We start from the raw sequence: 56,969 nt of genomic DNA on the forward strand, positions 1-56,969 counted from the left end.
ACTGGGCGGCCTCCTGCCAGGTGCGGCCGTTGGCACCCGGCTGGTGGTACGGCAACAGCCCCCGCCAGGTGTCGAAGACCGTCTTGAGCTTGGCGTCGGTCCAGGTCTGCTTGCCGGCCATGAGGTCGACGTGGAACTGGTAGCCGTTGATGCGCATGTTCAGGTAGTCGAACGTGCCCATCGCGGGCCAGCCGTCCTTGTCGGCGAAGGCGATCGGGACCAGCCCGTCGGTCTTCATCTTCTCGCACAGCGTCTTGAACTCGTCGAGCGTCTTGGGGGCCGCGTAGCCCTTCTGCTGCCAGACGCTCTTGCGGTAGAAGACGCCCCACGGATAGTTGTAGAACGGCAGGAAGTACTGCTTGCCGTCCGCGCCGGTCGAGGCGGCCTTCAGCGCGTCGGAGAAGTTGGCGCCGACCTCGCTCCACACGTCGGAGATGTCGCCGGCCAGGCCCTGCTGGGCGAAGAACTGCATCCGGTAGCCCGCGAACCAGCAGAAGACGTCGTCCGGATTGCCCTGCAGGTACCGGTTGATGTTCTCCTGGAACGAGTTGTGATCGACGGTGTTGACCTTGACGTTCTTGCCGTTCGCGTAGCCCGAGATGACATTGGCCATCGCGGTCTTGGGGACGTTGTCGGAGTAGTTGGACCCGAAGGTGACCTCCGAGGTGGCGCTGCCGCCGTCGCCGGAGTCGCCGCCGCAAGCGGCGAGCAGTGACGTCGCCGCCACCCCTCCGAACCCGGCCATGGCGCCGCCCAGGACAGCACGACGGGAGAAGTTCATCGCTTCCTCCTCAGCAAGGCACAGAACCAAACGAGAACCTCCAGTACGGCGACAGTCCTCGGAAAAACGGACATTGTCAATGGATCTCAGGCCATGATCAGGTGCGATTTGCCATGATCGATGAGCGTTTGCCCGCTAAAATCATCGACACATGTCGGTAACAACCAGCGCTCCCACGGCACCTGTGACCGACAGATGGCTGTTCGAGTTTGTTGACTTCTGGTCGTCTAGGTTCGAAGCTGTACGCCATGCGAGCGGCCGAGGACTTCGACCGGGCCAGCGGGGCGCAAGGGCGTGCGGGAGACGTAACGTCTGCGTTGGAACCCGTTGTGGGTCCGGCCACTCGCGCAGCCGTGCTCACCCCCGCTGCGCCTGCGAAGGGAACGGCGTGATGCTCGCACAGCAACGGCAGGCGGCCATCCTGGATCTGGTCCGCCGCCACGGTGGCGTGCGCGTGAGCCAGCTGGTCCGCCAGTTCGGCGTCTCCGACATGACCATCCGGCGCGACCTCGAAGCCCTGGCTGACCGGGGGTTAGTGGACAAGGTGCACGGCGGCGCGACCATCGCCGGGCCCGGCTCGACCGAGGAGCCCGGCTTCGACGCCAAGTCGGTGCGCCAGCGCAACGAGAAGGCGGCGATCGCCGAGCGGGCCGCCAAGCTCATCGAGCCGCACACCGCGGTCGCGCTGTCGGCCGGCACCACCACCGCCGCGCTGGCCGCGCACCTCGTCGACGTCCCGGGGCTGACCATCGTCACCAACTCGATCCCGGTCGCCGACACCCTGTACCACGCCGGGCGCCCCGACCAGACGGTCGTGCTCACCGGCGGCATCCGCACCCCCTCGGACGCCCTCGCCGGCCCCGTGGCCGAGGCCGCGATCGGCTCGCTCAACGTCGACGTGCTGTTCCTCGGCGTGCACGGGATGAGCCCGCGGACCGGTTTCACCACCCCGAACCTCATGGAGGCCGGCACCAACCGCCTGCTGGTGGCCGCCGCCCGCCGGCTCGTGGTGCTCGCCGACCACACCAAGTGGGAGATGGTGGGCATCGCGACCATCACCCCGCTGGACGAGGCGGACATCCTCATCACCGACGTCGGGCTGGCCGCGGAGGCGCGCGTGCAGCTGGCCGAGCGCGTCGGTGAGCTCATCGTCGTGGATCCGAACGGTTAACCTGGAGAACGAGTGAAGCGAACGGTCACCCATCTCGCCGACGGCCGGGAGCTCATCTACTTCGATGAGCGCGACGATGCGTCCCGGGACGCCGTCGACCAACGGGATCTGCCGCCGCCACCCCCGGCGTCGGAGATGCGGCACGATCCGATCCTGGACGAGTGGGTCGCGATCGCCGCGCACCGCCAGGCCCGGACCTTCCTGCCGCCGAGCGACCAGTGCCCGCTGTGCCCCTCGACGCCCGAGTGGCAGAGCGAGATCCCGGCGCCGGAGTACGACGTCGTGGTCTTCGAGAACCGCTTCCCCTCGTTCAGCCACCGCGTCGGACCGGCCCAGGGCGACGTCCTGCCCGGGCTCGTGCCGACCCGCCCGGCCGCCGGGCGCTGCGAGGTCGTCTGCTTCACCTCGGACCACAACGCCTCGTTCGCCTCGCTGACGCCCGCCCGGGTCCGCACCGTGATGGAGGCGTGGGCCGACCGCACCGCCGACCTGTCCACCCGCGACGATGTCGAGCAGGTCTTCTGCTTCGAGAACCGCGGCGAGGAGATCGGGGTGACCCTCTCCCACCCGCACGGGCAGATCTACGCGTACCCCTTCGTCACCCCGCGCACCCGCCGCATGCTGCGCTCGGCCCGGGAGCACCGCGAGCGCAGCGCCGGCGGCAGCAACCTCTTCGCCGACGTGCTGGCGGCCGAGCGCGCGGCCGGGACGCGCATCGTGGCCGGCAACGAGCTGTGGACGGCGTTCGTGCCCGCGACGGCGCGCTGGCCGTTCGAGATCCACCTGTACCCGAACCGCCAGGTGGCCGACATCCCCGCGCTCACGACCGAGGAGCGCGACGCGTTCGGCCCGCTGTACCTCGAGGTCCTCAACCGCCTCGACGGCATGTTCGGGCTGGCCATGCCGTACATCGCGGCCTGGCACCAGGCCCCCGTGCGGGTCGCGCGGGACCTCGCCTACCTGCACCTGCAGCTGTTCAGCACGCGGCGGGCGCCGGGCAAGCTCAAGTACCTGGCCGGTTCGGAGTCGGCGATGGGCGTGTTCGTGAACGACGTACGCCCCGAGCAGGCGGCGCAGATGCTGCGGGAGGTCGTGCTGTGAGCACCGCGCTGGAAAGGCTCCCCGAGGGCCCGTGGGACGCCGTGTGGGCGAGCCCGGGCCGGGTGAACCTCATCGGCGAGCACACCGACTACAACGACGGCTACGTGCTGCCCTTCGCGCTGCCGCACGCCACCGTGGTGGGCGGCCGGCGCGCCGACGGTCCGCAATGGACGGTCACGTCCGAGCAGACCGGCGAGACGGTCGCGTTCGGCCCGGACGACAAGGTCGAGGGCTGGGCGTCGTACATCGCCGGGGTCGTCTGGGCCCTGCGCGAGGCCGGCCACGATGTCCCGGGTGCGTCCCTGGCGATCGCCTCCGACGTCCCGTTCGGGGCCGGGCTGTCCTCCTCCGCGGCGCTCGAGTGCGCCGTCATGGCCGTGCTGCTGGACCTCGCGGGACTGGACGTGCCGATGGCGGTACGCCCACGCCTCGCCCAGCGCGCCGAGAACGAGTACGTCGGCGCCCCCACCGGCATCATGGACCAGTCGGCCTCCACGCTGTGCCAGGCGGGCCACGCGCTGTTCCTGGACTGCCGGTCCCTGGCCACCGAGCAGGTGCCGTTCGACCTCGCCGCGCAGGGGCTGGCCATCCTGGTGGTGGACAGCAAGGCCCCGCACGCGCACGTGACGGGCGAGTACGCGGCCCGCCGGCGCAGCTGCGAGGAGGCGGCGAAGATCCTCGACGTGCCGGCCCTGCGCGACATCCAGCCGGACGGCCTCGACGCGGCCCTGGCCCGGCTCGACGACGAGGTCATGCGCAAGCGGGTCCGGCACGTGGTCACCGAGGACCAGCGCGTGCTGGACACCGTCGAGGCGCTGCGGGCCGGCGACGCCCGGGCCATCGGGCCGCTGATGACGGCCTCGCACGAGTCGATGCGCGACGACTACGAGATCACCGTGCCGCAGGTCGACACCGTGGTGACGGCGGCGCTGGCGGCCGGCGCCTACGGGGCCCGGATGACCGGCGGCGGCTTCGGCGGGTGCGTGCTCGCCCTGGTCGACGCGGACCGCTGCGAGGCGGTCGAGGCGGCGGTGCGGGAGGCGTTCGCCGAAGCCGGCTTCACGCCCCCCGACGCGTTCGTGGTCACCCCGGCCCGGGGCACCCACAGGGTCGAGCGCTGAAGGCCCCTCAGCGCCCGCCGGCGCGGAACACCTCGGCCGCCGTGCGCATGAGGACCTTGATGTCGAGCCAGAGCGACCAGTTCTCGATGTAGTAGTTGTCGAACCGGGCCCGGTCGGAGATCGGCGTGTCCCCGCGCAGGCCGCTGACCTGGGCCAGCCCCGTCAGGCCGACCGGCACCCGGTGACGCATGGCGTAGCCGGGGTAGTCGGCGGAGAACTGGTCGACGAAGAACGGGCGCTCCGGGCGGGGGCCGACCACGGTCATGTCCCCGCGCAGGATGTTCCACAGCTGCGGCAGCTCGTCGATGGAGGTACGGCGCATGAACCGGCCGAACGGGCCGACCCGGGGGTCGTCGGCGACCGACCAGTTCGTCTGCGACTCCCGCTCGTTGGCCGGGCGCATGGAGCGGAACTTGATGAGCCGGAACGGCCGACCGTAGCGGCCGATCCGCTCCTGGTAGAAGAAGACGCCGGGGCCGCCCTCGAGCCGCGTCCCCACCGCGCAGATCAGCAGCACCGGGCTCACCAGCACGATCGCGATGCCGGCGAAGAGCAGGTCGAAGGCGCGCTTCAACGCCCAGCGCAGGCCGGACAGCGTCGAGCGGCGGACCGGCACGACCGGGATCGCGCCGATGTGGTCGGGCACCGCGGTGTCCGAGTAGAACTCGCGCAGCCGCGGCACCATCCACAGGTCGCAGCCGGCCAGTTCCGGGGCCCGCACGACGTCGATGAGCTGCGCCTCCGGCACCTCGATGTCGGCGAAGATGACGACGTCGCAGTCGGTGGCGCCGACCTGGTCGCGGATGTCGCCGAGCCGGCCCAGCAGCGGCATGCTCTGCACGTCGTTGTGCGGCGTGCCCACCGCGTCGACGAAACCGATGAACCGCAGCCCGTACTGCGGGTAGCGGCGCAGCAGCCGCGCCAGCTCGATCGCGACCGGGCCGCCGCCCACGACGATCGCGGTGTGCTCCACCAGGCGCCGCCGCCGGGCCCACAGGATGGCGCTGCGGGTCACCGCCCGGCTGGCCAGCACCACCAGGCCGGAGACGATGAACACGCGCAGGAACTCGCCCGCGTAGACGACCGAGTCGTGCCGCACGGCGACCACCGTGGCGACCGCGGCGGCCGCGACCAGCGTCCGCCCGATCAGGTTGGGCAGCTCGTCGAGGAAGCTGATGTGGCGCCGGCCGCGGTAGAGCCCGCCGACCGAGTAGAGCCCGACGGCCAGCAGCGCGGCGACGACGACGCCCTTCTCGTACTGCCGGCTCCACAGCAGCGGGGTGAGCAGCGCGGCGAGGTCGAACGGCACGGTCAGCATCCACGCCCGCAGGTCGCGGGTGCGCGCGGCCGTGCGGGAGGGCAGGTACGGCAGCACCGCCGTGGAGTCGAGCTCGGCGGCGTTGCGGGCCGCGCGCTCCTGGGTCGTCTCCGCCCTGGACCGCAGGGGCGGCGGCTCGTCGGCCACGGTCCCGGTGGCCGCGTGCGCCGGTCCGTCGGTGCGGCGCCCCTCGTAGCGGAGCTCGTCGTAGGAAGGCCGGCGGGGCTGTGGCACGTCGAGGACCGGATCCGACCGGTCGCGAGGTGGATCGGGCATCACCCGATGGCCAGCCCAAGGCTCGCCTGGTTGCATGCTATGGCCCCCGTGTATTAGGTCAATCAAAGCGATGAATCACCGGGGGATGATAGTGGCCCCGTGACCTGCCCACCAGTGCCTTCCCGCGCCATTGAGCAGCACCGCAAAACTACGCTGCGTGAAATGAGAATGGACTTAACGTGTCGACGGTGGTCGAAATCCCAGGCCACGCCGACTGCCGGTTGATCCGGATTCGGGTAATACGGAAAAGGGGAAACACGGACAAAACATAATTTGTACCTGCATGTGATGTCCGCGGCCCCGCGACGGGACAGGGCCGGGCCGCCGGAGTCAGTATCATCCTCGCCATGCCTAACCGAGAACGGTCCGCGCGGCGCCCTCAGTTCGACGACGACACCGAGGTCGTCGATCCGCGCGCGGACTCCTCGTGGGCCGGGGACCGCCGGTCGACCACCGGACGGATCGGCCGCCAGGCCGCGGGCAGCCACGACGACCTCCCGGACCTCGACGACGACGGCCCGGCGGACCCGCCGAAGAAGGGCACCCGCACGGCTCGCCGCCGTCGCCGCCGCCGGTTCTGGCTGATCGCCGCGATCATCCTGGTCGTCCTGCTCGGCGGCGGGCTCGCCTCGGCCGGCCTCTACTACCGCTCGGTCAACTCCGACGTCAAGCGCGTCGAGGCCTTCGACGACGTGCCGGAGGACACCCGCCCGGACAAGCCGGCGGCCGCCATCAACGCGACGAACTACCTGATCCTCGGCAGCGACTCGCGCGACCCGAACTCCTCCGACGGCTCGCGCGCGGACACGATCATCCTGATGCACCTGGACAAGAACCAGACCGGCGCGCACCTGATCTCGATTCCGCGCGACACCTGGACCTACATCCCGAAGGCGAAGAACGGCAAGTACGGCAACACGCACGCCAAAATCAACGCCGCATTCGCGTGGGGCGGCGTGCCGCTGGTCGTGCAGACCGTCGAGGGCTTCACCGGCGTCCGCATCGACCACGTGGCAATTGTCGACTTCGCCGGATTCAAGGAGATCGTCGACGCGCTCGGCGGGGTCGACATCGAGGTGGAGGAGAGCTTCACCTCAGTCACCTCGCTGAATGCCAACAGCCTCCGGCATTTCGACAAGGGCATGCAGACGATGGACGGCGCCGCGGCGCTGGACTACGCCCGCGAGCGCAAGGCCTTCAAGGACGGCGACTTCGCCCGCATCCGCCACCAGCAGCAGGTGATCAAGGCCATCCTGAACAAGGCGGCCTCCGGCGACCTGCTGAGCAACCCGGTCCGGCTCAACTCGTTCCTGCGCGCCACCGCCGACGCGGTGACGGTCGACGACACGCTGAACCCCATCGACACCGCGATGAGCCTGCGGCACCTGCGCAGCGAGAACCTGACCTTCCACACCAACCCGACCAAGGGCACCGGGATGATCGGGTCGGAGAGCGTCGTGCTCCCCGACGAGGAGAAGGACAAGGCGCTGTACGACGCCGTCCGGCGCGACGACACCCAGGCGATCGTGCAGCTCGGCACGAACTGAGCCGTTCCGTCGGGGCGGCTCGGCAAAGCCGCCCTGACGGTCGCCCAGGATCAGGGCCGCGTCGCGACGATGCCCAGCACGTTGGCCCGGATCGCCTGCAGCACCTGCAGCGCCGCCGCCAGCCGATCGGAGTGCGTGAACCCGACCCGCGTCGTCGCCGCGACCGCGTCCGTGGCGCTGAGCAGCACCAGGGTGTCGGCGTTGGCCAGCAGCGGCGGGGCGAGCAGCACGACGAACGCGCCGTCGCGGCGGAACGACTCCATGAGCTTCGTCAGCTCGTTGGTGCGCAGCAGCCGCTCGGCGGAGCCGGGCATCGGCGTGCCGGGCGCCAGCAGGAACAGCTGGAGCTCCGGCTGCACCTGCTGCAGGGCATGGTTCGCCGGAGTCCCGGCGCTCAGCATGTCGGCCAGGCCGGTCCCGTTCGGCACTCCGAACAGGCCCGGGAGGCTCGGGTCGCGGAAGTCGCCGTCGATCAGGACCACCGTGTCCCCGGCCCGCGCCCACGTCAGCGCGAGATTCGCCGCGACCGCCGCGGCGTCGTCGCCCGGCACCGAGCCCACCACCGCGATGCTGGTCAGCCGCTGACCGGCGGCCCGCAGCCGGGCGTTCGTGCGGATCTGGCGGAACGCCTCCGCCGCGGGCGTCGCGGCCCGGTCGGCGCCGAGCAGCGGCGCGGCGCGGTCCACCGCGGGCGCGCCCAGCAGGGACAGCCCGGTGATCTCGGTGGCGTGGCGCTCGTCGCGCACCGTGCGCACCCGGGCGTACCGCACCGCGGCGAGCACCAGGCCGCAGCCCAGGCCGGCGAGCAGGCCGAGCGCGACGTTGGCGACCGGGTCGGGGCTCACCGGGGCGGCCGGGACGGTCGCGGGGGTGGTGACCGACACCCGGATCGGCGCCGTGTCCACATAGTCGGGCGTCTCCAGCTTGCCCACGAAGGCCGGGAACTCCGCGCCGTAGGCGTTGGCGATGTCGCTGGCCCGCTGCGCGGAGGTGTCCCGGACGCTGATCTCCATGGCCGTCGAGCCGGCGTGGGTCGTCACGGTGACGTTGGCCATGAGCTGCTCGCCGGAGTACGGCAGGCCGAGCTTGTCGATGACGGCCTTGGCGACGCCGGAGTTGTTCGCGATGGTGGCGTAGGTGTTGATCCGCTGGAGGACGTAGTTGCTGCCCCGGCTGACCTGGTCGATGTCCTTGGCCGGGTAGTTCGCCGTGAGCACGAGCTGGACGGTCGAGGAGTACACGGGCGTCTGGGCCAGCGTGACGGCCCCGGCTCCGGCCGCCCCGAGCAGCGCGAGCACGACGACCGCCCAGCGGTGCGCGACGACCGCGCGGACCTGGTGCGCCGCGGTGAGCCGGGTCCACTGCCGCTTGGACAACGCCGCGACGCCGTCTCCGCCCGTGCCGGCCGGGAAGCCGGTCAGCCGCGAGAACAGCCCGCCCGGTGCCGATCCCCCTGACGGTTTCATGGTCGACCCTCGCCTCGGCTCAACTGGAACGGATCATCGAAGGCGGCGTGCCGGTGCGCGCGGCCAGGGACGATCATCGCAGCAACGCCAGCCGGAGGGGATGGCGCGGCTCGTCCGGCGGCACCGGGGCCGCGTCCCGGTCCCGTTCGGCCTCGCCCAGGCCGACGGCGAGCACGAGCATCGCGGCCGCACACGGCCACAGGTAGAAGTCGAAGAAGTAGATCTGGGCCACGAAACCGATCAGCATCAGCCGCGCGGCCGGCGAGCGGTACCGCACGAACGCGAACACCAGCAGCCCGCACAGGACGAGCACGGCGACGATGCCGTAGTCGTACCAGAGCGTCAGGAAACTGTTGTCGAACGCGGCGGCGAGCCCGTCGTCGATGCCGACCTCGCGGAAGAACCGGGTGTGCGCCTCCGCGCCCTCGCCGAACACGACGCTGTGGGCGCTGCTCCAGATGCCGTCCCACGCCTCCCCCGAGCGCCGGTAGCGGGCGGTCGCCGAGTCCTGCTGCGTCAGGTTCGTCAGCCTGGCCCGCAGCAGCTCCACCGCGTTGCGCACGGGCGCCGGCCCGGCCAGCACCAGGGCGCCGCCGGCCACCAGACCCGCGGCCACGAGGGTCACGCCACGCCGGGTGAACTTCTTCTCGAGGGTCAGGTACCAGTACGCCAGCGCGCAGGCGATGCCGATCCAGGCGCTGCGGGAGCCCGAGAGCAGCAGCCCCGCCGCGCCCGCCGCGAACGGCAGCCGCCAGAGCGTCCCCCGCAGGGCCAGCGCCGCGCACATCGACATCATGCAGTACGTGCCGTAGACGATCGGGTGCCCCATCGTCCCGGCGGAGCGGCCCACGCCCGCGCCCGAGGTGAACGCCGGGCTGACCGCGAACTCGTCGAGGACCGGCCAGGTGCCGCTCAGCCGCTGGTAGACCGCCAGGAGCGCGATCGGCACCCCGAGCCAGGCGAACCCGAGCGCGAGGCGGCGCATCGCCGCCCCGTCCCGCCTGGCCTCGTCGACGACGTGCCAGGTGATGATGCTGTAGCACCCGAGCGACAGCACCCCGATGAGCACGTCCTTCAGGCTGCGCCAGTTGGCCAGCGCGGTGAGCACGCACACCACCGGCAGCGCGAAGACGACGAGGCTGCCCACCGGGATCGGTTCCGCGGGGTCGAACCGCTGGATCCGGCCGTAGACCGCGATGGCCGTGGCGGTGAGCAGGATCATGACTTCCGGGTACGTGGGGTAGCCGAAGTCGACGGTCGCCGGCACCAGGAACATGACGGCGAAGAGCGTGTAGTTGAGCCGCTGCGGGGTGTAGAGGCCCCAGAGCGCGGCGACCCCGGCGAACAGGGCCACCAGCAGGCTCGGGCTCCAGCCGCCCAGCGCGCCGAGGGCGAAGGCGGCCAGACCGGCCCAGCCGATGACCCCCGCGACCCTGGCCATCAAGCCTCCGCACGCACGGTTTCGAGGTGGTCCACGAACCGCTGCTCCGCCGGCGGTGCCGCGCTGAGCTGCCGGGCCCGGTCGACCGCCGCGGCGCGCAGGCGGTCGAAGGCGGGCGGCGCCGCGGCCAGGCCGGACAGCGCGCGGGCCAGGTTCTCCGCCCCGGGCTCCACCAGCAGGCCGCCGCCGTCGGCCAGGAGCTGGGGCGTGGTGCCGGCCCGGTAGCCGACCACCGGCCGGCCGGACATCAGCGACTCCACCGTGACCCGGCCGAACGCCTCGTTGCGGGACAGCATCAGCGTGGCGTCGGTCCACGCGTAGAGCGCGTCGGCGTCGTCGGTCCACCCCAGGATCTCGATCCGGTCGCCGACGCCGAGCGTGCCGGCCAGCGTGCGCAGCGTCTCCTGCGCCGCCGGGTCGCCGATGCCGGCGAACCGCAGGTGCAGGTCGTGCCCCTGCCGCGCGCAGATCGCCAGCGCCTCGACCGCGTCTCGCTGGCCCTTCTCCTCGCTGAGCCGGCCGAGCAGCAGCAGCCTGGTCAGGCCGGCCCGTCCGGCGGGCGGCGGGGCGAGCGGGCGGGCGGGGATCGCCGGCGGGATGACGCGCAGCTTCGCCGCGGCGCCGGGCGCCAGGCTCACGACCTGTTCGGCGACGAGATCCGACACGGCGACGATGCTCGCCGACAGATCGTCGATCATGCGGGTCAGCGTGCGCTTGGGCAGCGCCGAGCGCAACGACGGGTTCGTCAGCAGGGTTTCGTGTACCACCCACACGTGCGCGATCCCGGCCCGCCGGGCGGCCACCGCACCGGCCGGGATGACGGCCGAGTTGGTGACGACGAGGTCGGGCTTGAGCCGGGAGACGTACCGCTCGTAGCCGGGCGCGGACAGCGCGGCCTGCAGCAGCCGCACCGAGCCGACGACCGGGTTGAACCGGCGCCCCATCCACAGCTTGGTCGGCAGCACCGCGACCTCCGCACCGGCGGCCGCCAGCCGGGCCGTCAGCGGGCCCTCGTCCGGCACGGTGACGGTCACCCGGTGGCCGCGGTTCGCGACCGCCTCCGCCACGACCGGCAGCACCGACAGCTCGGCGCCCATCAGGTCCGACGAGTGGCTGACCAGCAGGATGTGCACGCTAGTGCCTCCGGGCGCCGCTACGCGACATGGGTGGGCTCCGGCGCCGCGGGCTCGGGCCGGCGCTGCGGTGCCGGCCGGCCTCCGCGGAGCGCCGCCCCGGCCGCGATGCTGTGCAGGACGAACAGTACCGAGGAGATGGCCGCGACGCCGACGAGCCCCCACCGCGGCGCGGCCAGGGAGTAGCCGACGACGGCGGCGAGGGCCGTGACGATGGCCAGCAGCGTCGCGGTGCGCTCGCGGTGCAGGTTCACCAGGCGGGCGCTGAACACCTTGTCCGCCGCGACCGCGATGCTGCGCGGCAGCAGGACCAGGCCGACCAGGAAGGCCATCTCGTACCCGTTGCTGAGCACCCCGATGCCGGCCAGCCCGACGAGGACCAGCGCGCCGAGCCCGACCGCCAGCAGCAGCGACCGGCGCAGCACGCCGCGCATCCGGTCCTCGGAGCCCTCCTCGTGGTCGCCGAGCGTCCGCTGGGCCGCCACGACCGCGCCCGACTGGGCGAACTCGATCGCCGCGACCGCCAGCGAGTAGACCGCGATCTGGTCGGCCCCCTGGTAGCGGGCGAGGGCGAGCTGGTCGAAGCGGAAGTTGAACGCGACCGCGATCGCGCCGACGTGGGTGACCGCCATCCGGTCGAGCCGCTCGGGGTGCCGCGAGCGGCGGCGGCCCATGCGCACCAGGACCGCGCCGTGGGCCGCCCAGAGGCCGACGGCCATCGTCACCTGGCAGGCCAGCCAGGCCAGCAGCCAGGCCTCGCCGGTCCGCACCGACAGCGCGATCAGCACCAGGTACAGCAGCGGCGCGGCCGCCGCGTAGACGGCCCGGTGCCGGTAGACGCTGAGGAACTCGCCGAGGGTCAGCCCGGCCGCCGCCGGCACCGTGCTCGCGGCGATGCAGACCGCACCGACGGCGGCGACGAGCGGCGAGGCCTCGGCCGAGTACAGCGCGAAGGCCCAGGCCAGGACGGCCGAGATCGGCACCGTGGCCAGGTAGATGAGCAGGCTGCGCCGCCCGGAGAGCTCACCCAGCCAGCCGCGCCCCTGGGCCAGCAGGAACGCCTCCAGCGAGAACCCGCCGATCGCCACGCCGAGCGAGGCGCTGGTGGTCGTGGCGACCAGCAGGCCGCGCTCCTGCGGCGGCAGGGCGATGCTCAGCAGGATCGCCAGGCCGGCCATCCCGAGCGCGCCGAGGTACATCACGGTGGCGCTGCCCACCACCTTGCGCACGGCGGAGGTCGCCTGCCCCGCCCGGTCCGGGCCGGGCTGCCGGTGCGCTCCCCCACCGCCGCGCGGCGCGCCGCTCATGCCCGCAACCCGGCGACGGCCCCGCGCACGACGGCGGCCGCCGCGGACGGTCCGCCCGCCGGCAGCACGCGCGCCGCGTACGCGAGCCGGGCGGCGAAGGCCGCCGGCAGCCGCTTGCGGTGGTGCTTCCGGAAGAAGATCATGCAGCTGCGGCTGGCGTGGAAGTACGTGATCTGCGACTTCGCGCGCAGGTCGGCGGTCGCGCCGGTGGAACCGCCCCCGGCGTGCTCGACCGTCAGCCCGGTGACCACCGTGGTGGGGATGCCGAGCCGGGCCGAGCGCACCGCGAGGTCGGCCTCCTCGAAGAACAGGAAGAAGTCCTCGGAGAAGCCGCCGAGGGCCAGCCAGGCCTCCCGGTTGACCAGCACCGAGTGCCCGGCGACGTAGGTGAGCGTGCGCCCGGCCGCACCGGTCCCCGGCCGGCCGCTGCGCCCGGTCCACAGGTCGATGGCGCCGAGGTCCGGGTGGCCGGGGCCGTCCGGGGCCGCGCTGGTCGTGGCGGCGATCACCGGCCCGCCGGAGCGCAGGGTCGCGGCCGCGGCGGCGAGCCGGCCGGCCACGATCCTGGTGTCCGGGTTGAGCACCCACACGAGCTGGGCGCCCTGGCCGAGCAGCCAGGCGGCCGCGAGGTTGTTGCCGGCGGCGTACCCCACGTTGCCGTGCCCGTGCAGCACGGTGCTCACCACGCCGTGCCGGCGGGCGTGCTCGGCGATCGGGGCGAGCTCGGCCGGCTGGTCGCTGTTGTCGACGATCGCGATCGCGACGGCGAGGCCCGGGTCGTCGTGGTGGGCGACGATCGACCGCACGAGCGCGGCCGTGTCGTCCGCGCTGCGGTAGTTGACGATCGCGATGCCGAGCATGCTCATCGGGGGTCCGCGGGGCGGTCAGCCGGTCGCATCGGTGACCCACCTCGACAGGTTGGCGGCGAAGGCGGCCGGCGAGAAGGCGGCCGCGCCGGCCTGCACGCGGGCCCGGTCCAGCTCGGCCGCCCCGCGGACCGCCGGCACGAACTGCCGGGGGTCGAGCGAGTCGACGAGGAAGCCGGTCTCGCCGTGCACCACCGTCTCCTTGAGGCCGCCGGCGTCGATGCCGACGACCGGCGTGCCGCAGGCCTGCGCCTCGACCGGGATGATGCCGAAGTCCTCGTGGGTCGGGAACAGCAGTGCCCGGGCGCCCCAGTACAGCCGGCGGAGCCGCTCGTCGCTCGGCCGGACCTCGAAGCGGACCGGCACGCCGGCCTTGGCCGCGAGCCCGCGCAGGGCGGCCTCCTGCGGTCCCTTGCCGGCGATCACCAGCGGCAGCCCCGCGGCGGCCGCGATCTCGATCATGAGGTCGAAGTTCTTGTACGGGATCCACCGGCCGACGCCGAGCAGGTAGTCGCGCGACTGCTGCCGGTCGGCCGCGGGCGCGTCGGCGTAGAACCCGACGTCGACCGGCGGGTTCACGACGTGCGCGTCGCGCTTCCAGTACCGGCGGATCCGGGCCTGCACCTCGCGGGAGTTGGCCGCGTAGCTGTGCACGTGCCGGCTGAGCCGCAGGTCGGCCGCCTGCAGCGCCTTGCGGGGCAGGCCGAGGGCCGGGTTGGCGCCCCGGCCGTCGAAGTGCGGGCTCCACACGTAGCGGGCGGGCGAGTGCACGTAGCTGAGGTACCGCGTCCGCTCCGACGAGCCCAGCTTCACGGTGTGCGCGAACGCGTGGCTCGACGAGATCACCACGTCGTAGTCCTTGCGGCTCAGCGTGCGCCACGCCATCGGCATGAACGGCAGCGCGAGGGCCTTCGACGCCTTCAGCGGGGTGCGCGCCAGCCACGACTCACGCATGGGTGAATCCTCGTGCGCGTCGCCGTCTTTCCACAGCACGAACCGCTCGGCGTGGGCGATGATGTCCCCGATGCTGAGGAACACCTTCTCCGAGCCGCCGGTCGAGCCGAACCACTCGTGCACGAGGGCCACCGACCGGCCCGCCAGCAGCCCGGATGCGGGGCCGGCCGGGTGGTCGTGACCGGTGTCGTCGTGGCCGGGTCCCGTGACGAGGGTCATCCGGGCCTGCCGGCACAGCTGTAAGCGGAACGCCGGCAGACACACTGCGGCTTCTGCACCATTACCCCCATGTATGCGAAAAGCCCGGCCGCGTGATCGTTTCCGGCCGACTCGGCGGGCCATGACATTAGAGACAGGCGCCCGGCCAGTGTCAAGGGTCGATTGTCGGGATTGCGTGGTACCGCCGATTGCGGGCCGAGCCCCGGCGACCGCCCGAAGATCAGGCAGGGGCCGCTGTGGTGCGCCTGGCTGGTACCCTCCCGCACGTGAGCGATGAGGCGTCCCAGGATCAGTCGGCACGCAACCCGGCGCCTTGGCCCGCCGGAGGTGCCCCGCTGCCCGATTCCGAGGCTCCGACGGCCCGGCTGTGGGTGCCCCCGCCGGGACCGGAGCAGCAGTGGCCGGCGGCCGGGCAGTGGCCCACGGCCGCGGACCAGTGGTCGCAGGGCCCCGCGTCCAGCTCGCAGCCCGCCCCGGCCGGGTACCCGCAGAGCGGCCCGCCCGCTCCGGCCGGCTATCCCCAGAGCGGCCCGCCCGCGCCCGCCGGCTATCCGCAGAGCGGCCCGCCGGCCCCGGCCGGGTACCCGCAGAGCGGCCCGCCCGCGCCCGCCGGGTACCCGCAGAGCGGCCCGCCCGCCCCGGCCGGGTACCCGCAGAGCGGCCCGCCGTACTCCCCGGCCCCGTCCCAGGAGAGCTGGACGACGTTCGGCCAGGGCTGGGACCAGGGTCCGGAGCGCAGCCCCCTCGACGCGCCGCCCGGCGACCACCAGCTGCGGTTCCCGCCGACGCCGAAGCCGGACCGGCGCGGCCTCGTCATCGGCCTGATCGTGGGCCTCGTCGCGGTGCTGGCCGCCGGCACGGGCGGGTACTTCATCGGCGCGGGCACGGCCGAGAAGACGCCGGCCGCCGCGAGCCCGACCCCGGCCCCGTCCGGCAGCGCCACCCTGCCGGCGTTCGAGGCGGCCCAGGTCGAGATCAACAAGACGAAGCTGGACGGCGAGCTGGCGACCCTCGCGGAGCCCTGGCTGGCCGAGCTCAGCAACTGCAACGTGCACACCGACGCGAGCGCGCCGCCGCCGAACTTCGAGTTCAAGAACGTCACGTGCCAGCTCGGGCCGGTCTACACGCAGTTCATCGTGTACAAGACGCCGGAGGTGCGCGACAACGCCCGGGCCTTCCGGCAGAAGCTCAACGGGGAGGGTGCGGCCGTCGCCCCCGGGATCAAGGAGCCGAGCCGGATGACCGGCGGCGTCACCAAGGCCCCGGGCACCCTCGTGGAGTACGCGTTCAAGCGCGACGACGGCAAGTCGGTCTGCGGGATCTGGTGGGACCGCGACGAGGACGCCGCGGCCGCGCTCCTGCTGGAGGCGAGCTGCGCGGACGGGCTCGGCGGCAAGTGGGAACCGCTGCGCGACCTCTGGCAGCGGCACAGTTGACCGTCCCGGGCGGCCGGGCGGCGATCGGCCGCACCGGCAGCCGGGGCCACGCATCGACTAACCTTCCGACGTGAACGCATTCACCGCGGTGCTCCGGTCCCGCCTGCGATGGTGGTGGGCCGAGTACGTGCGGCCGAGGCTGCCCGGGGCCGGGTTCCCGCCCGGCGCGGTGCCGTCGCCGTCCCGGCGGGCGCTGCTGACCCGGGGCAGCGTGCTCGCGGTGGGTGCGGGCGTCGGCGTCACGGGCGCCGCCGCGGCGGCGTACCACCTGACCTCCGGCGGCGCCGCGCCCGCCCGGGCCGTCCTCGACGCGCGCGAGATGGGTGCGACCGGCGACGGTGAGACCGACGACACCGAGAAGCTGCAGAAGGCGATCGACGCGGCCCAGCCCACCGGCGGCGTCGTGTACCTGCCCCCGGGCGTCTACCTGACCGGCCGGCTGACCCTGCACTCGCGGGTCCACCTGCGCGGGGCCGGCGACGCGACGGTCCTGCGGCTGCGCCCCGGCGCGGGCACCGCCATCCTGGAGTCCGAGGGCTTCGAGCACCTGACCGGAAGCGGCGACTCCGGCGGGATCAGCAACTTCAGCGTGCGCGATCTCGTCCTGGACGGCAATCGGGAACAGAACCAGTCCGGCGGCTTCGGCCTGCGGATCTACGGCTTCGGCTACGAACTGACCGAGGTGACGATCCTCAACTGCCGCCAGGACGGCCTGTACAGCGAGTGGGTGGCCACCCCGGCCCTGCCGTACCCGTCGCACCAGATGGAGGCCCGGCTGACCGCCGTGCGCTCGCACGACAACGACGGCCACGGCATCAACTTCAACGGCCCGCACGACTCGATGTTCGTCAACTGCGTCTCGTTCGAGAACGGCGGCAGCGGCTTCCACCTCTCCGGGTGGAGCAACGGCTCGTCGATGGTGAACTGTCACGGCTGGGGCATGCGGCAGCGGGTGGCGTTCGAGCTCGACGCGCCCGCGATCGGCTGCGTGAACTGCTACGCGGACATCAACGGCGGGATCGGGGTGCGGATCTCCCGCAGCGACTGCCGGTTCGTCGGCGGCCTCGTCCTCGGCGGCAGCCACTCCGGGTCCAGGCCCGAGATCGGCGTCCAGTTCGCGCTCGGCTCGGAACCGGCCGAGCCGGCCGGGTCGCTCATCGACACCAAGATCCTCAACTGCGCGACGGCGGCCGTCGACTTCGGCTTCGACCGGGGCCGGTCCAACGTCCGGGCCAACGTCTGCATGCCCGAGGCGAGCGCCGAGCAGCTCAGCGCGGCCCCGACCCGGGCGGGCTGGATCGGCACGCCGCACCCGACCACGCTGGTCGAGATCGTGCAGGGGCTCGCCGACGTGGCCACGAACCTGGTCGTGCACCCGGCGTTCGAGCTGCGGGCGCAGCCGGTCCCGCCGCCCCCGGGCGAGCAGTCGGTGCGCGTCTTCGCCCGGCAGACGAACGGCCGGGTGCAGCTGTGCGCCCAGTTCCCCAACGGGGCGATCCAGGTCATCTCGACCCAGCCCTGACGGACGGTCGCCGGGCCCCCCGGCCGTCACCGCGTTGGTCTATCGTGCACAGCGCTGTACCGATACCGCACGGCGATGCGGCGACGGACCATGAACGGGGTTGACGGGGTTGACGGGCGTGCGCAGTGACGTCGTGGCGGTCATTCTGAACTGGAACTGTGCCGAGGAGACGATCCGCTGCCTGCGGGCGGTCGCCACCGGCACCGCGGTGCCGGACATCATCGTGGTCGACAACGGCTCCGAGGACGACTCGCTCGCCCGGCTGGCCCTCGTCGAGGAGCCGTTCACCCTGGTCGAGCTGGACAGCAACCTCGGCTTCGCGGGCGGCATGAACGCCGGCATCCGGGCCGCGCACGCGCGCGGGGCCGAGTGGGTCTGGGTGCTCAACGCCGACGCGGTGCCCCGCCCGGCGGCGCTGGCCGCCCTGCTGGAGCACACCGGCCGGTTCGCGGCGTCGGCGTCGCGGCAGGTGACGTCGCTGCGGCCGGACGACCCCGAGACGGAGTCCTACCTCGTCGCCGCGATGCTGCCCAACGGCCGGGTGGAGCCGTTCCGCTGCTCCGGCTGCGCCGAGGGCCCGCACGAGGTCGACGTGGTGACCGGCGCGGCGCTGTTCCTCAGCGTGCCCTGGGTCATGCGCGTGGGGCTGTTCGACGAGCGGTTCTTCCACTACAAGGAGGAGTTCGACCTGGTGCACCGGATCGCCGCCGCCGGCGGGAAGGTCGGCCTGGTCTGCGCCTCGGAGGTGTGGCACCTGCGCGGCGGCAGCCTGAACACGGCCAGCGCCCGGGCGCAGTACTACCACTACCGCAACGAGATCCTCTTCGTGCGCAAGCACTACTCGCGCCCGCTCAAGCGGATGCTGCTCAGCGAGCCGATCCACTACAAGACCCTGACCAGGTCCGTGCTCGGCGCGGCCGTCGGCAACCACGAGCAGCGCAGCCGCTCGATCGCGGTGCTGGCGGCCTACTGGGACGGGGTCCGCGGCGTCGAGGGCCCCACCGAGCGCTTCTGACGGCCTCGCGGTGCCCCCGCGGGGGACACCGCTTCCGACGGCTTCGGGGTGCCCGCGCGGGCACCCCGAAGCACGCCTAACAGGTCAGGCGCGCGTCGGCCCAGTCCGCGTGGTCGTGGTCGTTGCTGCCCGCGCTGCCCACGACCAGCCGCACGTTCGAGCGCCCGGTGACGTCCACGTCGATCGCCACCGGGTTCGCGGCCGTCACGGTCGGGCTGGTGTAGAGCGTCGTGCCGTCGCCCAGTACCGAGAACGTGACGCCCGTGGAGACGGTCCCGACCTCGGCGTCGAGCCCGCCGATCGCCGTGAACCGGGTGCAGCCGGCCGACGGGACGGTGATGTCGCTCGCCGCGTGGGCGCCGATGCCCTTCTGGTAGGCGACGCCGCCGACGGTGAGCACGCTGCCGTCGCCGGTCGCCGTCTCGCCGTTGGACTGGTCGCGTTCGACCGGGCCCCAGCCGTTCGTTGCCGTGCCCCAGGTGCGGTCGCTGACGGCCGAACCGGCGCCCGGGGTACCGCAGACCAGGGTCGCACTCCCCCAGTCCCCGTGGTCGCTCGCGTTGCCGTCGCGGGCGTCGGTGACCCGCAGTTCGAGGGTCAGGTAGCCGCCGGTCGACACCGACAGGCGGGTCGGGGCCTGGCCGCCGGTCTTCACCGGGCTGTAGCCGAGCAGCCGGCCGTCGCCGTAGACCGCGAAGCGCGCCGAGCCCGCGGTGCCCACCTCGGCGTCGATGCCGACCTGGGCGGTGAAGGTGCGGCAGGCGCGGCCGAGGTAGACGTGCACCGCCCCGTCCGCGTGGGCGCCGATGCCCTTGGCGAACGCGGTGCCGCCGATGTTCAGCGCGGTGCCGTCGGCGGCGCCGGTCTCGCCGTTGGAGCGGTTGCGCTCGGCCGGGCCCCAGCCGTTGCCGGTCGCGGCCCAGGCCATGTCGCTGACCTGGTACGTGCCGGCCGCCGGGGCCGCGGCCAGGGAGCCCGCCCGGGTCACCCGGAACATCGCGGCGCCGTGGGCGGGCACCGACGCGCTCAGGGCGCCGGTGGTCGAGCCGGTGGCGCCGGTCCAGAGGTTCTTCGTGGTGTACGAGCTGGACCCCGTCAGCCCGAGGGCGGCGGTGGTGGTGGAGACACTGGCGGTACCGGTGCCGCGGTTGAAAAGGACCACGGCCACCGAACCGTCGCTCATCGGTTTGGCCCAGACCTCCTGGTCGCCCGCGTCGGCCACGCGCCGGCCCTGGGAGCCGCCCCAGTCCCGGTTGACGGCGATGACGTCGGCGTTGCGCAGGATGCCCAGCGTCGCCGCGCTGACCGAGCGCAGGTCGTTGCCCAGCAGCAGCGGCGAGGACAGCAGGGACCAGAGCGAGAAGTGCGCGATGTTCTCGTCCTGGGACAGCGAGCCGTTGCCGACCTCGAGCATGTCGGGGTCGTTGTAGTACCCCTTGCGCGCGAACGGCTCCAGCCCGGCCTGCTGGTCCAGCAGCGCGGTGATCGTGGACCAGTTGGTGTTGATGTCGTCGGTGGTGCGCCAGGAGCTGCCGCCGACGTCCGGCCCGAAGACCCACGGCTCGTCGTTGCCCCAGTTGCAGATGCTGTAGACGATCTGGCGGCCGGTCGCCTTGAGCGCCTCGCCCATCGCCCGGTAGCGGTCCACGGCGGGCCGGCCCTGGTTGTTGCAGTTGTCGTACTTCAGCAGGTCGATGCCCCAGGACGCCCACGTCTGCGCGTCGACGACCTCGTGGTCCAGGCTCGCGGGCAGTCCCTGGCAGGTGGCGGTGCCGGCCGAGGAGTAGATCCCGAGCTTGAGGCCGCGGGCGTGCACGTAGGTGGCGATGGCCGCGATGCCGCCCGGGAAGCGCACCGGGTCGGGCCGCAGCCGGCCCTGCGCGTCCCTGGTGCCGGCCATCCAGCAGTCGTCGATGTCGACGTAGGTGTACCCGGAGTCCCGCAGTCCGGTGCTGACCATGGCGTCGGCGGTCGCCTTGATCAGGTTTTCGTCGATGTTGCAGCCGAACCGGTTCCAGCTGTTCCACCCCATCACGGGGGCGGTGAGCGGTCCTGGTTGGGGTGTCGCCGTGGCGCCGGCGGGCGACGCGCCGGTAACAGCGAGCGGGATGGATGCCGCGGCGACCAGCAGGAGGGTCGTGGCGGCCGTGTTCAGGGCGCGTTTCAGCACCCCAGGAGATCGGATCATCGCAGCTCCCAGGCGGTACGAGATCGAAATTGTTGAATATTGTTGTACGCCGATAAACACGACTGCACAAGGTTCGTCATCGATGTCGGTCCGGCATCGCCCAGGTCTCGGTCATGTGACAGTTGGTGTTTGGTTTTGGTCGGGTTGGTCGAAAGTCTTGACAGAAAAAGTTGGAGGATGAGTGAATGCGATACACCTCGATGAGGTCCCGCACAGACACCCCAGTCGACCCCTCGCTCAAGGGAGTGACACACCATGATCGATATGCGTGGCCGCTGGCGGCCCGCCCTGGCCGTGCTCAGCGCCGCGGCCCTGCTGATGACCGGCTGCGCGAAGTCCGAGGACGACAACGCCGGCGCCGGCGCGACGGCGAACGCCTCCGCCGCCGCGCAGGCCACGAAGTCGGCCGACGCCGCCGGCGCGAGCTGCACCCTGACGCAGTTCGGCGGCACGAAGATCGACCTCAAGACCGCCCAGGTCGGCTTCTCCCAGTCGGAGAAGGAGGCCAACCCCTTCCGCATCGCCGAGACCCAGTCCATCAAGGACGAGGCGAAGAAGCTGGGCATCCCCGAGGCCAACCTCAAGACCACCAACGCCGACTCGAAGTTCGACAAGCAGATCACCGACGTGAGCACGCTGATCGACCAGGGCGTGCAGCTGCTGATCGTGGCCCCGCTGAACTCGGACGGCTGGGACTCGGTGTTCGCCAAGGCCTCCCAGAAGAAGATCCCGATCATCACGATCGACCGGAAGATCAACGCGAAGAGCTGCACCAACTACCTGACCTTCATCGGGTCGGACTTCGCGGAGCAGGGCAAGCGGGCCGCCGACAAGATGGCCAAGGCCATGAACAACACCGGCACGGTCGCGATCCTGCTCGGCGCCCCGGGCAACAACGTCACCACGCTGCGCACCAGCGGCTTCAAGGACGAGATCGCCAAGGTCGCCCCGAACATCAAGATCGTGTTCGAGCAGACCGGCAACTTCTCCCGTGAAGAGGGCCAGAAGACGGCCGAGCAGCTGCTGCAGGCCAACCCGAACGTCAACGGCATCTACGCCGAGAACGACGAGATGGCCCTCGGCGCGGTGACCGCCCTCAAGGGCGCCAACAAGAAGGCCGGCGACGTCAAGATCGTGACGATCGACGGCACCAAGGGCGCGGTCCAGGGCATCGTGGACGGCTGGATCTACTCGGTCATCGAGTCGAACCCGCGCTTCGGCCCGCTGGCCTTCTCGACCGCCGAGAAGTTCTTCAACGGCGAGGCGATCCCGGAGAACATCATCATCTCCGACCGCGAGTACGACTCGACCAACGCGTCGTCCGACATCGGTCTGTCCTACTGAGGCCTTGAACCCCTTGCCGGGAGAGCGCAGGCTCTCCCGGCAAGGGGTTCGGCGCGTGGAAAGAGGAAACATGTCCCTGCTGGAAGTGGCCGGGGTCAGCAAACAGTTCCCGGGCGTGCGGGCGCTCGACGACGTCTCGTTCACGCTGGAGCCGGGCGAGGTGCACGCGCTCGTCGGCGAGAACGGGGCCGGCAAGTCCACCCTGATCAAGGTCCTCACCGGCGTGTACCGCCCGGACGGCGGCGAGGTGCGCTACCAGGGCGAGCCGGTCTCCTTCGGCGGCCCGCTGGACGCCCAGGCGGCCGGGATCTCCACCATCTACCAGGAGGTCAACCTCGTCCCGCTGATGAGCGTGGCGCGCAACCTCTTCCTGACCCGCGAACCGCGCAACCGGCTGGGCCTCGTCGACGTGGCCCGGATGAACCGCGAGGCGGCCGAGATTCTCGCCGGCTACGGCATCACCTCCGACGTGCGCCGCCCGCTGGGCCTCATGCCCCTCGGCGCGCAGCAGATGGTGGCGCTGGCCCGGGCCGTCATGGTCGACGCCAAGGTCGTCGTGATGGACGAGCCGACCTCCTCGCTCGAGCCCCGCGAGGTGGAGACCCTCTTCGGCGTCATCCACCAGCTGCACGAGCGCGGCGTCGGCATCATCTACGTCAGCCACCGCCTGGACGAGCTGTACCGCATCTGCGACAGCGTCACGATCCTGCGCGACGGCAAGCTGGTCCACGCGGGCAAGCTGGCCGACCTGGAGCGCGTCCAGCTCGTCTCGCACATGCTGGGCCGCCCGGTCAACGCGGAGCGCTCGTTCACCAGCTTCGCCGGCGAGCACGACGCCGCCGGTGCCGCCCCGGTGCTGCGGGCCACCGACCTCAACAGCCGCCACCACCTCGCGGGCGTCAGCTTCGAGGTCCGGCCGGGCGAGGTCGTCGGGCTCGGCGGCCTGCTCGGCGCCGGGCGCAGCGAGACCATCAAGGCGGTGGCCGGCGCGCTGCCGCTGGACAGCGGCTCCGTCGAGGTCGACGGCAAGCCGCTGCGCCGCCCGACGCCGGTCAGCGCGCTCAAGGCCGGCATCGCCGTGCAGCCCGAGGACCGCAAGGCCGAGGGCATCGCGCTGGGGCTGTCGGTGCGGGAGAACATCGCCCTGGCGATCCTGCCCCGGCTCGCCACGGCTGGCGTGGTCTCCGAGCGGAAGATCGACGAGATCGTCGACACCTTCATGAAGCGGCTGCGGATCAAGGCGTCCAGCCCGCACCAGCGGGTCGGCGACCTCTCCGGCGGCAACCAGCAGAAGGTGCTCCTGGCCCGCCTGCTGGCCACCGGGCCCAAGGTGCTGCTGCTGGACGAGCCGACCCGCGGCATCGACGTGGGCGCGAAGGCCGAGGTGCAGGCGCTCATCGACGAGCTCGCCTCCGAGGGCCTCGGGGTGGTGCTGGTGTCCTCGGACGCCGAGGAGCTCATCGAGGGTTCCGACCGTGTGGTGGTACTGCGTGATGGCGCCGTGGTGGGCATGCTCCGCGGCGACGAAGTGACGACGGAGCAGTTGATGAACGTGATCGCGGTGGCGTCGTCATGACGGCCGCTACTCCCGCAGTGGAGAAAGTCCAGGCCAACCGCTGGCGGCAGCTGCTGCCGGTGTACGGCGTCTACGTGGCCCTGCTCGTGCTGGTGCTGTTCAACGTCGTCTACACCGACAACTTCCTCGAGTGGTCGAACCTGCGCATCCAGCTGGTCCAGGTCACCCCCGTGGTGATCGTGGCCCTGGGGATGGCGCTGGTCATCGGCACCGAGGGCATCGACCTGTCCGTCGGGTCCGTGATGGCCCTCGGCGCCGCGATCATCCCGCTGTACCTCGGCTACGGCCCCGTCGCCGCCATCGTCCTCGCGCTGGTCGGCGGCCTGGTCATCGGCTTCGTCAACGGCGGCCTCGTCGCGTTCGTAGGGCTGCAGCCGATCGTGGCCACCCTGGCCATGCTCGTGGCCGGGCGCGGCATCGCGCTGGTCGTGTCCAGCGGGCGCTACAAGGACATCCGCAACGCCGACTTCATCGAGATCGGCACCGGGCAGTTCCTCGGGGTGCCCTACACCGTCTGGATCGCCGCCGTGCTCGCCGTGATCGTCGGCTTCGTGGTGCGCCGCACGGTCTTCGGCCGGCGCCTGCTCGCCATCGGCGACAACCGCCCGGCCGCGGTCCTGGCCGGCGTCCCGGTGCGCCGGGTGCTGGTGACGGTCTACATCATCAGCGCCGTGCTCGCCTCGATCGCCGGCATCATCCAGGTGGCCCGGATCGGCTCGGCCGACGCCTCCCGGATCGGCCTGCTCATCGAGCTCTCCGCGATCACCGCGGTGGTCGTCGGCGGCACCCCGCTGACCGGCGGCAAGGTGCGCGTGCTCGGCACCGTGGCCGGCGCGCTGCTCATGCAGCTGCTGACCGCGACGATGATCGCCAACAACCTGCGCGACTCGACCGCGCAGATGGTGCAGGCGGCCATCATCCTGGTCGCCGTGTACGCGGCCCGCGAACGGAGGACCCGATGAGCAGCCAGACGGTCGTGACGCCCCCGGCGAAGGCGGCCCGGGCCGAGGCCGCCTCGATGCGCACCGAGCGCGTCGTCGAGCTGATCCAGCGCCAGGGCGCGCTCGCCGTGCTCGTGCTGGTGATCGTCGTCGGCGTCGTCACCTGGGACAGCTTCCGCACCTTCGACAACCTCGGCACGGTGCTCATCTCCACCGCGCCGCCGGCCCTGATCGCGCTCGGCATGACGTTCGTCATCATCAGCGGCGGCATCGACCTGTCCGTCGGGTCGCTGTACGTGCTGGGCGGGGTCCTGGCCGCGTGGGCGTCGCAGTACGGCACGTGGGCCGCGTTCGCGCTGCCGCTGGCCGTGTGCGGGGTGTTCGGGCTGGTGCAGGGCCTCATCATCGCGTACGCGCGGCTGGCGCCCTTCATCGTCACGCTGGCCGGCCTGCTCGGGGCCCGCGGCCTGATGCTCGCCCTGTCCGACGAAGGCGCCGACACCTACCTGGTGAAGACCGACTCCTTCAAGCACTTCGGCACCGGCGAGTTCCTGGGCATCGGCTACCCCGTCTACCTGGTCATCGCGCTCTTCGCGGCGGGGATGCTGCTGCTGTACCGCAGCCGCTTCGGCCAGTCCGTCTACGCCATCGGCGGCAGCGAGGACGCGGCCCGCCTGATGGGCGTGAAGATCCGCAGCACGCAGATCCGCGTCTACGTCCTGTCCGGCGTCCTGGCCGGGCTGGCCGGGGCGATCAACGCGGCCCGGCTCGGCTCCGGCGTCACGGTGCTGGGCACCGGCATGGAGCTCGACGCGATCGCCGCGGTGGTCGTCGGCGGCACGCTGCTGACCGGCGGGGCGGGCACCCTCGGCGGCACCATCGCCGGCGTCCTGCTGCTGCAGGTGATCCAGAACATCATCAACCAGATCGGCACGGTCACGTCGGCCTGGCAGACGGTCATCAGCGGGGCGTTCATCGCGCTGGTGGTCGTGGCCCAGACCTACCTGGCCCGGCTGCGGCGGGTGGCCTCCGGGTAGTGGGGTGCGGAGGGCCGTTCGGAGGGGCGTCACCGGTACATCCGGGGGCGCCCCTTTCCCCATTGTGCACATTGCAATAGCTGACGCTCCGACCCCGGCCGCACACGGTGTGCGACTTCGGTCTTGGCCGGGCCGACACGATGTCCTCCTGCCACCCAGCACTGGGATCCTTCGGCGTTGGAGGTTGCGCGTGAGCGTGCCCGGATACCGCGACATACCGGGACGGCCCTGGGATGCCCACTCCCCCGTGGACCCCGCCGAGGCCGAGGACTTTCTGGCCCTGTTCCACCACGAGCAGCAGCCCGGCGGCAACGGGCGCGAGCGCCTGGCCCGGGTCCGCGACGAGATCGCCGAGACCGGCACCTACGTCCACACGTACGCCGAGCTGGTCTTCGGCGCCCGCGTGGCCTGGCGCAACGCCTCCCGCTGCATCGGCCGCCTCTACTGGCGCAGCCTCGTCGTGCGCGACCTGCGCAAGGTCACCACGACCGCCGAGGTGCACGAGGAGCTCGTCCGGCACCTGCGCCTGGCCGGCCAGCGCGAGCGGCACGTGATCCGCCCGGTGATCTCCGTCTTCGCCCAGCACCGCCCCGGCCGCCCGGGCGTGCGCCTGTGGAACGACCAGCTCATCCGCTACGCCGGGCACCGCCACCCGGACGGCACCGTGGTCGGCGACCCGCGGTACGCCCAGTTCACCGAGACCCTCCAGCAGCACGGCTGGCGCGGCAAGCCCGACAACCCGTTCGACGTGCTGCCCCTCGCGCTGGAGGCGCCGGACGGCACCGTGAGCCTGCACGAGCTGCCCGAGGACGCCGTGTGGGAGGTGCCGATCGAGCACCCGGAGCTGCGCTGGTTCGCCGAGCTGGGGCTGCGCTGGCACGCCATCCCGGCGATCGCCAACATGCGGCTCACCGTCGGCGGCGTCGACTATCCGCTGGCGCCCTTCAACGGCTGGTACCTGGGCACCGAGATCGGCGCGCGCAACCTGGCCGACCGGGACCGGTACAACCTCCTGCCCCTGGTGGCATCGCGGATGGGCCTGGACACCTCGACCGAGCGCTCGCTGTGGAAGGACCGCGCCCTCGTCGAGCTGAACCGGGCCGTGCTGTGGTCCTTCGACCAGGCGGGCGCGCGCATCAGCGACCATCACACCGAGTCGGAGCGCTTCCTGGCCCACATGGTGAGCGAGGAGCGCTCGGGCCGCCCGACGCCGGCCGACTGGTCGTGGATCGTGCCGCCGATGAGCGGGTCGACGACGGGGGTCTTTCACCGGTACTACGCCGAGGCCGACCAGCGCCCCGGCTTCTACCTCGACGCGGAGGCGCGCGAGCTGGGCAAGCGCGGGCGTTCTCCGGTGCCGGCGCCGACCGCTGCCGCTCGCTGCCCGGTCGCGCACGCCCCGGTCGCGCCTGTTCCGGCGGCCGATCATCCGCCGCTGCCCCGGCCTCGTGCGGTGCCGGCGGCGATTCCGCCGGTGCGCCCCGCGTCGCCGGACGTCCTGGTGATGGAGGCCCCGGCGCCGGTACCGGCGCAGCGCCAGGGCTTCTTCAGCCGCCTCCTGAAGCGCTGAGCATGGGGCCGGCCACCTTTGTCGGTGACCGGCCCCGAGCGCCTTTGCGGTCAGCCCTTCAGGACGGTGGTCAGGGCGTCGACGGCGACGTCGATGTCGGCCTCGGTGACCGTCAGCGGCGGGGCCAGGCGCAGCGTCGAGCCGTGCGTGTCCTTGGCCAGCACGCCGAGCGCCATCAGCCGCTCGCTCGCCTCGCGCCCGGTCATCAGGGCCGGGTCGATGTCGATGCCCGCCCACAGCCCGCGCCCGCGGACCGCGGTCAGGCCGTGGCCGACCAGCTCGTTGAGCCGCCGGTGCAGGTGCGCGCCGACCTTGCGCGCCCGGTCCTGCGGCTCGCCGGTCTCCAGCAGGCCGATGACCGCCCGCGCCACCGCGCAGGCGAGGGGGTTGCCACCGAACGTGGAGCCGTGCTCGCCGGGCCGCAGCACGCCCAGGACGTCGGCGTCGGCCGCGACTGCCGACACCGGGACGATGCCGCCACCCAGCGCCTTGCCCAGAACGTACATGTCGGGTACGACATTTTCGTCGTCGCAGGCGAACGTCGCGCCGGTGCGGCCGAGGCCGGACTGGATCTCGTCGGCCACGAACAGGACGTTGTTGTCGGTGCACAGGCGGCGCACGCCCGGCAGGTAGCCGCGCGGCGGGACCAGGACGCCGGCCTCACCCTGAATGGGCTCGAGCAGTACAGCCACCGTGGTTTCGTCGATGGCGGCCTCGAGCGCGTCCAGGTCGCCGTAGGGCACGACGACGAACCCGGGCGTGTAGGGGCCGTAGTCCGCGCGGGCCTCCGGGTCGGTGGAGAAGCTCACGATGGTCGTGGTGCGGCCGTGGAAGTTGCCGTCCGCCACGATGATGGTGGCCTGGCCGTCCGGGACGCCCTTGACCTGGTACCCCCACTTGCGGGACACCTTGATCGCGGTCTCCACGGCCTCGGCGCCGCTGTTCATCGGCAGCACCATGTCCTTGCCGGTGAGCCGGGCCAGGTCGCGGCAGAACGGGCCGAACTGGTCGTGCAGGAACGCGCGGCTGGTCAGCGTCACGCGGTCCAGCTGCTCGCGGGCGGCGGCGATGAGGCCGGGGTGGCGGTGGCCGAAGTTCAGCGCGGAGTACCCGGCCAGGCAGTCCAGGTAGCGGCGCCCGTCCACGTCGGTGACCCAGGCGCCCTCGGCCTCGGCGATGACGACCGGCAGCGGGTGGTAGTTGTGCGCGGTGTGCGCCTCCGCCTCTTCCACTGCGGTGCTCGTGCGATTGACGACGCTCGTCATGACCGGACCTCCAGGGTGCAGCACTTCGGCCCGCCGCCGGCCCGGTGCAGCTCGGAGACGTCGACGGGAACCGGCTGGAACCCCTTCGACGCTAGCGCTGCGGCCAGGCGGGTGGCGGCGGATGGCAGGACAACCCGGTGGCCGTCGCTGACCGCGTTGAGGCCCAGCACGGCGGCGTCCTCGGCGGTGGCGAGCACGGCGTCGGGGTACAGCCGCCGCAGCACGGCCTGGCTGCCCGCGGAGAACGCGCCCGGGTAGTACGCGATGTTGTCCGTCGACAGCACGGTCAGCGCGGTGTCGAGGTGGTAGTAGCGCGGATCGACCAGCTGCAGGGTGAGCACCGGCCGGCCGAAGAGCTCCTGCGCCTCGGCGTGCGCGGCGTGCTCGGTGCGCAGCCCGGTGCCGGCCAGGATCCACTCGCCCGCCAGCAGCAGGTCGCCCTCGCCCTCGTTGACGCTCTTCGCCGCGTGCACGTCGAAGCCGTTGCGGGCGAACCACTCCAGGTAGGCCGGGCCCTCGTCGGCGCGCTCCGGGTGGCGGAACTGCGCGCCGTACACCCGGCCGTCCACGACCGTCGCGCCGTTGGCGGCGAAGACCATGTCGGGCAGGCCGGGGACCGGGTCGATGAGCTCGACGGTGTGGCCGAGGGACAGGTACAGCTCGTACAGCGTCGTCCACTGCGCGACGGCCCGCTCGGTGTCCACCGGCAGGGTCGGGTCCATCCACGGGTTGATCGCGTAGTCCACCGCGAAGTACGTCGGGCGGCACATGAGGTAACGACGACTCATGGACACAACCTACGGCCGGATTCGCTGCTTTTTGAGAGCTCTTCGTTGCGCTGTGCGTCGATTCAGCGGCGAATCGTTGCGTCAGCGCAGCTCCCGCCAGTTGCCGGGCTGGGCCAGCAGGCCGGAGACGCAGTTCATGGCGCTGTCCTCGTCGGCGAACTCGTAGCGGCGGCCGCGCCCGTCGGCCCCGCCCTCCCGCGACTCGACCCACCAGATGCCGGCGTCCTCGAAGAGGTAGACGTCGCGGCGGGCCAGCCGGCCCCAGGTGCCGTTCCACCAGTGTTTTCTGCGCTCCATGGGGCTAATTCGAACACATGTACCAACATCACGGTAGGGTGGGTTAGCAAAAGCCCGCCATGGGTACGCCTGCTCCATGTCGGCGGACCTCATCGAGCTCCTCACGGCCGAGCACCGCCGGCTGGAGTCGCTCTTCGCCGACGTGGAGACGGCCCCGACGGCCGAGCGCCGGCGCCAGGCCCTCGCCGCGGCCGCGGCCGCCCTGGAGCGGCACACCGCGGCCGAGAACCGGTTCCTGCACCCCGCGCTGCGCGCGCATCTGCCGGCCGGGCCGGACATCGCGGCGTACGAGGAGGCCGAACACGCCTCGTTCGACGGCCCGCTGACGACGGAGTGCTTCGACGCCGTCCGCCAGCACATGCAGGAGGAGGAGACCGAGCTCTTCCCGCGCCTGGCCGGGGCCTGCCCGGCCGAAGAACTGCGCCGCCTGGGTGAGGCCATGCATTCGGTGCGTGTGACGGAATGATCGCGCGGGTAAGCCTGCATGCATGGCAGTTTCCGAGGACAGGCAGCCGCTGATCGCCACGCTCAAGAAGGCCGCGTTCCACCTCAAGGACGCGGGCATCCCCTTCTGTCTCGCGGGCAGCTTCGCGGTGTACGCGCGCGGCGGTGAGTCCGTCGACCACGACATCGACTTCCTCATCAAGCAGGAGGACGCCGAGCGGGTCCTGGCCGCCCTGTCCGAGGTCGGCTTCCGCGGCGAGGTGCCACCCGAGGGCTGGCTGGTGAAGGCCTGGGACGACACCGAGCAGGGCGACCTGCTCATCGACTTCATCTTCTGCCCCGTGCAGCGCCCGGTGACCGACGCGACCCTCGAGGACACCGACGTCATCGCGGTCAACGCCTGCCACATGCCGGTGCTCTCGGCCACCGAGCTGATGATCCACAAGACCCTGACCTGGTCCGCGCACTACTGCGACTTCGCGCGCGGGCTGCCGGTCGCCCGGTCCCTGCGCGAGCAGATCGACTGGCCACGGGTCTACCGGGAAACGGCCCACTCGCCGTACGCCCATGCTTTCCTGTTCTTGATCGACCGCCTCGGCGTGATGTCGATGGACGAGGCCAGCGCGCTGGCGGCGGCCGTCTAAGGGGGAACACGATGTCCACAGACCAGTACGTCGAGGGCGAGCTGCAGCACCTGCTCGCCGAGGACGACCGGATCACCGAACAGGGGATCCGCTTCGTGCGCACCGACTCCGGAATCGCGCTCGTCGGCGAGGTGGAGAGCGCCGAGCGCCGCGACATGATCTGCCAGGTGGTCAGCGAGGCGTTCCCGGACCTTCCGGTGCAGTGCAACATCGGCCTGACCCGCGTCCACGAGCCGGAAGAGGTGGAGGAGCTGTGAGCGGTACCGACTGCGTTCGCGTTGCCGCGGTCGGCGACGTCCACCTCGACGCCGACGTGGTGGGCCGCTACCGCCCGGCCCTGGAGCACCTCGGCGACAAGGCCGACCTGCTCCTGCTCGCCGGCGACCTGACCCGGCACGGCACCGCCGAGGAGGCCGGCTGCGTGGCCCGCGAGTTCGGCGGCCTGGCGGTCCCGGTGGTGGCGATCCTGGGCAACCACGACTACCACTCCGACCAGCAGGATGCCGTCGCGTCGGTACTGCGCGACGCCGGCCTGATCGTCCTGGAGTGCTCCGGCACCGTCCTGGACTGCAACGGCGTCCGCGTGGGCGTAGCCGGCACCAAGGGCTTCGGCGGCGGCTTCGCGGGCGCGTGCGCCAGCGAGTTCGGCGAGCCGGAGATGAAGGCCTTCACCCGCCACGGCCGCGAACTGGCCGCCCGCTTCGGCGCGTCCCTGGCGGCGCTGGACTGCGACGTGAAGGTCTCGCTGACGCACTACTCCCCCGTGCCGGAAACGTTGCTGGGCGAGCCGCTGGAGATCTACCCGTTTCTGGGCTCCTACCACCTGGCCCAGGCCATCGACGGCGCGACGGACGTGGGCCTGGCCGTGCACGGGCACGCGCACGCGGGCTCGGAACGCGGCATGACCCCGGGCGGCGTCCCCGTGCGGAACGTGGCGCACCCGGTCATCAAGCAGGCCTACAACGTGTACCAGCTGTCGGTTTCCACGACCCTCGCGCCGGTCTGATCAGAAGGGTTCGACCAGCTCGCCCCGCAGGAAGGTCAGGGCGTGGGCGAGCAGGCGCGACACGTGCATCTGGGAGATCCCCAGGCGCTCCGCGATCTGGGTCTGGGTCAGGTTGCCGAAGAAGCGCATCGCGATGATGCGCTGCTCGCGCTCCGGCAGCCGGGCGATCAGCGGCCGCAGCGACTCGCGGTCGTCCACCGCCTCCAGGGCGCGGTCGGCGGCGCCCAGCAGGTCGGCGAGTTCGGCGCCGGTGTCGTCGCCGCCGGCGGGGGCGTTGATGGACAGGGCGCGGTACGCGTGGCCGGACTCCAGGCCCTCGATGACCTCCTCCTCCGAGACGCCGACGCGGGCGGCCAGGTCGGCCACCGTCGGGGAGCGGCCAAGTTCCTGGGCCAGGTCGCCGGAGATCTTGCCGAGTTCGAGGCGGAGCTCCTGGAGGCGGCGGGGTACCCGCACGTCCCAGCCCTTGTCGCGGAAGTGGCGCTTGAGCTCGCCCACGATCATCGGGATGGCGTAGCTGGTGAAGGCGGCGCCGCGGGAGGGGTCGAAGCCGTCCACGGACTTGATCAGGCCGACGCCCGCCACCTGGTTGAGGTCGTCCTGCGGCTCGCCGCGGTTGCGGAAGCGGCGGGCCAGGTACTCGGCCAGCGGGAGGTACAGCTCGATGAGCCGCGCCCGGATGCGGGGGCGGTCGGGGCTGTCGGGCGGGAGGTCGGCCAGCACGGTGAGCAGGGCCTGGGCGGCGGCCTCGGCGTCCTTGCCGGGTGCGCGGGAACCATGGGAGGTGATGGACATGAGGGGATCCCCCTGCCTGCCTGCCGGGAGCGCGGGGCACACACGGGCGCGGCGGCTCACGGCGAAGGTTTCGGCCGGTCGGCGCCCTGTTCTCGAGCGCCCGGCACGGTCCCGCGGCGACTGGATCGCGGCTGATTTGACGATCCGCCGGGGTGCATCCGCCGTCTGGAGCTGGTCCAACGAAGAATGCAGATACGGTCCGACCAACGTACCGCGCCGCCCGGCCCCCGGGCAAGGCTCGCACCACTGAACGTGGTCAGGAGACCTCGGAGAGTTCGTCCTCCTCGGAGGCTTCCGCGGGCTCCTCGGCGGCGTCGGACTCGGTGGCGCCGGTGACCGTGCGGTACACCCGCTCGAGCTCGGTCGCCGCCCGCTCCCAGGTGTAGCGGGACCGGACGCGGTCGATCGCCGCGCTGGCGAAGCTCATCCGGCGCACCTCGTCGCCGAGCAGGGCGCGCAGGGCGCCGGCCATGGCGTTGACGTCGCGGGGCGGGACCAGCACGCCGGTCACGTTGTCGATGACGCTCTCGCCGATACCGCCGACCTCGTAGGCGACCACCGGCACGCCGCAGGCCATCGCCTCCAGCGGGGTCAGGCCGAACGGCTCGTACCAGGGCGCGCAGGCCAGCACGTCGGACGAGCGGTACCAGCCGGCCAGTTCCTCCTGGGTGACCGCGCCGACCATGCGCACCCGGTCGCCGACGCCGTGCGTGTCGGCCAGCTGCAGCAGGCGGCGGGCCTCGGGGTCGGCGTCGAGGTCGCGGGGCGGGCGGGCCGGGTCGGAGCCGCCGACCACGATCAGCTCGGCGCCCGGCACCCGGCGCAGCGCCTCGACCAGGTCGCCGAAGCCCTTGCGGGCCACCAGCGGGCCGACGGTGAGGATGCGGCGCAGGCCCGGGCGGCGGTGGTCGGCGGCGGGGCCGGTCGGGGTGAAGACCTCGACGTCGACGCCGGACGGGACGATCACGGTGGCGGCGCGGCGTACCCCCATGCGCCCCAGCTCAGCCACCTCGTCCTCGCTCTGCGCGACGACGCGGTCGGCGAGCGAGCCCAGGGTGCGCTCCAGCCCGGCGCGGGGGCCCGGCTTGGCGTTGTGGTCGGCGGGCAGCGCGCGGCGCTCGGCCGAGGCGAGGCCGTGGTACGACACGACGACCGGCCGCCGCACGTCCGCGGTGGCGGTCAGCGCGGCGAGGCCGGAGAGCCAGAAGTGGGCGTGCACGACGTCGGGCGCGGCGCCGGGGTCCTCGGCCCAGCGCGCGGCGAGGGCGCGGCCGAAGTCGCCCATCAGCGGAAGCTGCTCGTCGGGCGGGAGCGGCGCCTCGGGTCCGGCCGGCACGTGCTCGATCGACACGCCCGGGGAAAATTGCACCGAGGCGGGAGCGGTGCCGTCCTCGCGCCGGACGTACACGCTGACGTCGTGCCCCATCGCGCCGAGGGCCTTGGCCACGGCCGCCACGTGTGTGTGCCGGCCTCCCGCCACCGGGCCGCCCAGCCCGAGCGGGCTGGCCTGAGCGGAGACCAGGGCGATCCTCAAGACTCAGACCTCCACCGAACCGACTGCGCTTACCTGCCACCGCCCCTACCCGGGCCGGATGGTGGTAAACATCAACGGGCGAGCCGGACGACGGCTCGCGCACGCGAGCATGGACGGGAGAGGGAACGGCATGGCCGACAGGGCCCCCGAGGGCGGCAACAGCAGCGCGGAGCCGGCCGAGGCGCTCGCCGCGCTCGTCGCGAAGCTGCGGGCCGAGCTGACCGGGGTGCGCACCGCCATGCGGAACCGCGCCGTCATCGAGCAGGCCAAGGGCGTGCTCGTGGAGCGGCTCGGGATCACCCCCGACCAGGGCTTCGACCAGCTCGTCCGGCTCAGCCAGCGGACCAACATCAAGCTGATCGAGGTCGCGGCGGCGATCGTCGGCACCACCTCGCCCGACCCGAACGCGCCCGATGTGGTGAATCTCATCGACGACGAGCTCCGCCAGCACGTCGCGCGGACGCGGGCCACGGACAAAAAGCCCGAAAAGCCGGATATGGTACCGGCGGCTGCTCGCCGGCGCGCCAGCCGTACACCCGAGGTCGAAGCGCTGCAGTCCCAGCACCAGCTGCTCAGTGCCCGGGTCGCGGCCGCCCGCTCCTATGACGAGATCTGCGAGGTGCTCGGCACCGCCCCCACCGCGTGGCCGGCGCCCACCGCGGTGCTGCTCACCCTGCTCGACCCGGACGGCGCCCAGCGCGGCGTCGGGACCTTCGGGGTGCCGGGCGAGGTGCGCAGCCGCTGGTCGCGCATCCCCCCGGACCCGGGCCTGCCGCTGGTCGTGGCCGCGCAGGACGTCGAGACGCTGTGGCTCGCGCCCGAGCCCGACGCCCGGCGCCGCTTCCCGGTGCTCGGCCAGCAGCCGTTCGGCGGCGAGACGCTGCTCGCCTCGCCGCTGATCTCCGACGAGCGAGTCATCGGCGGCATCCTGATGACCTGGGCCGAGGGGCTCGCCGAGGCCGAGGAGCTGCGGCGGTACGTCGCGGCCCTCCTCGAACCCGTCGCCCGCCAGGTCGACACGCTCATCCGCGACGAGATCGCCAGCGCCTGGTTCCACGTCGACGGCGAGGAGAGCGGCCAGGGCGCCCCGGCCCAGGTCTGGCTGCCGACCGTGGCCGACGCGCTGCACGACCCGGGCGCGCTGCTGTCCCCGGTGCACGAGGACGGGCAGCTGGTCGACTTCCGCGTGGAGTACGCGAACGGCCTGGCCCGGCAGATCTTCTCCGGCGCGCGGGTCGACCCGGACGAGGCGACGCTGCTGGCCGCGTACCCGGCGCTGGGCAGTGCCACGCTGCTGCCCGAGTTCGCCCGCGTGCTGCAGGACGGCCAGCCCCGCCGCCTGGAGGGCCTGCGGGCCGACCCGCGCACCGACGGGGTGCCCGGGCCGCAGACCCTGACCGTGCACGCGGTGCGCCTGTGGGACCGGGTGTTCGCGGTGTGGAAGGTCGCGACCGAGGCCGACCTGCTCTACGACCAGCTGCTGCAGGCCGAGCGCATCGCGGGCATCGGCTCGTTCTGCTGGGAGCTGCGCGACCCGGAGCCGCGCTGCTCCCCCGAGCTGGTCCGGCTCTTCCACCGCGGCCAGGCCGGCGGCCGCGACGCCCGCAACGGGGAGGCGCGCATCCCGGTCGACGAGCTGACGGCGAGCGTGCATCCGGACGACCTGCTGGCCGTACAGGATGCGGTGCGGCGCACGATCGTCGAAGGCAAGCAGCTGCTGGCCGAGATCCGCGGGGCCGGCCGCGTCAACGGCCGCCGGCTGCGGCTCACCGCCGAGGCCATCCACGACGACACCGGCAACGTCACCGCGGTGCGCGGCACGGTCCAGGACGTCACCGAGGAGCGCGCGATCGAGGCCCGCCTGCGCCGCGCCGAGGAGGCCCTGGCCGCCCAGCGCCACCGCCTGGCCGACGAGCGCCGCGCGGCCGAGGCGCTGCAGAAGGCCCTCCTGCCCACCGACCCCGAACTCGGCCACCTCGAGGGCGTCGAGATCTGCGGCCGCTGCCGCTCCCCCGAGCGCGTCGGCACGATCGACGGCGACTGGTACGACGCCACCCCCGTCGGCACCGAGGGCGCCTCGATCCTGGTCCTGGGCGACGTCGACGAGCGCGGCCTGTCCTCGATGACGACGGCCGCCCGGCTGCGCTACGCCGTGCGCGCGTACGCGATGCTGGACATGCCGCCCGGCGAGATCCTGACCGCGGTCAACGGCATGCTGTGCGCCATGGAGGTCGACCACACGGCGTGCCTCATCGTCGCCCGGTACCACCCGCAGACCCGCGAGCTGCGCTGGGCCGCCGCGGGCCAGGTCGCCCCGATCCGCTACGACGCCGCCGGCCAGGGCACCGTGCTCTCGGGCCCGCTGGGCCTGCCGCTGGGCGAGGTCGACCAGATGCAGTACACGGACGCGGCGGTGACCCTGGCCCCGGGCGACCGCGTGCTCTTCTACACCGGCCTCAACGCCACGATCTCGCGCCGCCGCGGCGGGGGCCTGGACCTGGTACGCCGGGCCGGCGAACAGGTCGACCTGGCCGACTTCGACGCCGTGGTCACGCACCTCATGACGGTCCTCAACGTGCCCGAGGACGAGGACGTCTGCGCGATGCTGGTCCACGTGCCGTAGAAGTCGTTCGGCGGGGGGACGAAATGTCGGGCGCTGGCGCGCCGCGACATTTCGGACTTTTCGCCTGGCGGGTCATATATGCTGATTCGCGGCTTTTTGCGGCGCTTGCTACAGCGGTGCCGTAACGGTGCGCTGTTTACAACGTGCGTGAATCCCAGTCCCAGGCCAGGTCGAGGCCGTCGAAGCGACCGAGCGCGTCGCGGTGCCGCCCCGCGATCACGATCCGGTCCGGGCCGAGGTGGGCGAGCAGGTCGTCGTCGCCGAAGTACCGCAGCGCCGGGTCCGGCCACTGCCACAACCCGTCGTCGAGCTCCCGCAGCCGCACCTTGACCGCCCGCACCGCCTCGGCCGGCGGCGCCATGCGCACGAGCCCGTGCAGCGGCGCATAGGTGGCCTCATAGACCGCCGCATAGACCAGAAACCGCGACAACGGCAGTCCGGTGTACAGCCCGTCGTTCTCGATCACCTCCGGATCCCGGGCCCCGGCGCGGAAGGCGGCGTCATCGAAGGAGTACCAGTCCGCGCTCCCCTGCCAGAACCGGGCCGACCCCGGCGGCAGCAGCTCGTGATCCCGGCTCAGCGGATAGGTGTACCGCGCCGCCAGCCGATGCCACTCCGCCAGCGCCTCGGGCACGCCGGGCAGCGCGAGCTCGACGGGCGGGCGATCCGGCGGCCCGTACCACCGGTACACGAACCGCCCGAGGCTGTCGGGCGCGACGACGTCCAACTCGTACACGCGCAACATCATGCCCCGTTGTTGCACATTCGCTACCAAATCCCAGAAGTAGACCATTACGAATATTGATGAATTCGCGTACTCTCCGGCGCATGTCGGACGAGTCCGGGACGGGGACGACTCGGGACGAGGTGCCTTCAGCCGCTGCTGAGCCCTCGTCGACACCCCCACGCGAATCGACCGGCACCACTGCCAGGTCCTCGCCACCCGCGCGCGACACGGGCGCCGACGCGCCGGCGCCGAGCACGACCGCGGGTGCCGAGGCCGGCGCGCCGACGCGAAGCCGGACCGCGAGCGCCGGTGCCGACGCCGCCGGTGCCGAAGCCGCCGGTGCCGAAGCCGGCGCGCCGACGCCGAGCCGGACCGCGGGTGCCGACGCCGCGGGTGCCGAGGCCGCGGTCGTCGATGCGAGCGTCATCGAGAACGCGAGCGTTCGCGAGCTGGCCGCGCAGTTCGAGGAGGAGAAGCCCGGCCGCCGGGTCCGCGGCCCGATCGACATCGGCGTCACCGCCGTCGCCGCGCTGGCCGCCCTGCTCGTCCTCTGGCAGGTCTTCCGCCCCCTGGCCCAGGGCAGCCAGTACTACCTCGTGATCTTCCTCGGCCTGGTCCTGCCGCTGGTGTTCATCCTGTACCCGTCGGGTATCAGCTTCAGGAGGCGGCGCGAACCCCAGGACGGCCCAGTCCTCGGCGGGGGCCCGACCGCCGGGGACTGGGTCCTCGCCGTCGTCGCGCTCGCCACGAGCCTCTATCCGGTGCTGCCCTTCGGCGGCGGGTACGACGGCTTCCTGGACCGCCAGGGCCTGCTCGACCCGCTCGACGTGACCATGGGCGCGGCCCTGCTGCTGCTCGTGGTCGAGGCGTGCCGGCGCACCACGGGCTGGGTGCTGCCGGTCGTGTGCCTGGTGTTCCTGGGCTACGACTACTACGGCGGCTTCCTGCCGCAGGGCTGGGAGATCGCCCACGCGGGGCTGGACTTCGACCAGATCATCGACGCGCTGTACAACTCGCCGAGCGGGTTCTACGGCACCCCGCTGGACGTCGCCGCCTCGTACATCGTGCTGTTCACCATCTACGGCGCGGTGCTCGACCTGTCCGGCGCGGGCGCGTTCTTCGTCGAGCTGTCCGTGGCCGCGTTCCGCCGCTCCCGCAGCGCGGCCGGACGAACGGCGGTGGCGTCGGGCTTTCTGCTCGGTACCGTATCCGGCTCCGGAGCGGCGACAACCGTCAGCATCGGCGCGGTCACCTGGCCCATCCTCCGCCGCGCCGGCTATCCCGCCGAACGCGCGGGCGGCATGCTCGCCGCCGCCGGCGTGGGCGCGATCCTGTCCCCGCCGACCCTGGGCGCCGCGGCGTTCATCATCGCCGAATACCTCGACGTGTCATATCTGAAAGTGCTTGCCTGGGCCACGGTACCCACAGTGCTGTACTACCTCGGCATCCTGCTCTCCGTCGAGATCGACGCGCGGCGGTTCGGGGCACGTGCGGTACAGCTGAAGGTCCCTGGCGCCTGGTCTTTGCTCACGCGCTTCGGGTATCACTTCCTGTCGTTGTTCGTGATCATCGTCCTGCTGGCCCTGGGCCGCTCGGCCACGCAGGCGGTCGTGTGGGCCACGCTGCTCGCGGCCGTGCTGTCGTTCCTGGACAAGCGCCACCGCCTGACCCCGCGCCGCCTGGTCGAGGCCCTGGCGGCGGGCATCCGCGGCGTCCTGCCGGTCGTGGCCGTCTGCACCGCCGCCGGCGTGATCACCGCCAGCACCACGAAGACCGGCCTCGGCCCGCAGCTGTCCAGCCTCATGGTCGACTGGGCCCAGGCCCTGGCCACCGACCACACCGCGGTCGTCGCGCTCACGGCCGTCTTCGCCGCGATCGCGATGACCCTGCTCGGCCTGGCGGTACCCGTCACCGCGTCCTTCATCATCGGCTGGGTCATCCTCGGCCAGGCCCTGCTCAACCTCGGCATCTCCGAGCCCGCGACCGCGATGTTCATCTTCTACTTCGCGGTGCTGTCCGAGGCCACCCCGCCCACGGCCCTCGCCTCGGTGGCCGCGGCCGCGGTGACCGGCGGCCGCGTGTTCCCGACGATGTGGCAGACCCTCCGGTACGCCCTGCCCGCCTACCTCGTCCCGATCGCCTTCGTCGTGACCCCCGCCGGCCAGGGCCTCCTCGGCATCGGCGGCTTTTCCAGCGTCACCTTCGCCCTGACCGCCTCGGCCGCCGGCGTCCTGGCCCTGTCCGTCGCTGCCGGCGGCTGGTTCATCGGTCTGGGGCCTGCGTCTCCGGTACCGCGAGTGCTCTCCGGCCTGGCCGCGCTCGCCCTGCTCTGGCTCGACCTGTGGACCGTCACCGCCGGCGCGCTCCTCCTGGCCCTGGCGGGGCTGCTCGTGTTTCTCTCACCGCGAAGGAGCTCACGTGCAAACTCCCAACCCCCCGCGCGCAACGACGCCGACACCGCCACCTCCGGCGCCGACTCAGACACCACCACCTCCGGCGCCGACTCCGACTCTGACGCCGACTCTGACGCCGACTCTGACGCCGACCCGGCCGACGGCGGTTCTGGCGAACGCGCAGCCGACGACCACCGCGGCGACCCCGCCCGCACGGCGCACGACCCAGCCGGCTAGCCCGACCACCGCGACGACGGCAGGCTCGCAGCACACGACCACGACCGCGACCGCGACCCCGACGGCGACCCCGACGGCGACCACGACGGCGACCACGACGGCGACCGCGACCACGACGGCGACGGCGACGGCGACGGCGACGGCCGAAGCGTGGCGCACGACCGTGCGGACGGCGACGACCGCCGCGGCGGCGGGCATCCAGCGCACGACTCCGACGGCAACGACCGGCCCGCAGCACACGCCTCCCGCGGCGACAGCGGGCTCGCAGCACACGACCCGGACAGCGGCAGCGGGCTCGCAGCGCACTTCTCTGACGGGGGCCGCCGCAACGCCCCGGCGCACGGTCCCGGCGACGAAGCCCACGCGGCTCGCGGTCGCGGTGATGGCGGCGACGGCCCTGCTGGCGGGGGTGGCCGGCTGCGGGGGCCGGCAGACGCCCGCGGGAACATCCGACAACGCGGCGTCCGGCGCAGCGGCGGGCAACTGCAGCGTCACGAACGACACCCGCATCTCGATCGCGACCGGCAACACCACCGGCGTGTACTACGTCGTCGGCAACGCCTTCGCCGAGCAGGTCACGAAGGCGACCGGCAACAAGGTGAAGGCCACCGCGGCCGAGACCCAGGCCTCCGTCGGCAACATCCAGAGCCTCGAGAAGGGCGACTACCAGGTCGCGTTCTCCCTCTTCGACACGGCAACCGACGCCGTACAGGGCACCGGCTCCTTCACCAAGCCCGTCCAGATCGCCGCCCTGGGCCGCATCTACGACAACTCGACCCACGTGGTCGTCCGCGCCGACAGCGGTATCAACTCCGTCGCCGACATGAAGGGCAAGCGCGTCTCGACCGGCTCGCCGAAGTCCGGTACCGAGGTCATCGCCCAGCGCCTCCTGAAGGCGGCCGGCCTGGACCCGGACAAGGACATCCAGCCCCAGCGCCTCGACCTGCAGAAGACGACCGACGGCATGAAGGCCGGCACCATCGACGCCTTCTTCTGGTCAGGCGGCCTGCCCACGTCGGGCGTCACCGACCTGTTCACCACCGCGGGCGACAAGGTGAAGTTCCTCGACATCGACTCCCTTCTGCCGAAGATGCAGCAACTGAGCCCGGCCTACCAGGCGGGCACCATCCCGTCGTCGACGTACAAGACGGCGACCGACGTGAAGACCATCGTCGTCCCGAACGTCCTGCTGGTCCGCTCCGACATGGACGCCGGCCTGGCCTGCGTCCTGACGAAGACCCTGGTGGAGAAGCGCGACCAACTCGCCCAGGCCAACCCGGCGGCCAAGGGCATCACCCTCGAGACGGTCCGCAAAACCGCCCCGGTGCCAATGCACCCCGGCGCGACCGCCGCCCTGGACTCCCTCGGCGCCGCGAAGTAAACCGGCCTACTGCCAGACGACCACCCCCGCTTCTCATTTGCTGCTCGAGGCCGCGGCTCCTCTCCCATGGGGCCGCGGTCTCCTGCTGTCTCCGCTTCCTCACCACGCCGAACTGCCACCAAGGGATGGCAACCGTGTCCATCGCCGCCCTCGCCGGGCAGCCCAGTTCATCGCCGCCCACGCCAGGCGACCGCGTTCCTCGCCGCCCACGCCGGACGACCGCGTTCCTCGCCGCCCACGCCAGGCAACCGTGTTCCTCGCCGCCCACGCCGGACGACCGTGTTCCTCGCCGCTCACGCCAGACGACCGCCCACGCCGAGCAACCCGGCCCGTCGCCGCCCACACCAGGCAACCGTGTCCATCGCCGCCCACGCCAGGCGACCCGTGCTCCTCGCCGCCCGTGGCTAGGCGTCCGTCTTCGTCACCGCCACCCACGCGACCGCGCAGGCGCCGAACCTCCCCTCACGGAGTGCGCAGCACCCCAGCCAAGTGCGCATGTACGGCCCGAGCCGCACTCTGCGCCGCCTCGATCGCGTCCACGTCAGCGGAGTCGTGTGGAAAGAACGTGAGGCGCCCATCCTCACGCAGCACCACCGGCACCTCGACGCGCTCCAAAATCGCCGACAGGGTCCACTGCGCGTCCAACGCCGCCCGCCCGGCCCGGCGGACCACCTGAGCCGGCACCCGCCACAGGTCATCGACCGTGAACGTCGCCGGTGAACCCACATCGGCTGCCATCCACCAAGGCTAGAAAGCCCCCGCGCACCGTCGCTAGCAAGATTTTCTTCCTGTGGATAACCCGCCTCGAGGGATGGACGGGCCGGTGCCGGATTGCCTCGACCGCGTTGCCGACGTCGCGGGTTGCCGTTGCGGTTGATCCTGCGGCGGCCGTTGGTCAGCCTGCCACCGCGGCGGATCGTGCGTTCCACGATCGGTTTGCGAGTGGGGTGCTGGTTGCTGCGAGCGTCCGGCGGCGTGGTCGGTGCTCGTTGCGCTGGGCGGGTTTGGGCGACCTGAGGAGCTGTTGGCGGGTTAGCCGACGATTTGGAAGGCCCAGGGGCAGGGGCCGTACGCGGTGGTGTTGATGCCGTGCTGGTAGGTGCTGTCGTAGGAGTCCTGGCCCTGGATGATCTTGATGATCACGCGGCCGCCGTCTTCCAGGGTTATGCGGCCGTCGTGTACTGCGGCTGTGCACACCGAGGAGGCGGTGGTGTAGATGGCGGAGCCGTAGACGGTACCGATGTCGCCTTTGTTCGGGCAGTTGTAGGCGATGGTGGTGCCGGCTTTTTCGTCGTAGTCCTCGGCTGTGGCGTACCAGTCGACGTTGGGGCGTTCGATGTCGGCCTGGACCTGGGCGGTGTCGCCGCCGGTGGCGTCCGAGCCGGTGCCGCTGCCGTCGCCGTTGCTGCCCTGGTCTGCCTTGTCGCCGAAGAGTTTGCTCGCGCCGTAGGCGCCGCCGGCCAGGACCAGGAGGACCACGAGCGCTACGGCTACCAGGGTGCCGGTTCGCTTCTTCTTCGGGGGGTCGGGCTGGGCGAAGCTCGGGGTCAGCGTGGGGGCGCCGGTGCCAGTCGGGGGCGTGAAGGTCGGAGGCCTCGGGCTGCTCTGGGGCGGCTGCTGATACGAGGCCGGGCTCGACGGCTGCTGCTGGTACGCAGCCGGGCTCGACGCCTGCTGGTAGCGGGGTGCGGCCGCGGCCGGGGTGCCGTACAGCGGGGCGCCCGAGGTCGGTGGGGCCGAGACGGGCGGCGTCGAGACCGGGGAGGCCGTGGGCGGGGCCGAGACCGGGGACGCCGAGACCGGGGAGGCCGGAGCGCCGGTGAAGATCGGCGGGGCCGACATGGGAGCCGCGGACGGTGGGGCTGACGGTGACGTCGGAGCGGCGGGGGTCCTCGGGACGGAGGCGCGGGCGGTGGTGGGGGGCACTGGGGGTACCGGCGCGGGGGTTGAAAACTGCTCGGAAGCACCGACCGCGCCTTGTGCGACCACCAGTTCCGGCTGCTCCACGACGGTCGGTGCGACGCCGAGGGCCTGGTGCAGGAGTGTCGCGACGAGGGGGATTCGGCTGCCGCCGCCGACCAGGAAGACGCCCTGCACGTCGGCCGGGCTGAGGCCGGCAGCGGCGATCGCGGCTCGGGTCGACGTCACCGTGGCCGTCAGGATCGGGCGGGCGAGTTCCTCGAACTGGTCGCGGCCGAGCGGGACGTCGGATTCGAGCGCGGGGACGTGGATCATGGTCGAGGAGGTGCGGGAGAGCATCTCCTTCGCCGAGCGTACGTCGTCCCACAACAGTCGGTGCGCGCGGCGTTCGGCGCTCGTGGTGGGGTGGGTCAGGCGCTGCCAGGCCTGGGGGTCGCGGCTGCCGTGGACGGCGCCGAGGTACCCGACGATGGCCGCGTCGATGTCCAACCCGCCCGACGTGCTCAGCCCCTCGGCCGAGAGCACCTCGAACGCGCCGTTGCCGTGGCGGACGACGGAGGCGTCGAAGGTGCCGGCGCCGAGGTCGTACACCACGAAGGCCGATCCCGGCCGCGCCTGCGGTGCGTTCGAGCCGCCCATGGTCAGGAAGACCTCGGCCGCCGCGACCGGCTCCGGCACCAGCGTGACGCGGCCCAGCCCGGCCCGCTCGGCGGCGGCGATGAGCACGCCGCGGCGGGTCTGCGCCCAGGCCGCGGGGCAGGTGATGGTGGCCGGGCCGAGCGCGCCGCCGGACACCCGCCGCGCCTCGCCGGCCACGCGGACCAGGACGGCGGCAATCAGGTCGACGGTCGGGATCTCGTGGTCGCCGAGCAGCACCGACGGTTCGTCGATGCGCCGCTTGGGATTCGGCTCGTACCGCTCCGGGCTGATCCGCGCCGCATGCATCGCGTCGCGCCCGGTGAGCAGCCCCTGTTGCGCGTCGGCGTACACCGACGAGGGCAGCGTCGGCGAGCCGTCGAAGAGCAGCGGCCGGACGTGACCGTCGGGCCAGGCCAGCATCGCAACAGTGTTCGAGGTACCGAAATCGACCCCGAGCCGGTAACCTCGCGCGTCCACGCAGCCAATATACGGGCTGGTGAGCGGGGTGTTATCGGCTCAACGGGTCCGGTTTCCGCTCTTGACGGGCGCATCGACATCCGTTAGACCGACAGCTTTCATATGCCGATCGCCGACTCGTGCCGGCGCGCCCGGGCGTGGCCGCGCCGGCCGCGGCGGGCGCACCCCCGAGCGTACCTACAGGGTCTGCGTCACGGCCACCGCCAGGAGTTCGCTCGAGTGGCTGCCGAACACCCCCACCGTCGCCGGCCGCGGTGTGAAGCCCGGCAGGCCCGTCAGCCCGTCGCTGCCGTCCACCAGCCGCAGCTTGTACGGCTCTGTGCCGCGCAGGACCAGCGTCACGTCCAGGCCGGCCGGCGGGGGGCCGTGGAAGACGACGCCGAAGCGGTCCTGGTCGGCGATGTACGTCTTGGCGGAACGACCAGCGACCGTGGCCGACAGCACGCGGTGGTCGCCCACCTCGCCGTAGAAGGACAGGAAGCGCACGTCGCGCTGGGAGGCGATGTGCAGCGTCAGCGTGCGCTGGTCGCCGGACTTCTCGTCGGAGACGACCGTGGCCTGCGGGGCCGGCAGGTTGGCGGCCTCGGCCGGGCCCACCGACAGCTCGCCCTCCGGCAGCACCGGGAACTGGCGGTTGAGCTGCTGGTGGCTCTTGACATACTGGCGCGTCCAGTCGCCCGGGGACTGCTCCAGGCTGACCCACTCCGCGGTGCCGGTGTCGCGGTCGAGGGCGTACATGAGGTGGGTCGGCTCCGGGTGCCGGGCGTCCCAGTTGTCGTTGATCATGCCGACCGTGGTGCAGACCAGCGCGACGAGCAGGGCGGCCAGGGCCGGCGCCGAGCCCAGGCGCCGGCGGCGCGGCTCGGTCGACGCGCGGTACAAGGGCTCCAGGACCGGCAGGACGGCCAGGCCCAGCAGCATGCCGAACAGGGCCGGGGCGGCGCCCGTGGCCAGGCCCAGCGCGGGGAAGAACAGGGCGACCGTCGGAGCCAGGATCAGCGTCGCCACCGCCGCGCTCACGGTCAGCACGGCCAGGCGGGCGAGCGGGTGGCGCACGTACAGCGCGGCGATCCCGGCCAGCGCCCCGGCCAGGGCCGGCAGCGCGACCAGGTAGGAGCCGCCGGGGATGGCCGCGGCGAACACGGCGCCCAGCAGGGCGAGCAGTCCCAATGCCCCCGTGGCGAGGGGGACGGGGCCTACGCGCCGGCGGCTCAGGGCGTACCAGCACAGCAGCACGGCCGCCGTCAGCGCCACGACGCCGAAGCGGAACCAGGTCGGCCGGGCCGGGTCCAGCAGTTCGCCGTAGCCCGGCCGGATCGCCACCAGCAGGGCCCAGAGGAGCTGGGCGGCGACGGCGACGGCGATCAGCGGTACCAGCGCCAGCCCCAGCCCCGCGAGCGTCCTCGGCACCGAGGTCAGGCCGCGGCGGCGGGCCAGGAAGACCAGGGCGCCCACGGCCAGCAGCGCCAGGATCGCCAGCGGCCAGGTCAGGGCGGCCGGGTAGCGGACCAGGAACCCGGCGAACGGGAAGTAGACGGCGTCGCCGCTCGCCGGCTTCATGAGCGGGCCCAGGTCGGCGCGGCCGAACGCGCGGGCCAGCGCCAGCGCCTCGTCGCCGTGGTGCTGCAGGCTGGCGCGGTTCATGGTGGTCGTCCGGTCGAACGGGCTGTGGTAGACCCACGAGCCGTCGATGTACGCGATGTTCAGCCCCGTGAACCGGCTCTGGGCCAGGACGGGGGTGAAGTCGGTGTCGTTGGAGAGCAGTCGGTACACCTCGACGGCCAGGCTGGTGCCGACCGGCTCGGGGGTCTTGGCGTACACGTCGATCAGGTCGGCGTTGCCCTCGGAGGTCTGGAACATCACGGCCGGCCCGCTGCTGCCCCTGGCCTCGAAGTTGAGCACGACCGACTGCTTCTGGCCGAGCGGGTGCTGCCCGACGAACGCCTCGGCGCCGCACAGGCAGGCCTCCTCGGCGTCGGTGAACACGAACACGACGTCGTTGCGCGGCTTGGCGGCGCCGCCCTGGGTGAGCGCCCGCGCGACCTCGAGCAGCGTGCTGGAGCCGGCGCCGTCGTCGTTGGCGCCGTAGCTGACCTGCACCGAGTCGTAGTGGGCCATGAGCACGACCTGGCCGGTGGGGTCGGTGCCGGGCAGGACCGCGACCACGTTGTCGACGTGGGCCATCCCGCCGTCGCCGAACTTGCCGGCGTTCACGCCGACGGTGTCCTGGACCTGGGGTGCGAGCCCATAGCTTCGCAGGGTGTCGGTGATGTAGGAGCGCACCCGGGTGGCGGCCGGGCTGCCGGTGACGTGGACCTCCTGGCCGATGTGCTCCACGTGCTCGAACGCCCGGGCGGCGGAGAACTCGGCGGCGGAGATGGAGGCCGGCCGGGGGGCGGGCGGCTGGACGTCCCAGATCCCCAGGGCGGCGACCACCCCGAGCACCACCAGCACCACGGCGGCCGTCAGGGGGCGCCGGGGCGGTTCACCGAAACTGCGATCGGACACTGGGTTCGTCCTCCTGGGGTGCGGGGGTGATCCACATTCTGCACCCGGGGTACGACAGTTTTCGGCGGGGCCGTTCAGCTCGAATTCGAAGCGTGATGTCGCCCGAACGGTGTGCTGTGGTTCATGAACGGGTGCCGCTCGGTTGTTGGCGACCTGAAGGGCCCGCGGACTGCCTAGCGTCATCGTCCATGAACAACGAACTCACCCCTGCCGCCGCCGTCGAGTTCGACGCCGGCTACCTGGCCACCGCCGAGCTCGACGCCCGCTTCTACCTCGACCAGGTCATGGCCATGGTCGGCGTCGACGGCCTGGTCGAGGCCCTCGCCCAGCCGTTCCTGCTCGCCAAGATCGACCAGCACGCCGCCGCCGTGCGGGAGAGCCTGGTCGCGGCCGAGAAGCCGATCGGCCCGCTCTCGCTGGCCGGGTACGCGCGCTCGGTCATCGCCGTCCACCAGCGCCACGGCCGGCCGCTGCCCACCCCGGACAGCGTGAACTGGGCCGACGCCGACTGGACCGTGCTGCGCCTGGTCGCCGTCTGCCACCTCGCCGACGACGCGGACGCTTTCTAGCAACGACGAGCCCGTCAAGTCGTCAGCGCCGACGACCCTGGGACTCGTTCCACCTGAAGTGCACGAAGAGCCGGCCGAAGTTGTCCGAGTCCTTCTCCACCCGGTGATACAGCGCCTTGATCTCCCGCTGGTCGAGAAAGCGCAGCACGCGCTTCTTCAGCGCGCCCGACCCCTTGCCCGGGATGATCTCGACGAGGGTGGCGCGCTTGGCCACCGCCTCGTCGATGATCCCGCGCAGCGCCCGCTCGATGTCGCCGCTGCGGTTGAAGATGTCGTGGAGGTCGAGCTTGAGCTTCACGCCCCCAGCGTACTGACCGGATGCCCCGCCGCCCGCCACGCCTTGAAGCCGCCGGCGAGGTCGGTCGCCCGGAAAAGCCCCAGTTCCTGCAGCGCGGCGGCGGCGAGCGACGAGGTGTACCCCTCGGAGCAAAAGACGATCACGGGCAGGTCGTAGCGGTCGGCGATGGCCAGCCGTGCGTCGCTGCGGGGGTCGAACCGCCACTCCAGCACGTTGCGCTCCACGATCAGCGCCCCCGGGATCTCGCCTTCGAGCGCGCGCTGCGCCGCCGGGCGGATGTCGACCAGGACCGCGCCCTCCGCGAACGCCAGCCGCGCCTGGTCCGCGTCGAGCCGGTCGAGCCTGGTCCGCGCCTCTTCGAGGATCGCGTCGATCCCGCGCCCGCTCACCAGTCGGCCCCGGCCTTGGTGATCGACTCAACCGACAAACGACCATCGTGCAGCCGGTACCGTGTCATCGCCGTCAACGCCGGCCCGTACGCGTGCACGGTCACCGCCGGCCGGTCGCTCGCGTTCACCATGCGGTGCACGAAGTGCGGGCCGAAGCGGTGGCCCTCCCCCGCGCCGTACGCGGTGCCGGCCAGCTCCCCGCCGCGCACGGTCTGCTCGACGAGCGCGCCGGACACGACGGTGAAGGCGCCGCCCGAGCCCCCGTGGTCGTGCAGGTCGGTGCCCTGCCCCGGCAGCCACGTCAGCAGCCACACCTCGTGATCGCCGGCGACGGCGAGCCGGCCGTACCAGCGGCGGTTCGGGTCGAAACGGGGGGCGAAGGGCCATTCGTCCGGTTCGGCGGCGTGGGCCCGGACGATCGACAGGAAGTCGGCCGCGCGGGCGACCGTGGTGGCGACAGGCATGCGAGCTTCTCCAGTATTCGGACGTACTAGATAGGAATTAAAGCAGAGGAGAGTCCCCGGTACGGGGAGGGTGCGAGTGTTCCGCGAGCCGCGCTCTAGCGGGTACAGCAGGCGCCGGCGTGCCGCACGAGGTCAATGACCAGTCGTCGGGTCAACAGCGCCATGCAACCGATGGTGCCGAGCCGGACGTGCGAGCGTCAACTTACGTCCAACATACGGGATCTGCGGAAGGCTAGGCTCTGTCAGCGGATGACAGGCCGATGTGCGCGGTTTGACAGCGCCGGGGTGCAGGCTGCAGGCATCAGAAAAGATTTTCCACAGGGGGAACCAGCCATGAGCTTCGCTTTCCAGGCAACCGGCCTGGTCAAGCGCTTCGGCAAGACCACCGCGCTGGCCGGGGTGGACCTCGCCGCCGAGACCGGGACCGTGCTGGGCGTCCTCGGTCCGAACGGCGCCGGGAAGACGACCGCGGTGCGCATCCTGGCCACGCTGCTGCGCCCGGACGCGGGCCGGGCCATCGTCGGCGGGTACGACGTGCAGCGCCAGCCCGCCCAGGTCCGCCGGATCAGCGGCCTGACCGGCCAGTTCGCCTCGGTCGACGAGGACCTGACCGGCACCGAGAACCTGGTCATGATCGGCCAGCTGCTCGACCTGCGGGCCAAGGAGGCCAAGGCGCGGGCGAAGAGCCTGCTGGCCGAGTTCGACCTCAGCGAGGCCGCCGACCGGCCGGCCAAGACCTACTCCGGCGGCATGCGGCGCCGCCTCGACCTGGCCGCGAGCCTGGTCGGGCGGCCGGCGATCGTGTACCTCGACGAGCCCACGACCGGCCTGGACCCGGCCAAGCGCGAGGACGTCTGGAACATGGTCCGCGCGCAGGTGCGCGAGGGCACGACGGTACTGCTCACGACGCAGTACCTCGAGGAGGCCGACGCCCTCGCCGACGAGATCTCCGTGATCAACCACGGCAAGGTCATCGCCCACGGGACGCCGGCCCAGCTCAAGCACATCGTGGGCGGCCAGACGATCAGCGTCCGGCCGACCGACCCGGCCCACCTGGACACCGTGGCGACCATCCTCACCACCGTGTCGGGCAACCAGCCGGAGTCGCACGGCCGCGGGGTGCTGTCGGTGCCGGTCGCGGACGACAGCGCGATGACCGCGGTCGTGCGCCGCCTGGACGAGGCGGGCATCGGGGTCATCGAGCTCTCGCTGCACCTGCCGAGCCTCGACGAGGTCTTCTTCACACTCACCCGCGAGCGGCAGGAGGCGGCGGCGTGACCACCACGACCACCCAGACGAGCCCGGCCGAGGGCACCCAGTTCATCGCGGCCGTCCCGCCGCGCCCGTTCGGTTTCGTGCGGCACAGCCTCGTGATGGCCCGCCGCAGCCTGATCAAGACGATGCGCACGCCGGAGCAGCTGCTCGACGTCACGCTGCAGCCGATCATCTTCATCGTTCTTTTCGTGTACCTGCTGGGCGGCGCGATTGCCGGCGACCGTCACGCGTACATGCAGTTCCTGCTGCCGGCGCTGCTCGTGCAGAACGTGCTCTTCGCCTCGGCGCCGACCGGTGTCAGCCTCAACACCGACATCAAGACCGGCGTCTTCGACCGCTTCCGGAGCCTGCCGATCGGCCGCGCCGCCCCGCTCATCGGCGGCGTGCTGGGCGACATGATCCGGTTCGTGGTGTCGATCGCGGTCATGCTCGGCTTCGGGTACCTCCTGGGCTTCCGCCTCACCACCTCGTTCCCCGAGGTCCTGGCCGCCTGCCTGATCGTCATGTTCATGGCGTTCTGCTTCAGCTGGATGTTCGTCCTGCTCGGCATGATCGTCCGCGAACCCGGCGCCGTGCAGGGCCTCGGCTTCGTGATCATGTTCCCGCTGACCTTCGGCACCAACGTCCTGGTCCCGACCGACACGCTGCCGGGCTGGCTGCAGGCCTGGGTGAAGGTCAACCCGGTCGCCGACGCCATGCAGGCCGCCCGCGGTCTCATGGTCGGCCAGGGCCCGGTCGCCGGCCCGGTGGTCAAGACGCTGCTGTGGTCGGTGGCGATCCTGGCGGTGTTCGCCCCGCTCGCGGTGCGCGCCTACCGCCGCAAGACCTGAGCATCGACCGGCTCCAGACCCCCGGCCCGGCGCGCCTTCACCGGCCGAGGGTCTGAGGATCGACCAGCGCCAACGCCTCGGCCCGTGGCAGACCTCTGCCGCGGGCCGTTGCCGCCTCGAAGGCCGTCTCGCCCAGGGCCGCGCGCAGGGCGTTGTGGCGGGCGGTCCAGTCGGCGTTGGACGCGTCGCGCGTGCCGCCCAGCTGTTGGGCGGCGCCCAGGATCGCGGCCGCGCGGTCCGGGTCGCCGAGGGCGGCGGCCAGGCCCGCGACCGCCACGGCGACCCGGCCCACCACCGGCATGTCGCGGGCGCCCAGGGCGCGGGCCATCGCGTCGGCCAGGCGGGTCCGGGCCAGGCCGGGCTCGCCCCGGGCCAGGTCGACCTCGGCGCGGGCGGTCACCACGATCGCCTGGTACTGCGGCGCCACCAGCGGCTGGTCCTGCTGCAGCCGCCACGACTCCTGGTACAGCCGCTCGGCCTCGTCCAGGTCGCCGCCCGCCCGGGCCAGGTGGCCGAGCTCCAGCATCGCGTGCGACACGTCGCGGCCGGACTGGGCCGGGTCCTCGACGAACTCGCGCAGGAGCGCCCGGGCCACCTCCGGCCCCGTGGTGTGCCCGAGCAGGGCGGCCCGGCTGACCCGCAGGTACGCCTCGCTCGAGCTGATCCCCAGCTCCCCGTGCAGCGCGATCGACTCCTCGAACTGCGCGACGGCGGCCGCGAAGTCGCCCCGGCGGCTGTGCGCGTCGGCCAGCGAGGCGAGCGTCATGGCCAGGCCCCAGCGCTCGCCGATGGCCCGGAACGCGTCCACCGAGGCGGTCAGGTTGGCCAGCATGCCGTCGATGTCGCCGTCGTTCTCGCGCAGGTGCCCGAGCACGGAGTACAGCATGCCGCGCGTCCACGGATCCGCCGGTCGCTCGAGCCGCGCGCGGACGAGCTCGGTGCCCTGCTCGCTGTCGTCGCGGAACAGGGCCACCACGGGGGCGATGAGCTCGACGAAGGGATGGCCTCCGGACGGTACCGACGAGGCCTGGCTCATCAGGTCTTCCAGGTCGGCCGCGTCGAACTGGAAGTCGCCGGCGAACCCGCTGTTGACCAGGTGCATCGAGCGCACCACCAGCCGCACGTCGGCCGGCACCGCCTCGGGGTCGCGCTCCCCCGCGGCGAGAATGCGGCCCAGCCACAGCGCCGACTCGGCGTTGTTGTCCTCGAAGGTCCAGAACCAGCCGCTGGCCGCCCCGAGCCGGAACGCCCGCGCCACGTCGCCGGAGTCGCACAGGTGCCCGGCCGCGGCGTGCACGTTGTCCTGCTCGGGCCGCAGCCGGTCGAGCCACTCGAGCTGCGCCCTGGTCCGCAGGTGGGGCTCGGCCTCCTCCATGAGCTCGAGGAAGTACACCGCGTGCGCCGTCCGCGCCGCCGCCACCGCCCCGCGCCGCCCGAGCTCCTCGAGCGCGAACTCGCGGATCGTCTCCAGCATGCGATAGCGAATGGGCCCGCCGCCGTGCGCGATCTGCAGCAGCGACCGGTCGACGAGCGCGTGCAGCATCTCCTCGTCCGCGAGCCCCGCCGATTCGGGCCCGCCGTCGTGGGCCGCACCGTGGTTGACCGCGGCCGCCGCGGCCGCGTCGAAGGTGCCCGGAAAGACCGCCAGCGACTCGGCGAACGCCCGCTCCTCCGGGCTCAGCAGCTCCCAGCTCCAGGCCACCGTCGCGTGCAACGTCCGGTGCCGGGGCAGCGCGGTGCGGCTCCCGCCGGTCAGCAGCCGGAACCGGTCGTCCAGCCGCGCCGCCACCTGCGCGGGCGTGAACGAGCGCAGCCGCGCCGCCGCCAGCTCGATGGCCAGCGGCAACCCGTCCAGCCGCCGGCAGATCTCCACCACCGCGGCCACATTCCCGGGCGTGACGGCGAACCCCGGTTGCACGGCCGCCGCCCGATCCCGCAGCAGTTGTACCGCCGGAGCCCCCACCGCCACCGCCACCTCCTCCAAGGCCCGCGCGTCCGACGACAAGCCGACTCCGACTCCCGACGACAAGCCGACTCCCGACGACGACCCGACCGCCGCCGACGAGCCAGGGGACGACGGCGGGGGCAGGGGCAGCGGCCCGACCGGAAACAGCGTCTCGCCCAGAATCCCCAGCGGCTCGCGGCTCGTCGCCAGGATGCGCAGCTTCGGGCACCGCCCCAGCAGCTCCTCGCTCAACCCCGCCGCCGCCTCGACGACGTGCTCGCAGTTGTCCAGCACCAGCAGTACGCCGGGCAGCGTCAACGACTCCGCCAGCTGATCGAGGACATCGCCGCGCCGGGGCGAGCGGGCCGGCTCCGGCTGCAGGAGCCCGCCCGCGACCAGCGTGCGCAGGACCGTCGCCGGCACCTCGGCCGCGTCCGCCACCGGGGCCAGCTCGACCAGCCAGGCGCCGTCGGTCAGCTGCCCGGTCAGCTCGGCCGCGACCGTGGTGGCCAGCCGGGTCTTGCCCGCCCCGCCCGGTCCCACCAGCGTCACCAGCCGCGAGTCGGCGACCTGCGCGGCCAGGCGCTCCACCTCGCCGGTACGCCCCACAAAGCTCGTCAACGCCGCCCGCAGGTTCCCCGCGCGCAGCGGCCGGGCCTCGGCGCGCAACACGGCCACGTGCGCGTCGCGCAGCTCCGGCGACGGGTCGGCCCCGAGCTGCTCGGCCAGGCGCGAGCGGCAGTCCTCGAACGCCGCGAGCGCCTCGGCCTGCCGCCCGTCGGCGTGCAGGGCCCGGATCAGCAGCGCGACGAGCCGCTCCCGCAGCGGGTGCGCGACGACGAGCTCCTGCAGCTCGGCAATGGCCCCGGCGCGCGTCTCGGGCGTGAGGCCGGACGCCTCCACGAGGTCCTCGGTCGCGGCCAGCCGCAGCTCCGCCCAGCGCGCCGCCAGCGCCTCGGACTCGGCGCCGGCGAGATCGCTCAGCGCCGGCCCGCGCCACAGCTCGAGCGCGTCCCGCAGCAGCCGGGTGGCGGCCGGCCGGTCGTCGGCCCGCAGCGCCCGGCGCCCCTCGGCGGCGAGCCGCTCGAAGCGCACGGCATCGACGTCGCCCGGTTCAATATCCAGCCGGTACCCCCGCGGCCCCGACTCCAGCTCCGCCGGCCCGCCCAGCGCCTTGCGCAGCCGCGACACCAGCGACTGCACCGCATTGGCGGGATCGGCCGGCCCCGGGCCGCCCGGCCACAGCGCATCGACGAGCCGCTCGACGGGCACGAACCGCCCCGGCTCGATCGCGAGCCGGACCAGCAGGGCGCGCAGCCTCGCCCCGCCGACCTCGATGGGCCGGCCGGCGACCTCGACCGACAGCGGCCCCAGCACCCCGACTCGCATGCCCTCACTCTGCCACCGGGGTACGACAAAAAACGCCCCGCGAGAATGCCTTCAAAACCGACAGATCCCCCGTCGGGGTATAAGTCCGATATGTCGCGGCGCGCCAGCGCCCGACATATCGAGACCACACCAAGGGGGCCGGGCGCATAAGGCCCGGCCCCCAGGAGGAGAGAGAACGTCAGTAGATGCTCACGCCATAGACGCTCAACGGCTCGGTCACCGGCTGGAAGTACGTGATCCCGCCGCTGCTGCAGTTGCCCGACCCGCCCGACGTCAGGCCGATCGCCTTGGTCCCGTCGAACAGCGACCCGCCGCTGTCCCCCGGCTCCGCGCAGACCGTCGTGCGGATGAGGCCGGAGACGCGGCCCTCGGCGTACGTGACGGTGGCGCCGGTCTGGGTCACGGAGCCGCCGCGGACGCCCGTCGTGCTGCCGCTGCGCCGGACCGACTCGCCGACGAAGGCGTTGGCCGCGGTGGTGATCTCCTGGTACGAGCTGCCGCCCAGGGAGACGTTGCCGGCGTGGGTCACACCGGAGGCGTACCGCACGATGCCGTAGTCGTTGCCGGGGAAGCTGGTGCCGGCCCGGGTCCCGAGCACGGAGCCGCTGCTGGTGGTCCACGTCGCGCCGATGTTGGTGCAGTGCCCGGCGGTCAGGAAGTAGTAGGTGCTGCCGCTGACCACGTTGAAGCCGAGCGAGCAGCGCGCGCCGCCGGTGTAGATGGCCTGGCCGCCCGAGATGGTGGGCTTGAGCGCCGCGCCGAGGTACTCGATGCGCGCCCCGCTGCCCAGGCTCGCCACGAGGGCCTGGATGGTCTTGACGTGGTCGGCCGACACCGTCGGGTCGATCGAGAAGACGACCTGGTTGGCGACGGGGTCGACGGCGTAGGCGGTGCCGGGGATGGCGGCCTTCGCGTCGAGCGTGGAGGTGATCTTCGCCAGCTCGGCCCCGCTGTGCTGGACCTTGCGGGCCACGAGCCCGCCGGCCTGCACGGTCGCCGCGGTGGACGCGTCGGTGACCGTGACGACCATCTTGCCCAGCTGGGCGTCGTAGTACGAGCCCGCGGTACGGGTACCCAGCTGGGCGACCAGGGCTTCCGACGACTTCGCGGCCAGCGCCGTCTGGTCGACGGCCGCGAAGGCCGAGGACGGCGTGACCACGGCACCGGCGGCCAGACCGGCGGCGATCGCCGCGAACAGCCTGAATGAGGTCTTGGTGGGTCTCACGTGAGCCTCCCATAAATCGGAGCCGATAAATATCGGCCGCGACCGATGCTTTCATCGGGAAGGAACCCACACAAGATTCACCGGGCATTTGCCCACATAGCACCCGGGTCATACCACGGCGTCGATGACACCCTCCAGGAGGAACTCCGTGACCGGCCAGTAGTGGTACGGCTGGACGTTGTCGTCGATCGGCACCGTCACCGAAACGCGCCCCTCGGCTTCCCCGACGAACAGCGCGGGATCGTTGCTGTCGGCGAACGACACCACGTCGAGCCCCGCCGCCGCGGCCGCGCCCGCGAACCCGTGGTCGGCCACGACGAGGTCCGGCGGCGCCTCGCCCAGCCGGTCCAGCTCGGCCAGCATCTCCCGCATGCCGTCCGGCGAGTGGGTGTGCCACAGGGCCATTCCGCGCTCCGCCGCGACCGCCACCCCGCCGATGTACCGCACCGCCAGCGGCAGCTCCCGCCCCATGTACTTCCCGGCGGACGCGAACTCCGCCCCCGGCGCCGGCTGCAGCAACCGGCAGCCGGCCGCCTTCAGGGCCGCCGCGACCGCCAGGTGGACCTCGATGATCCCGGCCGGATGCCCGGTGGCCACGATCACCCGCTCCTTGCGCCGCGCGGCCAGGCGCAGGCGGTCCCGCATGCGCTCCAGCGCGCGGGCGGTCTTGACGGGGTCGATCACGTCGGTACCGGTGGAGCGCTCGGGGTCGGGGTCGATCCCGACCCGCTCGGCCATCACCGCGAGGACCTCGGCGAGGGTCCAGGTCTTGAGCGGGGCCAGGCCGAAGAGGTAGCCCTCGTGCCCCTCCGCGAAGAGGGCCGCGTTGCCGTGGTTGGAGTCGCGCGTGGTCTCGACATCGCCGGCGAGCAGGGCTTCGCGAAGATGGTTCACAAGTTCAGGCATATGAACCATGGTAAGTAGGTAGCCCGGCGGCGCCGAGGAAAGCCGCTTAAGGTCACAGGCATGGCCGAGATCTATCTGGAGACGGGCAAGAAGAAGATCTTCGCCGGGAGCCTGGAGTGGCCCGGCTGGGGACGGTTCGCCAAGAGCGAGGAGGAGGCCATCGAGGCCCTCGCCGCGTACGGCGCCCGGTACGCCCCGATCGCCACCGCCGCCGGCTTCAAGTTCCCGGCCGCGCCCCGGCTCAGCGTGGCCGAGCGCGTGCCCGGCAGCGCGACCACCGAGTTCGGCGCGCCCGACGGCCACCCCGAGGCCGACAGCGCCCCGGTCACCGCCGCGGTCGCCGCCCGCCACACCAAGCTGCTGCTGGCCGCCTGGGACGCCTTCGACGCGTACTCCGCGACGGCCCCCGAGGAACTGCGCAAGGGCCCGCGCGGGGGCGGCCGCGACCGGGACAAGATGATCGGGCACGTCGCCGAGTCGGAGGAGGCGTACGCGCGCAAGATCGGCATCAAGAAGCCGCCGAACGTGCGGGAGGCCGTCATCGAGGTCCTCGGCCGGACCAGCGACGGCGGCCCGCTGACCGACAACGGCTGGACCGCCCGCTACGCCGCCCGCCGCTTCGTCTGGCACGTCCTGGACCACCTGTGGGAGATGGAGGACCGCTCAGACAT

General features: G+C 72.4%; 48 protein-coding genes (3 of these 48 cut by a window edge). 23 read left to right on the forward strand and 25 right to left on the reverse strand.

Annotated elements, in window-relative coordinates; genetic code table 11:
• A protein-coding gene (locus ACQPZ4_RS43555) for an ABC transporter substrate-binding protein (protein ID WP_433050096.1) crosses the window boundary here: on the reverse strand, nt 1–781 show its 5' portion. It extends 494 nt beyond the left edge of the window; 781 of the gene's 1,275 nt are visible here — the first part of the coding sequence; its start codon is at nt 779–781; its stop codon lies off the left edge, out of view.
• A 391-nt stretch (nt 782–1,172) separates the two neighbouring features.
• On the opposite strand from ACQPZ4_RS43555, the gene ACQPZ4_RS43560 reads away from it, so the two are divergent.
• Genes ACQPZ4_RS43560 through galK form a run of 3 tightly spaced genes read left to right on the forward strand, consistent with a single transcriptional unit; the run spans nt 1,173 to nt 4,174 of the window.
• On the forward strand, nt 1,173–1,952 hold the full coding sequence (locus tag ACQPZ4_RS43560) for a DeoR/GlpR family DNA-binding transcription regulator (protein ID WP_259859061.1): 780 nt from the start codon (nt 1,173–1,175) through the stop codon (nt 1,950–1,952).
• Nucleotides 1,953–1,964: 12 nt separating this feature from the next.
• Entirely contained in the window at nt 1,965–3,053 is a 1,089-nt protein-coding gene (galT, locus tag ACQPZ4_RS43565; protein ID WP_433050099.1) for a galactose-1-phosphate uridylyltransferase, read from the forward strand.
• On the forward strand, nt 3,050–4,174 hold the full coding sequence (galK, locus tag ACQPZ4_RS43570; RefSeq protein ID WP_433050102.1) for a galactokinase: 1,125 nt from the start codon (nt 3,050–3,052) through the stop codon (nt 4,172–4,174). The genes galT and galK overlap by 4 nt, the downstream gene beginning before the upstream one ends.
• Before the next feature lie 7 nt (nt 4,175–4,181).
• Here the strand turns inward: galK and ACQPZ4_RS43575 are convergent, their stop codons facing one another.
• Complete coding sequence (locus tag ACQPZ4_RS43575; protein ID WP_433066940.1) at nt 4,182–5,492, reverse strand: sugar transferase; 1,311 nt, start codon at nt 5,490–5,492, stop codon at nt 4,182–4,184.
• Nucleotides 5,493–6,349: 857 nt separating this feature from the next.
• On the opposite strand from ACQPZ4_RS43575, the gene ACQPZ4_RS43580 reads away from it, so the two are divergent.
• Nucleotides 6,350–7,315 (forward strand): LCP family protein, encoded by a 966-nt coding sequence (locus ACQPZ4_RS43580; protein WP_433066943.1) that lies wholly within the window; start codon nt 6,350–6,352, stop codon nt 7,313–7,315.
• Between the two features lie 50 nt (nt 7,316–7,365).
• Here ACQPZ4_RS43580 and ACQPZ4_RS43585 read toward each other — a convergent pair whose 3' ends face one another.
• From ACQPZ4_RS43585 to ACQPZ4_RS43610, 6 genes are all read right to left on the reverse strand, one after another.
• On the reverse strand, nt 7,366–8,781 hold the full coding sequence (locus ACQPZ4_RS43585) for a Wzz/FepE/Etk N-terminal domain-containing protein (protein WP_433050105.1): 1,416 nt from the start codon (nt 8,779–8,781) through the stop codon (nt 7,366–7,368).
• Between the two features lie 73 nt (nt 8,782–8,854).
• Nucleotides 8,855–10,222: an O-antigen ligase family protein gene (locus tag ACQPZ4_RS43590; protein WP_433050108.1), complete on the reverse strand. Its 1,368-nt coding sequence runs from the start codon at nt 10,220–10,222 to the stop codon at nt 8,855–8,857.
• Nucleotides 10,222–11,355 carry a glycosyltransferase family 4 protein gene (locus ACQPZ4_RS43595; protein ID WP_433050111.1) on the reverse strand — a complete coding sequence of 378 codons (1,134 nt, stop codon included), beginning with the start codon at nt 11,353–11,355 and terminating at the stop codon, nt 10,222–10,224. The genes ACQPZ4_RS43590 and ACQPZ4_RS43595 overlap by 1 nt, the downstream gene beginning before the upstream one ends.
• Nucleotides 11,356–11,375: 20 nt before the next feature.
• Nucleotides 11,376–12,662, reverse strand: coding sequence for a lipopolysaccharide biosynthesis protein (locus ACQPZ4_RS43600; protein WP_433050114.1), 1,287 nt, complete (start codon nt 12,660–12,662; stop codon nt 11,376–11,378).
• On the reverse strand, nt 12,659–13,528 hold the full coding sequence (locus tag ACQPZ4_RS43605; RefSeq protein WP_433050117.1) for a glycosyltransferase family 2 protein: 870 nt from the start codon (nt 13,526–13,528) through the stop codon (nt 12,659–12,661). Before ACQPZ4_RS43605 ends, ACQPZ4_RS43600 begins: the two co-directional genes overlap by 4 nt.
• 18 nt (nt 13,529–13,546) lie before the next feature.
• Nucleotides 13,547–14,701, reverse strand: coding sequence for a glycosyltransferase (locus ACQPZ4_RS43610; RefSeq protein ID WP_433050120.1), 1,155 nt, complete (start codon nt 14,699–14,701; stop codon nt 13,547–13,549).
• Nucleotides 14,702–14,967: 266 nt separating this feature from the next.
• On the opposite strand from ACQPZ4_RS43610, the gene ACQPZ4_RS43615 reads away from it, so the two are divergent.
• The 3 genes from ACQPZ4_RS43615 (at nt 14,968) to ACQPZ4_RS43625 (ending at nt 18,674) form a co-directional block, all read left to right on the forward strand.
• Nucleotides 14,968–16,137: a hypothetical protein gene (locus ACQPZ4_RS43615; protein ID WP_433050122.1), complete on the forward strand. Its 1,170-nt coding sequence runs from the start codon at nt 14,968–14,970 to the stop codon at nt 16,135–16,137.
• 70 nt (nt 16,138–16,207) lie between these two features.
• Entirely contained in the window at nt 16,208–17,659 is a 1,452-nt protein-coding gene (locus tag ACQPZ4_RS43620) for a glycosyl hydrolase family 28-related protein (protein WP_433050125.1), read from the forward strand.
• 118 nt (nt 17,660–17,777) lie between these two features.
• Nucleotides 17,778–18,674 carry a glycosyltransferase family 2 protein gene (locus ACQPZ4_RS43625; RefSeq protein WP_433050128.1) on the forward strand — a complete coding sequence of 299 codons (897 nt, stop codon included), beginning with the start codon at nt 17,778–17,780 and terminating at the stop codon, nt 18,672–18,674.
• Between the two features lie 76 nt (nt 18,675–18,750).
• On the opposite strand, the gene ACQPZ4_RS43630 is transcribed toward ACQPZ4_RS43625, so the two are convergent.
• Nucleotides 18,751–20,862 (reverse strand): NPCBM/NEW2 domain-containing protein, encoded by a 2,112-nt coding sequence (locus ACQPZ4_RS43630; RefSeq protein WP_433050131.1) that lies wholly within the window; start codon nt 20,860–20,862, stop codon nt 18,751–18,753.
• A 255-nt stretch (nt 20,863–21,117) separates the two neighbouring features.
• Between ACQPZ4_RS43630 and ACQPZ4_RS43635 the strand changes: the two genes are divergently transcribed.
• The 5 genes from ACQPZ4_RS43635 to ACQPZ4_RS43655 all read left to right on the forward strand — a co-directional run bounded on the left by ACQPZ4_RS43635 (nt 21,118) and on the right by ACQPZ4_RS43655 (nt 27,330).
• Nucleotides 21,118–22,206, forward strand: a complete 1,089-nt coding sequence (locus ACQPZ4_RS43635) for an ABC transporter substrate-binding protein (RefSeq protein ID WP_433050134.1) — start codon at nt 21,118–21,120, stop codon at nt 22,204–22,206.
• A 70-nt stretch (nt 22,207–22,276) separates the two neighbouring features.
• Entirely contained in the window at nt 22,277–23,782 is a 1,506-nt protein-coding gene (locus ACQPZ4_RS43640) for a sugar ABC transporter ATP-binding protein (protein ID WP_433050137.1), read from the forward strand.
• The gene (locus tag ACQPZ4_RS43645; protein ID WP_433050140.1) at nt 23,779–24,744 is read left to right on the forward strand and encodes an ABC transporter permease; all 966 of its coding nucleotides are present in this window, start codon (nt 23,779–23,781) and stop codon (nt 24,742–24,744) included. Before ACQPZ4_RS43640 ends, ACQPZ4_RS43645 begins: the two co-directional genes overlap by 4 nt.
• Nucleotides 24,741–25,760, forward strand: coding sequence for an ABC transporter permease (locus ACQPZ4_RS43650; protein ID WP_433050143.1), 1,020 nt, complete (start codon nt 24,741–24,743; stop codon nt 25,758–25,760). The genes ACQPZ4_RS43645 and ACQPZ4_RS43650 overlap by 4 nt, the downstream gene beginning before the upstream one ends.
• A gap of 247 nt (nt 25,761–26,007) precedes the next feature.
• Complete coding sequence (locus ACQPZ4_RS43655; RefSeq protein WP_433050146.1) at nt 26,008–27,330, forward strand: nitric oxide synthase oxygenase; 1,323 nt, start codon at nt 26,008–26,010, stop codon at nt 27,328–27,330.
• A gap of 50 nt (nt 27,331–27,380) precedes the next feature.
• Here ACQPZ4_RS43655 and rocD read toward each other — a convergent pair whose 3' ends face one another.
• The 3 genes from rocD to ACQPZ4_RS43670 form a co-directional block, all read right to left on the reverse strand.
• On the reverse strand, nt 27,381–28,595 hold the full coding sequence (gene rocD, locus ACQPZ4_RS43660; RefSeq protein WP_433050149.1) for an ornithine--oxo-acid transaminase: 1,215 nt from the start codon (nt 28,593–28,595) through the stop codon (nt 27,381–27,383).
• Complete coding sequence (gene ddaH, locus ACQPZ4_RS43665; RefSeq protein WP_433050152.1) at nt 28,592–29,383, reverse strand: dimethylargininase; 792 nt, start codon at nt 29,381–29,383, stop codon at nt 28,592–28,594. The genes rocD and ddaH overlap by 4 nt, the downstream gene beginning before the upstream one ends.
• A gap of 81 nt (nt 29,384–29,464) precedes the next feature.
• A complete protein-coding gene (locus ACQPZ4_RS43670; RefSeq protein WP_433050155.1) occupies nt 29,465–29,680 on the reverse strand; it encodes a hypothetical protein in 216 nt (71 codons plus the stop codon).
• Between the two features lie 76 nt (nt 29,681–29,756).
• Here ACQPZ4_RS43670 and ACQPZ4_RS43675 point away from each other — a divergent pair, with 76 nt between their 5' ends.
• The 4 genes from ACQPZ4_RS43675 to ACQPZ4_RS43690 are packed head-to-tail and all read left to right on the forward strand — an operon-like array spanning nt 29,757 to nt 31,774.
• On the forward strand, nt 29,757–30,146 hold the full coding sequence (locus ACQPZ4_RS43675; RefSeq protein WP_433050158.1) for a hemerythrin domain-containing protein: 390 nt from the start codon (nt 29,757–29,759) through the stop codon (nt 30,144–30,146).
• Nucleotides 30,147–30,168: 22 nt separating this feature from the next.
• On the forward strand, nt 30,169–30,768 hold the full coding sequence (locus tag ACQPZ4_RS43680) for a nucleotidyltransferase family protein (RefSeq protein ID WP_433050161.1): 600 nt from the start codon (nt 30,169–30,171) through the stop codon (nt 30,766–30,768).
• An 11-nt stretch (nt 30,769–30,779) separates the two neighbouring features.
• A complete protein-coding gene (locus tag ACQPZ4_RS43685) occupies nt 30,780–31,025 on the forward strand; it encodes a hypothetical protein (protein ID WP_433050163.1) in 246 nt (81 codons plus the stop codon).
• Nucleotides 31,022–31,774 carry a metallophosphoesterase family protein gene (locus tag ACQPZ4_RS43690; RefSeq protein ID WP_433050166.1) on the forward strand — a complete coding sequence of 251 codons (753 nt, stop codon included), beginning with the start codon at nt 31,022–31,024 and terminating at the stop codon, nt 31,772–31,774. The genes ACQPZ4_RS43685 and ACQPZ4_RS43690 overlap by 4 nt, the downstream gene beginning before the upstream one ends.
• Here ACQPZ4_RS43690 and ACQPZ4_RS43695 read toward each other — a convergent pair whose 3' ends face one another.
• Nucleotides 31,775–32,569, reverse strand: coding sequence for an RNA polymerase sigma factor SigF (locus ACQPZ4_RS43695; RefSeq protein WP_433050169.1), 795 nt, complete (start codon nt 32,567–32,569; stop codon nt 31,775–31,777).
• A 256-nt stretch (nt 32,570–32,825) separates the two neighbouring features.
• Entirely contained in the window at nt 32,826–34,103 is a 1,278-nt protein-coding gene (locus tag ACQPZ4_RS43700) for a glycosyltransferase (RefSeq protein WP_433050172.1), read from the reverse strand.
• A 130-nt stretch (nt 34,104–34,233) separates the two neighbouring features.
• Here ACQPZ4_RS43700 and ACQPZ4_RS43705 point away from each other — a divergent pair, with 130 nt between their 5' ends.
• On the forward strand, nt 34,234–36,726 hold the full coding sequence (locus ACQPZ4_RS43705; RefSeq protein ID WP_433050175.1) for a SpoIIE family protein phosphatase: 2,493 nt from the start codon (nt 34,234–34,236) through the stop codon (nt 36,724–36,726).
• 136 nt (nt 36,727–36,862) lie between these two features.
• Here the strand turns inward: ACQPZ4_RS43705 and ACQPZ4_RS43710 are convergent, their stop codons facing one another.
• Nucleotides 36,863–37,462, reverse strand: coding sequence for a hypothetical protein (locus ACQPZ4_RS43710; protein ID WP_433050177.1), 600 nt, complete (start codon nt 37,460–37,462; stop codon nt 36,863–36,865).
• 92 nt (nt 37,463–37,554) lie between these two features.
• Here ACQPZ4_RS43710 and ACQPZ4_RS43715 point away from each other — a divergent pair, with 92 nt between their 5' ends.
• Together ACQPZ4_RS43715 and ACQPZ4_RS43720 are read left to right on the forward strand one after the other, a co-directional pair.
• On the forward strand, nt 37,555–40,083 hold the full coding sequence (locus ACQPZ4_RS43715) for a TRAP transporter permease (protein WP_433050180.1): 2,529 nt from the start codon (nt 37,555–37,557) through the stop codon (nt 40,081–40,083).
• Nucleotides 40,084–40,465: 382 nt separating this feature from the next.
• Entirely contained in the window at nt 40,466–41,464 is a 999-nt protein-coding gene (locus tag ACQPZ4_RS43720; RefSeq protein WP_433050183.1) for a TAXI family TRAP transporter solute-binding subunit, read from the forward strand.
• 462 nt (nt 41,465–41,926) lie between these two features.
• On the opposite strand, the gene ACQPZ4_RS43725 is transcribed toward ACQPZ4_RS43720, so the two are convergent.
• The 3 genes from ACQPZ4_RS43725 to ACQPZ4_RS43735 all read right to left on the reverse strand — a co-directional run bounded on the left by ACQPZ4_RS43725 (nt 41,927) and on the right by ACQPZ4_RS43735 (nt 47,008).
• Complete coding sequence (locus tag ACQPZ4_RS43725) at nt 41,927–42,202, reverse strand: hypothetical protein (protein ID WP_433050186.1); 276 nt, start codon at nt 42,200–42,202, stop codon at nt 41,927–41,929.
• 294 nt (nt 42,203–42,496) lie between these two features.
• Entirely contained in the window at nt 42,497–44,500 is a 2,004-nt protein-coding gene (locus ACQPZ4_RS43730; RefSeq protein ID WP_433050189.1) for an Hsp70 family protein, read from the reverse strand.
• A gap of 177 nt (nt 44,501–44,677) precedes the next feature.
• Nucleotides 44,678–47,008 carry a M28 family peptidase gene (locus ACQPZ4_RS43735; protein ID WP_433050192.1) on the reverse strand — a complete coding sequence of 777 codons (2,331 nt, stop codon included), beginning with the start codon at nt 47,006–47,008 and terminating at the stop codon, nt 44,678–44,680.
• Nucleotides 47,009–47,196: 188 nt separating this feature from the next.
• On the opposite strand from ACQPZ4_RS43735, the gene ACQPZ4_RS43740 reads away from it, so the two are divergent.
• Entirely contained in the window at nt 47,197–47,577 is a 381-nt protein-coding gene (locus tag ACQPZ4_RS43740) for a DUF6401 family natural product biosynthesis protein (protein ID WP_433050195.1), read from the forward strand.
• Between the two features lie 22 nt (nt 47,578–47,599).
• On the opposite strand, the gene ACQPZ4_RS43745 is transcribed toward ACQPZ4_RS43740, so the two are convergent.
• Genes ACQPZ4_RS43745 through ACQPZ4_RS43755 form a run of 3 tightly spaced genes read right to left on the reverse strand, consistent with a single transcriptional unit; the run spans nt 47,600 to nt 48,728 of the window.
• Complete coding sequence (locus ACQPZ4_RS43745; protein ID WP_223097600.1) at nt 47,600–47,875, reverse strand: Smr/MutS family protein; 276 nt, start codon at nt 47,873–47,875, stop codon at nt 47,600–47,602.
• Entirely contained in the window at nt 47,872–48,264 is a 393-nt protein-coding gene (locus tag ACQPZ4_RS43750; protein ID WP_433050198.1) for a rhodanese-like domain-containing protein, read from the reverse strand. The genes ACQPZ4_RS43745 and ACQPZ4_RS43750 overlap by 4 nt, the downstream gene beginning before the upstream one ends.
• On the reverse strand, nt 48,261–48,728 hold the full coding sequence (locus tag ACQPZ4_RS43755; RefSeq protein ID WP_433050201.1) for a cysteine dioxygenase: 468 nt from the start codon (nt 48,726–48,728) through the stop codon (nt 48,261–48,263). The genes ACQPZ4_RS43750 and ACQPZ4_RS43755 overlap by 4 nt, the downstream gene beginning before the upstream one ends.
• 333 nt (nt 48,729–49,061) lie before the next feature.
• Here ACQPZ4_RS43755 and ACQPZ4_RS43760 point away from each other — a divergent pair, with 333 nt between their 5' ends.
• Nucleotides 49,062–50,006 carry an ATP-binding cassette domain-containing protein gene (locus ACQPZ4_RS43760; RefSeq protein ID WP_433050204.1) on the forward strand — a complete coding sequence of 315 codons (945 nt, stop codon included), beginning with the start codon at nt 49,062–49,064 and terminating at the stop codon, nt 50,004–50,006.
• Nucleotides 50,003–50,833, forward strand: coding sequence for an ABC transporter permease (locus ACQPZ4_RS43765; protein WP_433050207.1), 831 nt, complete (start codon nt 50,003–50,005; stop codon nt 50,831–50,833). The genes ACQPZ4_RS43760 and ACQPZ4_RS43765 overlap by 4 nt, the downstream gene beginning before the upstream one ends.
• 37 nt (nt 50,834–50,870) lie before the next feature.
• Here the strand turns inward: ACQPZ4_RS43765 and ACQPZ4_RS43770 are convergent, their stop codons facing one another.
• The 3 genes from ACQPZ4_RS43770 to ACQPZ4_RS43780 all read right to left on the reverse strand — a co-directional run bounded on the left by ACQPZ4_RS43770 (nt 50,871) and on the right by ACQPZ4_RS43780 (nt 56,298).
• A complete protein-coding gene (locus ACQPZ4_RS43770; protein ID WP_433050210.1) occupies nt 50,871–54,167 on the reverse strand; it encodes a BTAD domain-containing putative transcriptional regulator in 3,297 nt (1,098 codons plus the stop codon).
• A 178-nt stretch (nt 54,168–54,345) separates the two neighbouring features.
• Nucleotides 54,346–55,392: a S1 family peptidase gene (locus ACQPZ4_RS43775; RefSeq protein WP_433050212.1), complete on the reverse strand. Its 1,047-nt coding sequence runs from the start codon at nt 55,390–55,392 to the stop codon at nt 54,346–54,348.
• A 108-nt stretch (nt 55,393–55,500) separates the two neighbouring features.
• Entirely contained in the window at nt 55,501–56,298 is a 798-nt protein-coding gene (locus ACQPZ4_RS43780; RefSeq protein WP_433050215.1) for a phosphatase, read from the reverse strand.
• Nucleotides 56,299–56,358: 60 nt separating this feature from the next.
• Here ACQPZ4_RS43780 and ACQPZ4_RS43785 point away from each other — a divergent pair, with 60 nt between their 5' ends.
• Nucleotides 56,359–56,969 carry the 5' portion of a hypothetical protein gene (locus ACQPZ4_RS43785; protein WP_433050218.1) on the forward strand. 16 nt of this gene lie beyond the right edge of the window, so 611 of the gene's 627 nt are visible here — the first part of the coding sequence; its start codon is at nt 56,359–56,361; its stop codon lies off the right edge, out of view.
• Nucleotides 56,962–56,969, reverse strand: partial view of a winged helix DNA-binding domain-containing protein gene (locus ACQPZ4_RS43790; RefSeq protein ID WP_433050221.1) — the final stretch only. Its footprint extends 973 nt past the window's final position; 8 of the gene's 981 nt are visible here — the last part of the coding sequence; its start codon lies off the right edge, out of view; its stop codon occupies nt 56,962–56,964. The two genes, ACQPZ4_RS43785 and ACQPZ4_RS43790, sit on opposite strands and share 24 nt — an antisense overlap.

Origin of the sequence: Dactylosporangium sp. CS-033363, assembly GCF_050942475.1 — a bacterium.
GTDB lineage: Bacteria > Actinomycetota > Actinomycetes > Mycobacteriales > Micromonosporaceae > Dactylosporangium.

Excerpts from the sequence above, each read along its gene's own strand:
- ACQPZ4_RS43605 (WP_433050117.1), bottom strand. The coding sequence starts at position 13,528 with ATGAGCATGCTCGGCATCGCGATCGTCAACTACCGCAGCGCGGACGAC.
- rocD (WP_433050149.1), bottom strand. The coding sequence starts at position 28,595 with ATGACGAGCGTCGTCAATCGCACGAGCACCGCAGTGGAAGAGGCGGAG.
- ACQPZ4_RS43645 (WP_433050140.1), top strand. The coding sequence starts at position 23,779 with ATGACGGCCGCTACTCCCGCAGTGGAGAAAGTCCAGGCCAACCGCTGG.
- ACQPZ4_RS43640 (WP_433050137.1), top strand. The coding sequence starts at position 22,277 with ATGTCCCTGCTGGAAGTGGCCGGGGTCAGCAAACAGTTCCCGGGCGTG.
- ACQPZ4_RS43720 (WP_433050183.1), top strand. The coding sequence starts at position 40,466 with ATGGCGGCGACGGCCCTGCTGGCGGGGGTGGCCGGCTGCGGGGGCCGG.
- ACQPZ4_RS43740 (WP_433050195.1), top strand. The coding sequence starts at position 47,197 with ATGAACAACGAACTCACCCCTGCCGCCGCCGTCGAGTTCGACGCCGGC.
- ACQPZ4_RS43600 (WP_433050114.1), bottom strand. The coding sequence starts at position 12,662 with ATGAGCGGCGCGCCGCGCGGCGGTGGGGGAGCGCACCGGCAGCCCGGC.
- ACQPZ4_RS43705 (WP_433050175.1), top strand. The coding sequence starts at position 34,234 with ATGGCCGACAGGGCCCCCGAGGGCGGCAACAGCAGCGCGGAGCCGGCC.
- ACQPZ4_RS43610 (WP_433050120.1), bottom strand. The coding sequence starts at position 14,701 with ATGACCCTCGTCACGGGACCCGGCCACGACGACACCGGTCACGACCAC.
- ACQPZ4_RS43715 (WP_433050180.1), top strand. The coding sequence starts at position 37,555 with ATGTCGGACGAGTCCGGGACGGGGACGACTCGGGACGAGGTGCCTTCA.
- ACQPZ4_RS43575 (WP_433066940.1), bottom strand. The coding sequence starts at position 5,492 with ATGCTGACCGTGCCGTTCGACCTCGCCGCGCTGCTCACCCCGCTGCTG.
- ddaH (WP_433050152.1), bottom strand. The coding sequence starts at position 29,383 with ATGAGTCGTCGTTACCTCATGTGCCGCCCGACGTACTTCGCGGTGGAC.
- ACQPZ4_RS43695 (WP_433050169.1), bottom strand. The coding sequence starts at position 32,569 with ATGTCCATCACCTCCCATGGTTCCCGCGCACCCGGCAAGGACGCCGAG.
- ACQPZ4_RS43650 (WP_433050143.1), top strand. The coding sequence starts at position 24,741 with ATGAGCAGCCAGACGGTCGTGACGCCCCCGGCGAAGGCGGCCCGGGCC.
- ACQPZ4_RS43780 (WP_433050215.1), bottom strand. The coding sequence starts at position 56,298 with ATGCCTGAACTTGTGAACCATCTTCGCGAAGCCCTGCTCGCCGGCGAT.
- ACQPZ4_RS43680 (WP_433050161.1), top strand. The coding sequence starts at position 30,169 with ATGGCAGTTTCCGAGGACAGGCAGCCGCTGATCGCCACGCTCAAGAAG.
- ACQPZ4_RS43755 (WP_433050201.1), bottom strand. The coding sequence starts at position 48,728 with ATGCCTGTCGCCACCACGGTCGCCCGCGCGGCCGACTTCCTGTCGATC.
- ACQPZ4_RS43670 (WP_433050155.1), bottom strand. The coding sequence starts at position 29,680 with ATGGAGCGCAGAAAACACTGGTGGAACGGCACCTGGGGCCGGCTGGCC.
- ACQPZ4_RS43760 (WP_433050204.1), top strand. The coding sequence starts at position 49,062 with ATGAGCTTCGCTTTCCAGGCAACCGGCCTGGTCAAGCGCTTCGGCAAG.
- ACQPZ4_RS43585 (WP_433050105.1), bottom strand. The coding sequence starts at position 8,781 with ATGAAACCGTCAGGGGGATCGGCACCGGGCGGGCTGTTCTCGCGGCTG.
- ACQPZ4_RS43770 (WP_433050210.1), bottom strand. The coding sequence starts at position 54,167 with ATGCGAGTCGGGGTGCTGGGGCCGCTGTCGGTCGAGGTCGCCGGCCGG.
- ACQPZ4_RS43560 (WP_259859061.1), top strand. The coding sequence starts at position 1,173 with ATGCTCGCACAGCAACGGCAGGCGGCCATCCTGGATCTGGTCCGCCGC.
- ACQPZ4_RS43590 (WP_433050108.1), bottom strand. The coding sequence starts at position 10,222 with ATGGCCAGGGTCGCGGGGGTCATCGGCTGGGCCGGTCTGGCCGCCTTC.
- ACQPZ4_RS43685 (WP_433050163.1), top strand. The coding sequence starts at position 30,780 with ATGTCCACAGACCAGTACGTCGAGGGCGAGCTGCAGCACCTGCTCGCC.
- ACQPZ4_RS43675 (WP_433050158.1), top strand. The coding sequence starts at position 29,757 with ATGTCGGCGGACCTCATCGAGCTCCTCACGGCCGAGCACCGCCGGCTG.
- ACQPZ4_RS43630 (WP_433050131.1), bottom strand. The coding sequence starts at position 20,862 with ATGATCCGATCTCCTGGGGTGCTGAAACGCGCCCTGAACACGGCCGCC.
- ACQPZ4_RS43725 (WP_433050186.1), bottom strand. The coding sequence starts at position 42,202 with ATGGCAGCCGATGTGGGTTCACCGGCGACGTTCACGGTCGATGACCTG.
- ACQPZ4_RS43635 (WP_433050134.1), top strand. The coding sequence starts at position 21,118 with ATGATCGATATGCGTGGCCGCTGGCGGCCCGCCCTGGCCGTGCTCAGC.